The following is a 49031-nucleotide window of genomic DNA, read 5'->3' as shown; positions in this document are numbered from 1 at the left end:
AAGAAAACCGCGCGCTGGTGGCCCCAGTGGTTGGCAGCGGCCCGCTCCGCGTTTCGGATTGGGAGTGCAAAAGTGGCAGGTCGTATCCGCATTTCCAAACCCGCCCAAGAAAAAAACCCGTTTAAGGTCGTCTACTCTCGCTGTTCTGCCACAGTATCAGACAGATTACTTTTACACTTAGTTCAACAAGCGTTGCACTTGGTCAGAAAACTGCTGCATTGAGCTACTACTTGCACCTAATCTGTGCTGATTTCCGAGCAGGAACTAATGAGATGTGACTGTATATACGACCCATCTTACACTACATAATAAGAAAAGGCCCGATCCACAAAAGTGAATCGGGCCCTCCTTTTATACGTTGCTGCTCTGACCTTACTCGGCAATCTTGGTCACCTTGAATTCAGTGCGACGGTTGCGCTGGTAGTCCTCTTCTGTTTTGGCGTTTTTGAGTACCGGGCGGGTTTCACCGTATCCCTTGGCCGTAATGCGGGATTTATCGATGCCCTTAGATACTATATAGGCTACGGCAGACTCGGCGCGGCGCTGGGACAGAGCTAGGTTATAGGCGTCTTTGCCGCGGGAGTCGGTGTGGGAGCTCAGCTCAATGGTGATTTTGGGGTTGTCATTGAGCGTCTCTACGAGTTTATCCAGCTCTACCGCAGCATCGGGGCGAATATCGGCTTTGTCGTAGTCATAGAAGATGTTGTCGACAACAATGGCTTTGTTCTTCACGATTTTGGTGAGGGTAAGCGTTACCGGCACCTTTATGTCGTTCATGGGGTCGGGCAGAGCATCTTGGGCGGGCTTACGGCCGATGGTGCTGACCGAATTGCGGGCGGTGAAATAACCGGGGCGGTCGGCAATGAGTGAGTACGTAGCCATGGCCGTATCCAGCTTCATGCTGAATTTGCCATCGGCCCCGGTGGTTACTTCCTGCAACCGCTGCCCTTTGTTAGTATATAAGGTAACGGCTTCGCTGGCTACGGGCGCTGTTTCGCCGGTTTTGTCGTTGCGCTCCACCAAGGTACCGTCGACGTAGAAGGTAACGAGCTTGATGGGCTTCTCGCGGAACATGTAGAGGTCATCGGAGCCTTTGCCACCGGCGCGGTTGGAGGAGAAGACGCCCATCTTCTTATCGGTGAAGAAGGGGGCGAAGTCGTCGCCGGCGCTGTTGATGGGGGCACCTAAGTTCACCACTTTACCCTTCTCTACTTTAAAGATGTCCAGCTTGCCCAAACCGGGGTGCCCGTCGGAGGAGAAATACAGAGTGCCGTCGGGGGCCACGGCCGGGAAGTTCTCATTGCCGGGGGTGTTGATTTGGTCGCCGAGGTTTTCAGGGGTGGAGAACCGGCCGGGGCTTTCCATGGTGGACTTGTACAGGTCGTTGCCGCCGAGGCCCCCTTTGCGGGTGGAGGTGAAGTAGAGCGTCTGGCCATCGGGGGAGAAAACCGGCGAAAACTCATCAGCGGTGCTGCTGTTGAGGCCCCGCAGAATTTCGGGCTCCGTCCAGGCACCGTTGCGGAAATAGGAACCCCACAAATCGACGCTGAGGTAGCCTTTTTTGGAGCCGTTATTGGAGCGGGCAAATACCATCATCTTGCCATCGGACGAGTAGGTGGCGCTGGCTTCGTGCTTGTCGGCAGAGTTGATGATGGGGTCGAGCTTGCGCACGGTGCCGCCGGTCATCTTCTGCTCGTCGTCGAATTTGATGGCGTACAGGTCGTTGAATCCCTCGCCGTTGCCGGGATACACTTTCCCTTCGCGGCCGGAGGCAAATACCAGCTCCCGGGTATCGGGGATGCGAGTGGTGCTGAACTCAGCGGCCGGGGTGTTGATCTGGTCTAGGGGCATTACCTCGTTGTTGGTTTGCATGGCTACGATAGACGTAGCCGCGCGGGCATTCTTGGCGTCTACCTCAGCGCGGGCACCCAAGGTGCGGTTGGCGCCAGCATCGGCGTATTTTTCAAACTGCAGGGCGGCCTCCTCAAATTTGCCATTGGCGCGCAAGGCCTGGGCGTAGTAATAGCCGGCGTCGGCGTTTTTGACCTTGGCATCCAAGGCGGCTTTGTAATACGGCTCGGCTTGGTCGATGCGGTTGGACAGGCGGTAAGCTTCAGCCAGTCGGTAATTAGACAAGCCTGGGGTTTTCCCCTTTGCTACATCAGCCTTGTAGAGCGCAATGGCCGATTCGTATTCTCCCCGGGTAAAACGCTTGTCCGCTTTCGACAGGCCATCGGAGGTGGCGCAGCCAACCAGTGCCACTGCACTGCCAGCGAATAGACAGGAAAGGAAATAGTGTTTCATAGAGGGCGGGATGATACCGTACGCAGCGGCCGGGGGCTGGTTACGCCGTAAGCAGGTGTTAATAATACTACTGATTCCGCGAATTTTACTTTTCGGAGGTTACGCGTTGCTGGTTGCCTTAAAGTACCGGGCCAGCCATGTAGTAACGACTGGGGCCGGCCATTTGGTTTGCAGCTGCGCTTGGGTAGCAATGGTATTGTCGAAATACGGCGTATCGGGCCCAATGAGGCCTTGTTCTACTGCCTGTTTCAACTCGGTGCGCGTTAGCAACTGTACCTTACTGTTGAGCAGGAACGCCATTCGGGACTTATCCAGCAGTTCAACCCCAAGCTGCTCCTCTACCTGCCGAACAAACCGCACTGAGGCATCGATGGAACAGCCGCTGGCATCGGCGACGGCTTCATCGAGGCCAACGACCAGGAACTGCTGATGCAATATTGCAGCCGATGCTTGCAGGGCCCGGCCGTGGCTGGTCCACTCCGCCGCGAACTGCTGTAAGGCAGGCTGCAGAGCCTCTATCTCGGCGGTAGTGAAAAGGCGGTTGGCTTGGTAAATCCACAAGCGGGCGGAGGCAGGAAGCTGATCGAAGGGAACGTACATAGGGCAAGAGCAAGACTACTATTGGTACAAAGAAAGAGCCCCGGCCGGAAGTTCCGGCGCGGGGCTATATTCAGTTACTAGTTATCCGTTGTCCGTTATCAGCATCGTTCCGACAACTATCAACGTACAACTCATTACGCGTTGAGGCCTTCGGCGGAAGCAATCAGTTCGGCTAAGTCGAATACCTGCACGTCTGATTCACGCTCTTTATTTTTTACGCCGTCAGCCATCATCGTCATGCAGAAGGGGCAGGCCACAGCAATTACGCTGCCGCCGCGGTTGGAGCCGGCGGGCAGTACGGGGGCGGTGCTTTCCACGCCCTGAAGGTTCAGGAGCACATCGGCGTCGCCGTCGAGGGTAGCCAGGGCTTCCTCGGCCCGCTCAATGTTTACGTCTTTTTTGCCGGGCTCGGGTTCTTTCCACATCTGAGCGCCACCGGCCCCGCAGCAGAGGCCGTTGGTTTTGCAGCGCTTCATTTCCAGCAGGTCGGCGTCGAGCACCTCCAGCACCTCGCGGGGGGCTTCGTAGATGTTGTTGGCGCGGCCCAGGTAGCAGGAGTCGTGGAAGGTGATGCGGCGGCCCTTGAACGACTCACCGCCTTTGGCCGTCACTTTACCATCGTTGATGAGCTGCTGGAGGAAGGTGCTATGGTGAATTACCTCGTACTCGCCGCCCAGGGCGGGGTACTCGTTTTTGATGGTGTTGAAGCAGTGCGGGCAAGCCGTTACTACCTTCTTGATGCCGTAGCCATTGAGAGTGGTAATGTTCTGCATAGCCTGCATCTGGAACAGGAACTCGTTGCCGGCACGCTTGGCGGGGTCACCGGTGCAGGTTTCTTCCATGCCCAGCACGGCGTAACTCACGCCTACGTGGTCCAGGATGCGCACAAAGGCCCGGGTTACGCGCTTATACCGGTCGTCGAAGGCGCCGGCGCAGCCTACCCAGAACAGTACTTCCGGGGTTTCGCCCCGGGCGGCCAAGTCGGCCATCATCGGGACGTTGATTTGACGCTTGGCAGTTTGCTCAGCCATTCTACTTGGTTGACAGTTGTCAGTTATCAGTTGTCAGGTAGCCGCCAGCGGCAGGGTATCGTGGTTTATTTCACCAACAGCCCGCAGCCAGCAACTCAATTTATTTCTCCGCCACAAACAGGTCGTCGGCCCAGTTGAATCGGTCGGAGGGCGAGAAGGCCCAGGGCGCCCCGTTGTTCTCGATGTTGCTGAACATTACGTTCAGCGAGTTGGGCGCGGCCGACTCTTCCAGTACCAGGAAGCGGCGCATTTCCACGATGCTCTCCAGGGGGTTGATGTTTACCGGGCAGGCTTCCACGCAGGCGTTGCAGGTGGTGCAGGCCCACAGTTCCTCGGGCGTTACGTAGCCGCGCAGCAGGGTGTGGTTTTCCTTGTCGAGCTGCTCCTGAGGGTTGTGCTTGGCTTCCTTGCCGTAGAGGTTAGGATGGAAAATGAGCGGGGAGTTGTACTTCTCCTCCATCCTATCCCGGGTATCCATGATGATTTTGCGGGGTGAGAGGAGCTTGCCGGTGAGGTTAGCGGGACACACCGAGGTGCAACGGCCGCACTCGGTGCAGGAGTAAGCGTTCAGCAGGTTAGTCCAGGCCAGGTCGTCCACGTCTTTGGCACCAAAGGGCGTGGGTGCGGCGGCCGAGCCATCGGGGTTGGTGGCGGGAGCCGGCACTTCGTAGCTGGGGTCCATCATAGCTTTCACCTCGTGGGTGATGCTATCCACGTTCGAGAACTGCCCCTGCGGCACCAGCCGGGAATAGAACACGTTGGGGAAGGCCATGATGATGTGGAAGTGCTTGCTGCTGGGCAGGTAGTTCAGGAACAGCAAAATGCCCACAATGTGCGCCCACCAGCCCACGCGCTCCAGTACTTCCAGGGCCGTGAGGCCATCGGGCAACAGGCCCGTGAGGAACTGGCTGATAGGGAATGCGCCGGGCAGGTCTTTGCCTTCCAGCTGGTGCAGCTTCAGGTCGGCGGAGTTCATCAGGAACAGGGCCATCATCAGCGCCACCTCTACGTACAGAATCACGTTGGCATCCAGTTTGGGCCAGGCCCGCAGCTCGGGGCCAGTAAAACGGCGCACTACGCCCACGTTGCGGCGCCACCAAAAAGCTATTACGGCCAGCACTACCAGGGCACCCAGCAGCTCGTTGGTGCCAGTAAGGGCGGAGTACAGCGGGCCCAGGAACTGCAGGAACCGGTGGGTGCCAAACAGGCCATCCACCATAATTTCCAGCACCTCAATATTGATGACAATAAAGCCAACGTAGACAATCAGGTGCAGGAAGGCGGGCGTGAGGCGCTTGAACATCTTCTGCTGCCCGAAGGCCACCAAGAGTGTTTTGCGAAGCCGCTCGCTGGTGTGGCCGCTCATGTCCCGGTCGCGCCCGACGAGGATATTAGCCCGAATCTTCCGGGCTTGCCAGGCAAACAGGCCGAAGCCCGCTACCGCAACCAGCAGGAAGAGGATGTTTTGGATGGAAAAGTGCACGGGAAAATGGGTAGGTTTGGGGTTTAGGCCGAAATATACTCGTTATGCATAACAAATTACAGCTTTTGCGTTGCTTAGTTACGGTCTGAAAAAAAATTTACCGTCTCTCTTGCGTGTTGAAAAACCTTTACTACTTTTGTGCTCCCCAACGGCTACAACGCCTCCGGGGAACCAAGAGCTGGTAATGTAGCTCAGTTGGTAGAGCACAGCACTGAAAATGCTGGTGTCGTTGGTTCGATTCCAACCATTACCACAAAAACCCTCTCAGCTTAGCTCCGAGAGGGTTTTTTGGTTTTTACCGGTAGCGGTTTTGCTTATGACAGCATGGGCTGAGGCCGATGCACCACGGACGTTACCAAGGCCCCGCGCCCACCGTGGCGCTGGAAGAACCGTTCCAGCAGCTGGCCCAGTAACGCAAAGTCGTTGGTTTCCAGCTCGCTCACAATATGCTCCAACGCTGAGATATGCCGCTCGGTGGTCAGCAACAGGCCGGGCTCCTCTACCCAGGCATACGCATACAGCCGCGTGCCATCAGCGGCAACGGTTTGGTGCAGGTAGCGAATATCGGAGGCGGGAATAAAGGACGGCTCGGTGGCGTCGACTGGGCAATTCCAGGATTGATAGGGAGAAATCCGGATGAATCCTAGGTCCAGCAAATACGTGTCTTTGTCGGTAAAAGTAGGCATATGCGCGAATGGAAAGGCTGGTGAAGAAGCTTGGCTATGAGTATCTAGGGATATGCAATGTGTGTATTACCTGTGCCTGAGTAAAGGAAGGTATACCTGCTTTTGTGACAACTCTTCTGAGGCGCACAACGGCACACTATAGAATGATGCTGTGGCTAAACAGTGGCGAAAACTCCAGCGTACTGTGCTGTTGCGGGTTAAGCAATGACTGCATTGGGCCTGGGTGTGACATGGCCTTCTGCTGGATGTGTGGTTGAAGCCAGGAAGAAAAAGGCCGTTCACCAGTAAAAAAGATTTTAGGCCATTACTGGAGTTTGTGCGGAGGAACTGTGTACTTCCACTGTCATTCACCCGTCCCTACCCAGTATGCAACCTTCTTCCGAACTCCGTGCTGAACGTCTGTCCACTACTATCTATCCTGATTCGGAGCAAGCCTCAGTGGCGGTAGCCCATCAGATTGCAGATCTGATCCGGCAACGCGCCGCCGAAAACCGCTCCTGCGTGCTGGGCCTGGCTACGGGCTCCACCCCCACCCGCCTGTATGAGGAGTTGGTACGCCTGCACAGGGAGGAGGGCCTGAGTTTTCAGAATGTAGTGACGTTTAACCTCGACGAGTACTACCCCACGGCGCCCGATTCGCTGCAGAGCTATGTGCGCTTCATGCACGAGTATCTATTCGACCACATCGATATCCGGCCGGAGAATGTGCACATTCCGGATGGGACGCTCCCACAGGAACAGGTAGCTGCTTTTTGTCGCCGCTACGAGGAGCAGATTCGGGAGGCCGGTGGAGTTGACCTGCAAGTACTGGGTATTGGTCGCACCGGCCATATTGGGTTCAATGAGCCCGGCTCGGGGGCTGCTTCCCGTACCCGCCTGATTACCCTGGACCACATTACCCGCACCGACGCTGCTTCTGATTTCTACGGCGAGGAAAACGTACCCCGCCGGGCCATTACGATGGGGGTAGGCACCATTCTGGAGGCCCGCCACATTGTGCTGCTGGCCTGGGGCGAGGGTAAGGCCGCCGTGGTGAAGCGCATGGTGGAGGGCGAGATGACTGACTCGGTGCCGGCTACCTACCTGCAGCAGCACCCGCAGGTACAGGTGATACTAGACGAAGCTGCCGGCGCCGAGCTAACGCGGATGAAAACACCCTGGCTGGTGGGTCGCACCTTGGATTGGCAAAATGCTCCCACTGTGCGTAAAGCCGTCACGTGGCTGGCCCGTACCCTGCAAAAGCCGATTCTGAAGCTTACGGACGAAGACTACAACGAGAATGGTCTGTCAGAGCTACTGGCCGAATCGGGGCTGGCGTATGATATTAACATCCGGGTGTTTCGGCAGCTACAGCGCACCATTACGGGGTGGCCAGGCGGCAAGCCCAACGCCGATGATACAGACCGGCCTGAACGGGCGTCTCCCTTCCCAAAGCGGGTGCTCATTTTTTCACCCCACCCCGATGACGATGTGATTAGCATGGGGGGTACGCTCCTGCGACTAGTTGACCAAGGCCACGACGTGCACGTGGCCTACCAGACCTCCGGTAACATTGCCGTATTTGATGACGAGGCCATCCGGTTTGCCGAGTTTGTAGCCGAGTATGACAGCATGTTTCGGCTGGATGAGCAGCCCGCTGAGACCTTGTACCACCGCGTGGCCGATTTCCTGCGCAACAAGCAGCCGGGGCAAGTAGACTCGGAAGAAGTACAGCAAATTAAGGGGCTGATCCGGCGGGGTGAGGCCAAAAGCGCCTGCCGCTACGCTGGCATTCCCGACCAGAATATGCACTTCCAGGATTTGCCGTTCTACGAGACCGGCCGGGTACGCAAAAAGCCCATCGGCGAGGAAGACATTCGGCTGACGATGGAGCTGCTCAACCAGGTGCAGCCCCAGCAAGTGTACGCCGCCGGCGACCTATCGGACCCGCACGGCACGCACCGGGTATGTCTGGCCGCTATTTTTGAGGCTATCCGGCGGCTGAAGGCGGCTAATACTGCGTGGCTGGAGGAGTGCCGAGTATGGCTGTACCGCGGCGCCTGGCAAGAGTGGGACGTGGACCAGATTGAAATGGCCGTACCCTTGTCGCCGCAGGAGCTCACGCGCAAGCGCCGGGCCATTTTCAAGCACCAGAGCCAAAAGGACCGCCCACTATTTCCGGGTGCCGACCAACGCGAGTTCTGGCAGCGGGCCGAGGAGCGTAACCGCACCACGGCCCGCCTCTACGACCAGCTCGGCCTACCCGAATACGAGGGTATTGAAGCCTTCGTCCGCTGGCATTTTTAACGCTGCTCCGGCACATGCGTTAAGGGCAGACGAACTTTTCGCTGTCTGAGCGAAGCATGGGACCATCCCACCAGCCTACCACTGCTGCGCAGTGTTACTTCAATTTGGGTTGGGGTATACACTGCCATAGTTTATGAACGGCCAAGGGCTGTGTGCCAGTCACTTTTTTTCATTTGATGGCTTTATGACTGGTTCAACGCCAAGCCTGCAAGAACTCATCAGGCGCATAGCCAACGACGACCGACGGGCGTTTGAGTTGTTCTTCACCCAGAACTACAACTCCTTACTGCGCTTTGCGTTGCGGTACGTGCGGGGCCGGGAGCTGGCCGAAGAGGTTGTGTCGGATGTATTTGTGAAGCTATGGCAGAAGCGCGCCTCTTTGCCCGAGGTGCAGCACCCAGTCAGCTACTTATTTGTGGCCGTCAAAAACCAGGCGCTTAACTACCTGCAGAAAGCCGAGAACCAGCCTACTGCGGAGCTGGAGGAAGTACCAGTGGCCTGGCAAACGGACTATATGACGCCGGAGCGCACCCTGCTCACGGAGGAGCTGTACCAGGATATTCAACGGGCGGTACACAAGCTGCCCCCCCAATGCCAGACTATTTTTCGGCTGGTGCGGGAAGAAGGGCTAAAATACCGCGAGGTAGCCGAAATCCTGAATCTATCGGTGAAAACGGTGGAGGTGCAGATGGGTATAGCATTGAAAAAAATCAGTGCCGACCTGCAACACCATTTCACCCAGCGACCCGGGCAGGGCAACAGCACCATGCGTATTGCCCTGTGGCTGCTGCCACTGCTGACTGCAGCGCAGTACTATGGGCGCTAGGGGCCAGTTGCCTGCTTATTTCCACGTGGCACTTAAGGGTACTTTCCTCCGGCACCTGTCTACTCTTCACACAACTGTTTCTTTACCGGTGTATTCTGTAGTTTAATCTGAATGGAAAATTCTGCTGCACATGAGCTAATGGGCAAGGAGCTGGCGGGCGAGCTTACGCCGGCAGAGCACGAGCGGCTGCAGGCTTGGCTGGACCAGGCTTCTCCCGTTGAAAAGGCTACCTACGAAGCCACCAAACAGTATTGGCGCATACCGGCTCAGCCCGTGGCCACACCCGCCCAAACGGCGGCCGCCCTGCATGCCTTATGGAACCGCATCGACGAGGTATCATCTGAGGAAACAACGGCCCGTATCCTGCCCTTCAGGCCCGCTGCTCCGTGGTGGCGCAGCCGCATGGCAGCGGCCGTAGCTGGTATGGGGCTGCTGGCGGGGGGGATATACTACGGCGTGTACCCGCGCCTGCGCAACGAGGCAGGAGCACCGCTGGCGTACGCCGAGCAAGCAGTAGCCCAAGGGGCTACTACCAAGGTGTTGCTGGCCGATGGCACTACCGTGTGGCTTAATGCCGACAGCCGGCTTTGGTACCCCAAAAAGTTTACGAGCCAGCAGCGTGAGGTGTCTTTGCAGGGTGAGGCCTTTTTTGAAGTAGCCCACGACCGACAGCATCCTTTCGTGCTACACGTGGGCCAGCAGCAGGTACGGGTGCTGGGCACTTCCTTTAATGTGAAAGCCTACCCTAATGAGCCCACGGTAGAAACAGCCGTGGTAACTGGCCGGGTAGCCTTTATTCGGGCGGCTGGTTCAGGTGGTGCCACTTCGCGGGATACGCTGTATGTCACGCCCAATCAGCGCGTAGTTTTCAACCGCCAAACGGCCGCAATGCAGGAAGAAGCCACTGACAGCCGCGAGGCAATGGCTTGGCGACAGGGTGAATTGGTATTTCGCCAGACGCCGCTGGATGAGGTGGCCCGCACGCTGGCCCGCCGCTACAACGTGCCGGTGCAACTGGCCAACGACCAGCTACGCCACTGCCAGCTGACGGGCAGCTTCCGCAACCAGCCGCTGCGCGAAGTTGTGAGCTTACTATCCATGACGGGTACCTTCAACTACACCTTGACCGATAAGCAATTAACTATTACCGGCAACGGATGCCACTAGGCGCTTAGCTGCTGCTGAACCCGGTAGTTACCGTATATTGCGCGGTAAAAGCCCTTTAGCTGTATCCTGTTGTCCGTATGAAATGCCCGCCTTTGTATGCTCCTGTTAATAGGCGAAGCACAGCGGGCCAACGAGCGTGTCTGCTGCTTGCCAGCTTGGCGCTAACAGGGGCCGCACAGGCACAGAGTCAGACTCCGCTGGTAACCCTCCGGCTACAGCAACAACAGCCGCTTTCGGCCGTGTTACAGGAGTTGGAGCGCCAAACCGCTTATCGGTTTATTTATGGTAGCGCGCCGGCATCCCAGCAATTGGTGTCGGCTCTGCAGGTCACCAATGTTCCTCTGGAGCAGGTTTTGCGGCAACTGCTGCCCCCGTTGGGTCTCAACTACCGCTTAATTGGGTATCAGATTGTTTTAACGGCTGCCCCCGTCAACATGGAGCGGGTGGTGCAGGGCCGGGTACTGGATGGCCAGACCGGTACTGCTTTGCCGGGCGCCAGTGTGGTAGTGCGCGGCAGCCAGCGAGGCACCGCCACATCAGCGGACGGGCTCTTTCGGCTACCCCTAACCCCTACAGACTCGATTATTGTCGTTAGCTCCCTGGGGTTTACTCCGCAGGAAGTGCGGCTTGCCCGGGCAAGCATGTTGGAGGTGAAGCTCCAGACCGATGCGCGGGCCTTGGCCGAGGTAGTGGTAACCGGGCTGGGTCTTACCCAGGAGCGCCGGGCCCTGGGCTACGCCGTGCAGACCCTGCCGGGCAGTGAGCTGGTAACTGCCCGGGAACCAAATTTTGTTAACTCCGTGAGTGGCCGCTTGGCGGGCGTGCTGGTAAGCCGTAACGCTGCGGGTCCCGCGGGCTCTACCAATGTTATCCTACGGGGCTACACGTCGCTCACCCGTGACAGCCGCCCGCTGATTGTGGTGGACGGGGTGCCCATTGACAACCGTAGCCTGCTTCAACCCACCCGCTTGGGGGGCTTTGACTCCGGCGACGGGCTTTCCACCATCAATTCCGAGGATATTGAATCTATTTCGGTGCTGAAGGGGGGCAACGCCGCCGCGCTGTACGGCAACCGGGCTTCCAATGGGGCTCTTATCATTACCACCAAGCAAGGCGGGCAGGGCCTGGGCGTATCTGTCAGCTCCAACACCACCTTCGACCGGGTACAGTTGCTGGCTGATTATCAGAACGAATATGGCCAGGGACAGCAGGGCCACTTTCTTACGGATGCCACTGGGCAGTTACAGCTAACTCCGGATGGCTACCCCCAGGTGCAGATGGCCGGTACAACGGTGGGCAGCTGGGGCCCCCGCATGACGGGGCAGTTGGTGAGACACTGGAACAACCAGGTAAAACCGTTCCTGCCCCAGCCCGGTAATCCCCGGAATTTTTTTCGGACGGGATTCACCACTACCAACTCCGTAGCGTTGCGGGCCGGCTCCGGCGGGCAAAGCCTGCGCATTGCCGTTACGGACCTGCGTAACCGTAACACCTATCCCAACAGCCTGTTCGTGCGGGACTTTATTACGGCCCGCAGCGCTACCCACCTAACACCCCGCGCGGTAGCAGAGGTGAAGGCAGCGTATGTATTCACAAATGGCTTCAACCGTCCTATGCTGGCCGCTCATCCTGATAATGTGATGACGCAGTTTGCCGTGATGCCCCGCAGCATCGACCTAGACGACCTGCAGCCGTACCGTAACGACTTCAACCTCCAGCCTATCGTCTGGAACCAGAACCCGCTGTTTCCGTCGCAGACCACCAGCCGGCAAAACCCTTACTGGGCAGCGTACCTGAATACCAACACCATGGTGCAGCACCGGCTCAACGGCTCGGCCCGGGTGCGCTACACGTTTGCCGACAATCTATGGCTGCAGGTGCGCGCCGGCACCGACCGATACACCACCGACCTAGGCTACCGATACGCCAGCTACACTTCCTGGAACTCTACCGCCGTTCCCGACCGAGGTGGGCTGGGCTCTTCCAAGATAATTGCCCGGGAAGATAATCTGGACTTTATTCTGAATGGGCAGCGCCGCGTAGGTGCCGCGTGGCAGTTTACGGGGCAGCTGTTTGGCAACCTGTTGCAGAAACGCAGCGAAACCAAAGGCATTACCGGCCAGGGATTCGTAAAGCCCAACGTATTCGCGCTGGCCAACCTGGCTACGGCCAGCCCCGTGTATGCCTTTTCCCGCATGGAGGTCCAGTCGCTGTACGGCCGGGCCCAGGTAGACTACCGCAACGTTGTTTTTCTGGAGCTAACCGGCCGCAACGATTGGGACTCGACGCTGCCAAAGGGCAACTGGTCGTACTTCTACCCCAGCACTTCGCTGGCCGTGGTCTATACCGATTTGCTGGGGATGCAGTCTGACTGGCTGACGCAGGGTAAGCTCCGGGCCTCGTGGGCGCGGGTTGGTAAGGGAGCCGGCCCGTATGAGTTAACCACCAAGTACGATACCAGCACCTCGGGCATGACGGAAGCACCGGGTGTAGGCTCCTCGCACCTGGATCAGCCGTTTGCCAGCTTGCAGGACCAGCTGGCCCCGCTAAACCTGAAGCCCCAGATTACCCGTAGCGTAGAGTTAGGTTCTGAGCTGGTTTTCAGCCATAACCGGGCGGCGCTGGATGTTACCGTTTACCGAACCAACACCTACAACCAAGTAACGGCCGTTCCCATAGCGCCTTCCTCCGGGTTCCGTACTCAGCTCATCAACGCTGGTAATATTCAAAACCAAGGCATAGAGCTAACGGCCACGGCCACCCCGTTGCAACTGGGGAGTAGCTTTGGCTGGACGACTACACTCAACTGGGCTGCTAACCGCTCCAAGGTAGTCCGGCTTGGCTCCACCGATGAAACGTATCTGCTGGGCGCAGAGTCCAATAACGTAGCCGTAGTAGCGCGCGTCGGGCAGCCCTTCGGCGACTTGTACGGCACCCGGCTCCGCCGCGCCCCCGATGGCCGCCTGCTACTGGGTGCCAATGGCCTCCCGCTGCAGCCCCTGGCCACCATGGAGCGGCTAGGCAATTTTCAGCCGAAGTGGTTTGGGGGATTTGCCAACGAAGTGCGCTTCCGGCAATTCCGCTTATACGCCCTGCTCGACGCTCGCTGGGGCGGCGCTATTTACTCCGTAACGCAGCAACAGGCTACGGCCTTCGGCAACACCCGCGCCACCCTGGCCGGGCGCGCGGGCTGGTACGCCTCCGAAGATGCCCGCCTGGCCGCTGGTGTAACGCCCGAGAACTGGACGCCCACCGGCGGGCTACTAGTGGAAGGCGTGGTGCAGAACCCGGATGGTAGCTACACGCCCAGCAGCCGGTACGTTGACCCGCAGCTGTATTGGGCCCGCTTAGCCAGCGCTTCGGAACCATTCGTGTACGATGCCTCCTTTGTAAAACTGCGGGAGCTGAGCTTGACCTACCAACTGCCCGCCACCTGGGTAGCCAAAGTAGGGCGGCTGCGTAGCGCCAGCATTGCCCTCACCGCCCGCAACCTGGCCTTTTTGTACCGCGCCACCCAGGGCTTCGACCCCGAGTCGGCGTATAATTTGAGTTTGGCGCAGGGCATTGAGTCGGGCGCTTACCCGCATAGTCGCAGCCTGGGTTATTACTTGACGTTGGAGTTCTGAGGTATGAGGTTCTGGTTTTTTCGGCGGGCGTTGCCCATCACGGGTATGCTGGTGCTAACAGCCTGCACCGACCGTTTTGCGGACATCAATACCGATCCGACCACTATTACCACCGTTACACCCGATGAGCTCTTTTCCCGGGCGTTGAAGTACGGCACCCTTTACGATAGTGACTTTGAGGTTGGCGAGCACCTGCACGCCAACCTCTGGGTTCAGTATTTTGCCAATTCCAAGCCGGAAGTGAATACGGATCGGTACGAGAGCAACGACCAGTGGGCTAGCAAGTTTTGGGACCATTTCTACACTGGCTACGGTATGGATCTGCAGCAGGCCATCCGGTTGGTGCAGGATGATCCAACCCAGGTAAACCGCCTCAGCCAGGCCCGCATCTGGCGGGCGTTCCTGTTCCAGCGCATGACGGATTACTGGGGAGATATTCCGTACACGGCCGCATTTGGTGGTGCCAGCGCCAACACGCAGCCCACTTACGATGCCCAGGCTGCCATTTATACCAGTATACTACGCGAGCTGGCCGAAGCAGCAGCAGCCCTCGACGATACCAAGACTGAGAACTTTGGGCCGGCCGATTTGCTGTATGCCAATCCTCAGGCCGTAAATCGGGTTACCACGGTGGCAGCGGCCAATCTTCGTTGGAAGCAATTTGCTAATTCGTTGCGCCTGCGCATGGCCATGCGCCTGTCAGAGGCAGACCCTAGTTTAGCCGCCACGCAAGTGCGGGCCGCCTTAGCAGCCGGCGTTATGCAGAGCGGGCCCGAATCGGCGGTTATGCGAAACACCGGCGGCAGCGTCCGCATCAACCAGAACCCGCTTGCCACGATACTAGGATTCAATGATTGCCGTATTAGCGCTACGCTTATTGAGTATTTGGTTCGGTACCGTGACCCACGTCTGCCGGTATTTGCGGCTCCACTAGCGGGCACTACATCTACGTGGGCTGGTATGCCCAATGGGCTTTCTGTTACGCAATTAACTCTGGCCGAGTACAATCCGGATAACTTCAGCCAGGGCGGCCAGCGCTACCAGTCACCCAACAATGACCAGAACCTGCTGACTTATGCCGAAGTGTGTTTTCTGCGGGCGGAGGCCTGCCTGCGGGGCTGGGACGCTACGGGCAGCGCCGAAAGCTGGTACAACGCCGGTGTGCGCGAGGCCCTGCTTTTAGCGGGCGTTACCTCTCCTGCAGCGGCTACCACCTATCTGCAACAGCCCGGTGTTCAATACGAGCCCGGCCGGGCCCTGGAGCAGATTATTACCCAGAAATGGCTTTCCCTATTCGGGCACAACGGATTTGAGGCGTTTGCCGAGTATCGTCGCACTGGTTTTCCGCGCCTGCGCCCTGGCCAGAGCCTGGGCGAAACAAATGGCCAGGTACCTCGCCGGCTCCGCTACCCCAGCATTGAGCAGCGCCTGAATACGACTGCCTATCAGCAGGCCGTGAGCCGCCAGGGCCCCGACCTGCTGACGACTCCTGTGTGGTGGGATAAATAATTGTTGAGCTTCGTTAGGGGTATTTTCTCCAATACCGGTCTTATAGCTGAAACGGTATCATATCCCCCTATTCCACCACACTCCTTATCAATATTTTATTTAGTAAAAGGCCTTTTCCGGACGCGGAGAGGGCCTTTTTTATTTACTGGCAGTTGCTGGCGCAGTGCTTGGCTTGCTACCGGTGCAGGTAGTATCCTGCGCAGCACGGGCAAACTCGTAGCCTTGTAGCACCGCTTTCTGAAAATATTCGCAGGCTCTTTCCGAGCGTTGCTGCTGAGCTACCCGGCCAAGCAGAAAATACACCTGTCCACTGCGCGGAGTAATGGTCAGCACATCCCAAAAGTCGCTCTGCGCAGCATCGAAGCGCTGCAGTTTCAGCCAGGCCAACCCCCGAAACGTCAGGAGCCGGGCCTGCAGCTGCGCTTGATCCTGGGTGTGCCGCAAACTTTGGCTGAACAACGCGGCGGCAGGCGCAAACTGCTGCTTTTCAAATAACAGGTATTCGCCGCGCAGCAAGCCGGCCCGGACCAGGGTGCTATCCTGCTGCAAGGCTTTCTGGTAGGCGTGCTGCGCGGCCGTTGGCTGGCGCAACCGGGCCCGGCACTGGCCCACGCGTAGCCAAAGCACACCGGGACGAGCGGCGTCTCCGGTTTGCAGGGCGGCTGTGTAGTCGCGCAGGGCCGCTTCGTAGTCATGCTGCATCAACTGCTCCACCTCACCGCGCCGTCGCAGGGCCGGCTCGTAGCCGGGCTTGAAATGCAGGGCGTCGGTAAAGTAGCTGTGTGCCCCCTCAAAGTTGCGCTGCGCGAAGGCCGCTACACCCCGCTCGTAGTTACGCACCCCTGATACGTGGTCCATCGTCACCTTCACCGACAGAATAAACAGTAGAAAGCCCAAGCCGGCTAAGGCCGTTACCCAATAGTCGCGGCGGGTGAAGCGCACTTTTTGCCGGGGAATAGGCCGGTAGTGCCGCTCGTGCGAACCCGCCGGTGGGCGGGTGCGCAGGGGAGCCGGCGGCGGCATTGGTACGCCGTACACCCGCTGGCTATGCTGCCGGTACTGTTGCCGCTGCTGCTCCTCCGCGGCCCGGCGCGCGGCCAGCTGCAGCTGATAATCGTACTGCGCCCGGCGGCCTGGGTCGCTTAATACCCGGTAAGCCAGCGCTACCGCCTTGAATAGCTCCTCATACAGCGTGCTGCCCCCGTGCTTATCGGGGTGGTATTGCACCGCCAGCCGCTTATATGCCCGTTTGATATCCTGAGCCGACGCCGATGCTGCAACTCCTAATACCTGGTAGTGATTCTGACTCAACGGGAAAGGGGTATATAGTTAAAAGTACGGCAATTTTCAGACATCGTATGGCCTTTTCCGTAAGAGGTTGCTACTGTGAAACTGGTAATCTGCCGGCTTGGAGCTGGTGCACCTGTAACATTGTTTTCCGCAAATTCTCTCCCTATGGCCTTGTTCTCCACTGAAGACGACACCTCCAAAACGCCCCGCACCGATAATTTGATGGGCAACCTAATGGGCTACCTCGATACGCGCATTGATTTGGTGCGGCTGGAAGCGCAAGAGAAAGTAAAAACGGCCTTCGTGGGTACGGTGCACGGTATCACGCTGGCCCTCATTGGGCTCCTGTTTTTCGTGTTCCTGAACCTGTTCGTGGCCCTGTTGCTCAACGACGTGCTGGATAGCCCGTATTGGGGCTTCGGTATTGTAGCGGGCTTTTATTTGCTGCTCCTCATCATTTTTGTGGTGGGAGTCGACAAGAAGCTTTTTCAAGGGCTGGCCGACAAGCTGCTGAACAACACTATTTACAAATCCGACAAACGCCAAGCCTAACCCACTCATGGCCGACCTGCATAACCCGTTGTTTGAAGATGAGAAGGAGTTTCTGGAGCGCCAGAAGCTGGAATACGAGCGTGCCCTGCTGGGCGACGTAGAGGAAATCAAGGCAAAAACCCAGGAGGTGAGCAAATACGTGGCCATTGGAGCCGGTATTCTGGGCGGTGCTTGGCTGCTGAGCAAGGCCCTGAGCGGCCGCAAGCACAAAAAGGAGCTAGCTGCCCGGGACCAGGAATATAACCGCCACCTTAAGCCCGGTCCTCGCTCCCGCCGCCCGGCCACCACTGCCGCCGACACTGCCATTGCCGACGACTTGGGCTTTGGCTCCGGTCATCACCAGTTCGACCGAGGCCGGACACACACGCACCCCGCTTCGGAACGGGCCGACATTGCCCCCGACGTGTACCACACCGATGCCGACCCGTTTCAGCCAACCGCTTCGGCCGCCGCTGCGTCGTTGCCCGTGCGGGCATACCGTCCCGAGCCCCAGCCTCAGTCCGGTGAGGCCTCGTCTATCCTAGCATCGGCCGTGAAATCGTTCCTCCAGTCTGACACTGGCAAGATGCTGGTAGCGCAGGCCTCGGCCGTACTGATGGCTTATGTGGCGAAGAAGGCCGGGGAGTACTTGCCAATCCTCAAAAATCCCGACCTTGCAACGGCAAGCCCGCAACATGCGGAGCCTGAAACCAAGGATATCGACTTTACTTATCACCACGACGACGCGGATGCGCCTCACCAGCCTGCATGATGCCCTGAACAAGCGCCGGATGCGCGGCCAGAAGTCCCTGGCCGTCCTGCTCGACCCCGACAATCTGGACGAAGCCGGGTGCCAGCGTATCCTGGAGCTCAGTGAGCAACACGCAGTAGAGTACTTTTTTGTGGGTGGCAGCCTGGTGACGAGTGCGCATCAGGCTGCCCTCATTCGTTTTATCAAGAGCCGTTCAACGGTGCCAGTGCTGCTGTTTCCCAGCCATAGCCTGCACCTCGATGCCCAGGCCGATGGCATTCTGCTACTATCCCTGATTTCGGGCCGCAACCCGGAGTTTCTCATCGGCCAGCACGTACTGGCGGCCCCCCTGCTGCGGGCCAGCAGCCTCCAGATTCTGCCCACCGGCTACATGCTGGTGGATACCGGCCGCCAAACCACGGCCAGCTACATCAGCGGCACTACGCCCCTGCCCTACGATAAGCCCAGCATTGCCGCCTGTACGGCCATGGCCGGCGAGCAGCTGGGCCTGCGCCTGATGTACCTCGACGGCGGCAGCGGCGCCATGTACCCCGTGTCGGCGGCCATGATTCAGGCCGTGCGCCAAGCCGTAGACGTTCCGCTGCTAGTGGGCGGCGGCATCAACACCACCGAAAAGGCCCACGCCGCCCTGGCCGCCGGGGCCGACGTCATCGTTATCGGCAACCACATCGAGAAAGACCCCGATTTTCTGGCTGAAATGTCGCGCACGGTACACCAGTTTAATCAAGAGCACGGATTTTCCCGGATGGAATCGGATGTATCGGATTTTGTGGACGACTCCATCGGCAATACTACTCCCCGGCTATAACTCCCCAGAGCAGCACACCGATACTACTCTCGCATTTCCTACAAAGACAAGGCCGCCACTCCAACGGGAGTGGCGGCCTTGTCTTTGTATAGCGACTTACGGAATCCGTGTAATTCGAAAAATCCGTCTGAGTCCATGATTAGATGTTCATGGCCGATTCGCGGCGGCGCATTTTACCGGCCGGAATACCGAACATCATCTTGAAGCGGCGGCAGAAGTACGCGGTATCCTTGTAGCCCACTTCCTTCCCGATGTCGCGGATGCTCTTCTTGGTGGTGCGCAGCAGGAACACGGCGCGCTCCATACGCTGGTATTCGATGTAGTCCTGCGGGTTGATGCCGGTGAGCATCTTGAAGTACTGCCCCACGTAATCTTCCGACACGTTAGCCACGCCCGACAGCACCTTGTTCGACAGGTCGCCGCCGATGTTCTCCTTGATGTAGTTGAACAGGTCGATGAGGCGGGGGTCCTTGAAGTAGGTGCTGTTGGTAGCCAGCTGCTCCACGAACATCTTGTTTTTCAGGATGTAGCGCACGATTTCCACCACAATATTCTCGGTGTAAATCGTAATCAGCCGCTCGCGGCCGGGCAATTCCTGCAGGCTCTCCTCCACTACCTTAATCACTAAGTTCGCCAGCTTGGAGTTGCCGGTTATGAGGAAGGCCGGCACATCCAGCGAGGCGAAGAAGTTCACCGAGTCGAACACCTTGGCCTCGAAGCTCACGAACGAGTGGCTTTCCTCGGCGTCGCCAATCAGGTCGAGGTCGGAATTGGAGTGGAAGAACTTGTCCTTATTGGTAATCAGGTCGTCGTTGGTGATGCTCTTGCTCGATGACTCGCCGTAAGTCACCTTGGTAGCACGGCCACCGGGAATGAACAGCATTTCGCCTTCCTCCACCGCCTGGTCTTCTTCGCCGAAAGAAATACGGCCCTTATGCAGCAGAATCAGGTTGTTGCCTACATCGTAGGAGTTTTTCACCGTGAAGGGCTGCTGTAGCACCAGGTTTTTCGCTTTAATGTAGCGAACCCCCAGCGACTCTATTACTTTATTATAATCTTCCATCTTTAGCGGGCGGTTAGTTTTGGCTCGGTGTGGTCGGGAAATGGTACCCGGCAGTTATGTAATGCAAAATAACATATAAAAATTCACACAAACACAAAACCCAGTCAATAAATGACTGGGTTTTGTGCAATAAGCCTGACTTTTAGGCAATTCAGACCTTACTTCAGAATTTCCCGTGAGATTACAATTTTCTGAATCTCAGAAGTTCCTTCGTAAATCTGGGTGATTTTGGCGTCGCGCATGAGGCGCTCCACGTGGAATTCCTTCACGAAACCATAGCCCCCATGAATCTGCACAGCTTCCACGGCCGTATCCATAGCCGTTTTGGAAGCGAACAGCTTCGCCATAGCGCCAGACTTGGCGTAGTCTTGGTGACCGTCCTTATCGTGGGCGGCCTGCAGGCACAACAGACGAGCAGCGTCGATGTTGGTAGCCATATCGGCCAGCTTGAACTGAATGGCCTGGTGCTGCGAAATGGGCACTCCGAAGGCTTTGCGCTCTTTCGAATACTTCAATGACAGCTCGTACGCCCCCGAGGCAATACCCAGCGCCTGCGCGGCAATACCGATACGGCCGCCGGCCAGCACCTGCATAGCGAATTTGAAGCCGAAGCCATCTTCGCCGATGCGGTTTTCCTTGGGTACTTTCACGTCGGTGAACATGAGGGAGTGCGTGTCGGAGCCGCGGATGCCGAGCTTGTTTTCTTTCGGACCAATCACGAAGCCGGGGGTATCCCGCTCCACAATGAGGGCGTTGATACCACGGTGCTTTTTCTCGGGGTCCGTCTGGGCAATTACCAGATACACCGAAGCCGACGAGCCGTTGGTAATCCAGTTTTTGGTGCCGTTGAGCAGGTAATAGTCGCCTTTGTCCTCGGCCGTAGTGCTCTGGCTGGTGGCGTCCGAGCCGGCTTCGGGCTCTGATAAGGCAAAGGCCCCGATGATTTCGCCGGTAGCCAGCTTGGTCAGGTATTTCTGCTTCTGCTCTTCGGTGCCGTATTTCTCCAGGCCCCAGCACACCAGCGAGTTGTTCACCGACATGATAACGGAGCAGGAAGCATCTACTTTGCTGATTTCCTCCATGGCCAGCACGTAGCTCACGGTATCCATACCGCCGCCGCCGTACTCGGGGCTCACCATCATACCCATAAAGCCCAGCTCACCCATTTTCTTGATTTGCTCGGCGGGAAACTTCTGGTGCTCGTCACGTTCAATAACGCCGGCCCACAGTTCATTCTGCGCAAAGTCGCGTGCGGCGGCCTGTACGGCCAGTTGTTCTTCGGTGAGCTGAAAATCCATGCGGTAAATAAGGGGTGGGATGGGAAAATGCGACTGGTTGTGCCGAAGCGTAAATTCGCTGGCGACTCAAAATTAAACTGCAGATTTTGCAGATTATGCAGACGCCACAAGTTTTTTCTGGGAACCGACCCGTATAAGCCCGGAAGCCAGATTTTTGTTTCGGAGGCCTGATAACAACATCGGCAGCGCTATAGTGCCGCTTCAAGCTCCGCAGGAAAGGCGGGGCTGCTTTTGTAGAATTTTAACACCACCAATAAAACACCTAGCGCCACCTCAGGCAACTGAGGTGGCGCTAGGTGTAGCTCTTGCAGCGGCTTAGTCGCGGCGGCGCCCCATCAGTAGGGTAACGTAGTAGAACAGGGTAGCCAGGGAGCCTAATGCGGCTACTACGTACGTCATGGCAGCCCACCACAGCGCGTCTTTGGCCATGGCGTGCTCCTGCGGGGTTACGATGTTGCGCTTGTCCATCCAAGCCAGAGCCCGCTTGGAGGCATCAAACTCCACGGGCAGCGTCACGAAGCTGAACAGGGTTGTCAGGGAAAAGAAAGCTATACCAATCTTCAGGGGCAGGGCCGTAGTTTGCAGCATTATTACGCCCAGAAACAGCAGTATGGGCATAAACTTCGATACGGCGCTCAGGGCCGGTACCATAGCCGAGCGGAACTGCAGGGCGCTGTAGGCGGTAGCGTGCTGCACGGCGTGGCCGCACTCGTGGGCAGCTACAGCAGCGGCGGCGGCGCTCCGTTCGTTGTACACTCCCTCACTCAGGTTTACCGTTTTGTCGGTGGGGTTGTAGTGGTCGGTGAGCTTGCCTTCGGTGCTGATAATGCGCACGTCGGTAATGCCGTGGTCGGCCAGCATCAGCTCGGCAATCTGGCGGCCACTCAGGCCATTGCGCAGGCCTACTTGGGAATATTGCTCAAACTTGCTGCGCAGGCGCATTTGAATGAGCCAGCTGCCCAGCATGGTGAGCAGCACAATAATGTAAGCCGGATTTAGATGGTACATGACTAGAAAAGAGGTTCAGGTGAAAGAAGCGCCCGGCTACTGCCCGCGGCGGCTTTCCTCCAGAAGCTCTCCGCAAGTCAGGCACCGCGCAACACGCGCTCCACGATGCGGGTGGTGCTGTAGCCGGCTACCAACGGTACGGTAAGTACCTGGCCGCCGTTTTGTAACACTACCTCGTGACCCACAATTCCGCTGATTTGATAATCGTCGCCCTTCACCAGAATATCGGGCCGCACGGCTTCAATCAGCGCCAAGGGGGTTTGCTCACCAAAGAGCACTACGGCATCCACAAACAAAAGCGAGGCCAATACCCGGGCCCGTGACACTTCGTCCTGCAGGGGTCGGCCGGGCTTGAGGCAGCTCACGGAAGCGTCAGTGTTAAGACCTACCACCAGCCGGTCGCCGAGGTGCCGGGCTTTTTCGAGGTAGTCTACGTGGCCCAGGTGCAGCAAGTCAAAGCAGCCGTTGGTAAACACGACCTTCTCACCGGCGGCCTGCCAGCCGGCTACCACGGGCAGCAACGCTTCCCGGCTCAGAATCTTGTCTTTAGTCCACTGCATAGCGGCGTGTCTGCTTAGGTTGAGAAAACAATGCGGCCCGGCTGCTGCGCAACCGGGTCGCTAAGGTACAGTGCGCTACCGGGTTCAGGCGGCAACCTCGGGCTGCATCACCTTCCGCCCCGATTTCAGCATGCTGGCTACGAAGCTGATACCACCCATGAGCACCACCAGCAGCGTCTGGGAGCCGTGCACCACCAGCGCATAGGCAATGCCCGCCTCCTTGCTCACACCATACACCAGCAAAATGCTCTGCACCATCAGGTGGAACGGCCCAATGCCACCCGCCACCGGGGCCGCCATGCCAAACGCCCCAAAGGTGAGTACTGCTAAGCCGGCCCGCATACCCAGGTCGTAAGTAGCCGGGAAGGCGAAGAAGGCCAGATAATCCATGAGGTAGTATACCAGCCAGGTAAAGAAGGTGTGGAACAGAAACGCACCCTTCTTCTCCAGTTTTATGATGCTAAACACTCCCGCCAGCAGCCCCTTTACAAAGACGGCCACTTTATTAAACAGAGTATTCTGGCGCAGCCGCTCCAGGTTGCGGAACACGGCGTAGGCCAACGCCAGCAGCAATACCACCGCAATGCCAAGGGCCAGCAGCAAAGGAGTGCGGTTGCGGGCCAGCGCGTCGTAGCGGCCGCCTAGCACCTTGTCCATCACAAATGCCCAGAAGGTGTTGAAATCCAGCAGCAGGGTGCCGCCCAGCAGGCCCAGCAGCACCAGCACATCAATCACCCGCTCCGTTACCACCGTGCCCAACGCTACCTGCACCGGCACCCCACTGGTGCGGCGCAGCACCGAGCATCGAATTACCTCCCCCATGCGCGGCAGCACCAGGTTGGCCAGGTAGCCCACCATCATGGCGTGGTACACGTCCCAGTAGCGGGGGCGGTGGCCGGTGGGGTCAATCTGCATTTTCCAGCGGTAGGCCCGGCTGAAATACCCCAAAGCCGACAACACCATCGTTATCAACAACCAGTAGTAGTTGGCTTCGCGCACGTACTGCCCAATGCGGCTCAGATCCTGTCCTTGCAAGGCAAAACGCATCAGCAGCACCGACACGGCCAGCAACAGAACGTACTTAACGATATTGAGCAGTTGCTTCATAATAAATCAGATGGCCGACCTCACCGTGAGTGCAGAAAAATGGCTGGCTATTCCGGGAGCAGAACAGCCAGCCATTCGCAACGAGTTGCGGCCGGTACGTTAGGCTACGCGGTTGTGCTGATCGGGGAAGATGACCGTGGGCTTGTGGGCTTTGGCCTCCGCGAAATCAATGAGAGCGTAGGAAATGATGATGATGATGTCGCCGACGGCTACGCGGCGGGCAGCCGGCCCGTTCAGGCAAATCATGCCCGAGCCTCGCTCCCCTTTAATAGTGTAGGTCTCGAAACGCTCCCCATTGTTGATATTCACAATGGTCACTTTCTCGTTTTCCACCATGTTGGCCGCGTCCAGCAGGTCCTCATCAATGGTGATGCTACCCACGTAGTGCAGCTCCGCCTGCGTGACTTTTACGCGGTGAATCTTTGACTTCAGTACCTCGATGTGCATGACCTAGATGAAGCGGGTGGTTTTTGGCCCGCAAAGATACAAACTGTGAATGGGTAGCTGGCAGAATCCCTAAGTTGGCTAAGGCCACTCACTTGTTCCGTCATCTGCTCGTTTCTTAAATCACTATATTATCAATCAGCCGCACGCCACCCAGATGAGCAGCCAAGCAAATAACTACTGGGCGGCCAGCCTGCCATTCCGTCAGCGGCTGCAAAGTGTCGGCATCTACCACGGCCACGTATTCCAGCGTAATGGCGGGCTCGGCTTGTATGTACGCTTCGGCCGCCTGTTGCACCTCCGCCGGGCTTTGCGCGCCAGCCTGCACCAACTGCGCCGCCAGTTGCAGCCCCTGATACAGACGCGGAGCCAGAGCTCGCGCTTCGGCCGACAACCGTCGGTTCCGCGACGACATGGCCAAGCCATCGGCCTCCCGCACCGTGGGAAACGCCACCAGCTCCAGGTCAAATGACAGGTCGCGTACCAGCTGGCGCACAATGGCTACCTGCTGAAAGTCTTTCTGCCCGAAATAGGCCCGGTGCGGCCGGCCCAGGTGGAACAACTTGCTTACTACCGTAGCTACCCCATTGAAGTGCCCCGGCCGGTGCTCCCCTTCCATTACCCGTTCCAGCGGCCCGAAATCAAACCGTAACGCAGTGGGCTGCGGGTACATTTCCTCCACCGAGGGCAGGAACAACGCCGTGCAGCCCGCCGGGGCCAACAAAGCCGCATCGGCCTCGGGCAGGCGCGGATACAGCCGGAAATCATCGGGGTTGTTGAACTGCGTGGGGTTCACGAAAATACTGGTTATCACTACATCACACTCCTGCGCGGCAGCCCGCACCAGCTGTAAGTGGCCTTCGTGTAAGGCTCCCATTGTAGGTACCAGTCCAATGCGCTGCCCCTGCCGCCGAGCGTTTTCTGAAAAGGCTTGCAACGCGGCGGCGGTATTCAGTATCTCCATAGAGTAAAAACAGTCCTTCGGCGGGCGGCCGACCGGGCATGATTGAAATTTCCCTCAAAAATGTTTAATTTTGTGCATCCCAAAGTGTTGCCCTTCCTCAAACACCCCAACTGACTTTCTATGTCTAAGTTGAGAATACTCTATGCTGCCACGGAAATCAACCCGTTTTTGCAAACTACCAAGGTAGCGGAGTTTTTGCGGCGCCTGCCGCAGGGAATGCAGGAAATGGGGATGGAAATCCGCATTTTCGTACCCCGGTTCGGTATTATCAACGAGCGTAAAAACCGGCTGCATGAAGTAGTGCGCCTATCAGGAATTAACATTGCGGTGGGCGAAGATGAAAAGCCGCTCATCATCAAAGTGGCTTCCATCCCGAATGCGAAGTTGCAAGTTTACTTCATTGACAACGAAGATTACTTCCACCGCAAGTCCGTATTGGTCGACAAGAACGATAAGTTCCACTCTGACAATGACGAGCGGGCTATCTTCTTCTGTAAGGGGGTGCTGGAAACTGTGAAAAAACTGGGTTGGTCGCCGGATATCGTGCACTGCAACGACTGGATGACGGGCCTGATTCCGATGTACCTGAAGACAACCTACAAAAAGGACCCCATCTTCAAGGATGCCAAGTCGGTGTTCACCATCTACAATAATGAGTTCGACTTCAAATTTGAGGGCGACATTGTGGAGAAGGCCAAGATGCTGGACATTGAGGACGACATGCTGGCCTCGCTGAAGACGGCCGATTTTGGCGGCTTCATTAAAGTAGGCATGGAGTATGCTGATGCCGTGGTGAAATCAGATGAAGATTTCAGTGAGAACCTGAACACGTTGTTCACGGAGTACTCCACCAAAAAACAAATTGAGCAGGTAGCCGCCGATGACAACCTGCTGACTTCTTACTACGCTCTCTATAATGAATTGGCCAGCTAGCGCCAGCCGACTTGCTTCGGTTTCCTTTGTTGCAGTGTGCCTGTTGGGCTTGGTTACCGGCTGTGAAAAGGCCAACGACCTGGGCCTCGAACTACCCGGCACCTCTCCTATTACGGCCAATTACCTGGACCTTCCAGTGTCGGCCTCTACCGTTCGGCAGCAACCCATTGAAACTATTAAGGCTGATCATGTGCTGGTAGGCCGGCTACGGGATATGTACGTGGGTACTACCACGGCCGCTGCTTACCTGAATATGCAGGTGTTGCCCAGTTCCCTCACGAACGATACTATCCCCGCAACCTTTACCGCTCAGCGCCTAGACTCGGCGGTACTGTTTGTGCCGTTTGACCGGGTGTATGGTACTGCCTCGCAACCTTTGCAGTACGACCTGCAGACGCTGGCCCAGCCGCTGGATGAGCGTACGGTGTACACTTCTACCTCCACGGGAGCAACGGGCACTACGCTGCTGACCAACCAGCTGGCTCCGCTCAATCGCTACCGCACGGTGAAGCAGCGCGTAGCTTCGGGCAACAGCACCGATACCACTACTACCGTCATCACCACCTCCATCCCCGATCAGGTGTTGCGGATACGGATGCTGCGTAACTCGTCTACGGCTACGCTCGCCAACCAAGTGTTCAATGCGCTGAAAGACGGTACGCCTACTCAAAGCAAGCTTGATGCAGTGTTATCGGGCTTTGCCATTAAACCTTCTGCCAGCCATCAAGGCAACATTGTAGGATTTAATGCCGGCTCCAACGCGTCCATTATCTTCTATTACACTGGTACCACTACCAGTGGCACCGTTACGAAAGTTCGGCCGCATTTCTACCGTGTGTGGTTTGCCCACAGCAATTCCTCTACTCCCGGTAAATACTTTACGCAGCTAAGCACTGACCTGAGCGGCACACCCTTCGCTGGGCTAACCACCACGCAAAGCCAGTTGCCAGCCGTAGCATCCGGTGGCTACACCTATGCCCAAGGCGGCACCGGTTTAGCCACTCGCATTGAGTTTCAGGGACTGGACAACCTGCGGAATAACACCGATATATCCATCAACCGGGCTGAACTGCTGTTGCCAGTGAAGCAAAACAGCAATGGGCTGTTCCCGTATCCTGGTGGGCTATATCTGTACGAAGCCAACAGCCAGAACGAAATCTTGACCAGAACGGTTGGGGCGACGACTTATGACCGGCTGGTGCCGGCAGAAGGGGCCGTTGGAAGTGTACGTCTTACACCTACTTCGGCCGGACCAGGTACAGCAGCCCAGGCGGTTACGCCTACCGGCCAAGACCCTATTCAGTATTACGCTGTACCCCTGACGGAATATCTGCAAGCTTACCTCCAAAATCGGTTAGACGGCGAGCTTCCATCTGGCTTGTTATTGTCGCCAACGTTGCGCTCTAATCTTACGTTGAACCTTAACCGGGCGCAGCTGGACGCCAACAACATCAAGCTCCGCGTATACTATTCTAAGTTGCGCTAATCAAGAATTTCTGACAGGTTCTCCTGCCAATAAGGGCGGCACGGCTTTTGCCGCTGCCGCCCGATTTTTCTTTCTCCGAAATTTTCTGCTCTGTCATAATTCAACTGCTATGTGCGGGATTGTCGCTTACATTGGGCACCGTGAGGCCTGCCCCATCATCATCAAAGGCCTGCGCCGCCTAGAGTACCGTGGCTACGATTCAGCAGGCGTGGCCCTGCTAAATGGTCAGCTCACGGTTTACAAAAAGAAAGGTAAGGTTGCCGATCTGGAAGCTTTCATCGGTGAGCAGGATACCCACGCCCACATTGGTATGGGCCATACCCGCTGGGCTACGCACGGGGAGCCGAACGATGTAAATGCTCACCCGCACTATTCTACTTCGGAGCGGATTGCCATCATCCACAACGGTATCATTGAGAATTACGCTACGCTGAAGCAGCACTTGCAGCAGCAGGGCCACGTGTTTCATTCGGATACCGACACGGAGGTATTCGTGAACCTGATTGAAGAAATTCAGAAGCAGAACCACTGCTCGTTGGAAGAGGCAGTGCGCTTAGCCCTGCACGAGGTAGTAGGTGCTTACGCCATTGTAGTACTCAGCAAGGACAATCCTGGCCAGTTGATTGCAGCTCGTAAAGGGTCCCCACTGGTGATTGGCGTAGGTGAAGGCGAGTTCTTCCTGGCTTCGGATGCTACGCCCATCATTGAATACACCAACGAAGTGGTATATGTGAACGACTACGAGCTGGCAGTTATCAAGGACGGCAAAATGGAGATTCGCTCCCGTGAGGATGTAGTGCAGACGCCTTACATTCAGAAGCTGGAGCTGGAGCTGGACCGCATTGAAAAAGGCGGTTACGAGCACTTCATGCTGAAAGAGATTTTCGAGCAGCCTCGCTCTATTCTCGACTCCATGCGCGGCCGCCTGGAGCTGGAAGCCGGCCACCTGAACATGGGTGGTGTGCGGGCTTACGAGCGGAAATTCGTGAATGCCGACCGCATTATTATTGTGGCTTGCGGCACCAGCTGGCACGCTGGCTTAGTGGCCGAGTACCTACTGGAAGATCTGGCCCGTATTCCGGTGGAGGTTGAATACGCTTCCGAATTCCGGTACCGCAACCCCGTTATTACGGAGCGCGACATTGTAATTGCCATTTCGCAATCGGGTGAGACGGCCGATACACTGGCAGCTATTGAGCTGGCGAAGAGCCGCGGCGCTACTATCTTTGGTATTTGCAACGTGGTGGGCAGTAGCATTGCCCGCGCTACTGATGCTGGCGCTTACACGCACGCTGGTCCGGAAATCGGGGTGGCTTCCACCAAAGCTTTCACCGCCCAAGTAACGGTGCTTACACTGCTGGCCATGATTGTAGGCCACAAGCGTGGTACCCTCACCGATACCCGCCTGCGTGAGTTGATGGTAGAGCTGGACAACATTCCGGCTAAAGTGGAGAAAGCGCTGGAGCTCAACACGGAAATCGAGCAGATTTCGGAGATTTTCAAAGACGTACCGAACTTCCTGTACCTGGGCCGGGGCTACAACTTCCCCGTTGCTCTGGAGGGCGCTCTAAAGCTGAAGGAAATCAGCTACATCCACGCGGAGGGCTACCCGGCGGCCGAGATGAAGCACGGCCCCATTGCTCTCATTGACGAGAACATGCCGGTGGTGGTTATTGCTACTAAAGACAGCTCCTACGAGAAAGTAGTAAGCAATATTCAAGAGGTGAAAGCCCGCAAAGGCCGCATCATTGCCATCGTAACCGAAGGGGATGATGTGATTCCGCAGATGGCCGAATTCACCATCGAAGTGCCGGCTACCAGCGAAGTACTGATGCCGTTGGTATCGGTGGTGCCGCTGCAGCTGCTGAGCTACCACATTGCCGTGTTGCGCGGCTGCAACGTAGACCAGCCCCGTAACCTGGCAAAGTCGGTGACGGTAGAATAGTTTTGCCTTGCTTGAGCCAAGTAAGAACGGTCACTCTGGAAATTCCGGGGTGGCCGTTCTGCTTTTAGCCCAACCGTTTTTACCGTACTTTGGAGCTTCCTGTCCGATACACTCTTCTACTACTTTTCATGGCACACACGATTATTTTCTCGCCTCAGGCCCCTTCACCCATTGGTCCATACAGTCAGGCCATCCAGGCTGGCAACACGGTATATGTTTCCGGTCAGATTTCCCTGGACGCCAATGGCCAGTTGGTAGGCGAAGGAGATGTAGCACAGCAAACGCACCAGGTGATGCGCAACCTGCAGGCGGTGCTGTCCGCGGCCGACCTCACGCTGCGGCACGTGGTAAAATGCAGCATCTTCGTGAAGGACCTCGGCAACTTCGGGCTGATCAATGAAATCTACGGCAGCTACTTCGAGGCTGATTATGCCCCGGCCCGCGAAACCGTGGAAGTGAGTCGCCTGCCAAAGGACGTGCTGGTTGAAATTTCCTGCATTGCCGTGGGCTAATTACATAGTAGTATACTATTAGTATTCGTTACCTTCGGGTATTATGTATTCTTTTCACCACTTTATGTTTACGCTATGAAAGAGCTAGGTATTTTTTTGTTTTTAGCCGGACTGGTGGCCATGGTGGCTCCTTTTCTCCTGCCTGCCAACTTTCGATTTCCGTTACTGGATTGGATGAACACTTGGGGCTCTACAATGGCCTGGGTTATCAAAGGCGGTATTACGCTGCTAGGCCTGGTGCTGTGGCTAAGCGCCCGACGGCAGGCTGTCTGATCACGCTTCTTACATCCTACAAAAACGCCACGAGGCTGCCTGCTTCGTGGCGTTTTTGTGGGGTAGCTACACAATGTTGCGGCGGTGCTGGGTACCCGCTAGGTGTTTTGTACCTTTGCAGCGCGTTTTCCCACCCGAAAGCGCCGCGAACTGACTGACTTATGGAAAGAGAAGTACGGGTGCGCTTTGCGCCCAGCCCCACCGGGCCGCTACACATTGGCGGCGTGCGCACTGCGCTGTATAACTATCTGCTGGCCCGCAAACTGGGTGGCAAAATGCTGCTGCGCATCGAGGATACCGACCAGAACCGCTTTGTGCCCGGCGCCGAGCAGTACATTATGGACTCGCTGCGGTGGTGCGGCATTGAAATCGACGAGGGAATTGAGCAGGGCGGCCCCCACGCCCCCTACCGTCAGAGCGAGCGGAAACCCATGTACCGCCAGTACGCCGACCAGCTCATCCGGGACGGTTACGCTTACTATGCTTTTGATACGCCCGAGGAGCTAGACGCTATGCGTGCCCGCCTCACGGCCGCCAAAGTACCTAACCCCCAGTACAACAGCATCACGCGCACCCAGATGCGCAACTCCCTGACCCTGCCGGCCGAGGAGGTGCAGCAACTGCTGGATTCGGGTGCGCCCTACGTGATTCGCCTGAAGGTGCCCCGCAAGGAAGAAATCCGCTTCAACGACCTTATCCGCGGGTGGGTAGTGGTGCACTCGTCGTCCATTGACGATAAGGTGCTGATGAAGTCGGACGGTATGCCGACCTACCACTTGGCCAACATCGTGGATGACCACCTGATGGAAATTACCCACGTAATTCGGGGTGAAGAGTGGCTGCCCTCGGCTCCGCTGCACGTGCTGCTGTACCGCTACCTGGGCTGGGAAAGCACCATGCCCCAGTTTGCTCACTTGCCCCTGCTGCTCAAGCCCGATGGCACCGGCAAGCTGAGCAAGCGCGACGGTGACCGGCTGGGCTTCCCGGTATTCCCGCTGGAGTTCCACGGCAAAGACGCCGAAACCGGCGAGCCTACTGTGAGCAGCGGCTACCGCGAATCGGGCTACCTGCCCGAGGCCTTCATCAATTTCCTGGCCTTCTTGGGCTGGAACCCCGGCACCCAGCAGGAGCTGTTCACGATGGACGAGCTGATTGAGGCTTTCTCGATTGAGCGCGTGAGCAAGTCGCCGGCCCGCTTCGACCAGAACAAGGTGCGCTGGTACAACGAGCAGTATCTGCGCGCCAAGCCCGACGCCGAATTGGCCCAGTACCTCACCGAGGAGCTGAGCAAGCAGGGCATTACGGTGCCCGCCGGCCAAGCCGAGCCCATTGCCGCGTTGGTAAAGGAGCGCGCCACCTTCCCCGCCGACCTGGCGAAGGAGGCCCAGTTGTTCTTCCAGCGCCCCACCAGCTACGACGAGCAGGTAATCAGCAAGAAGTGGAACGCACAGGTATCGGCCGCTTTGGCTGATTTTGCCGCCCAACTGCCCGGCGCGGCCGATACGTCGGCTGATGGCATCAAGGCCCTGCTCACGCAGGTGCTGGAAGCTCAGGGCCTGAAAATCGGGCAGGTGATGCAGGCGTTGCGCGTAGCCGTTACCGGCAACGCCGCCGGCCCCGACCTGATGCACATCATGAGCATTCTGGGAGCCCAGGAAACTGCCGAGCGGATTAACGCCGCTGTGGCTGCCCTGCCGGCTTAAACTCGGCTCTGTAAGAGCGTTTGCAAGCGCCCGTCTGGCTTCGGCTGGGCGGGCGCTTTGCGTTTTGGTCTGCTTCGTATATCCTTCGCGCAGCAGCTTGCGTACCTATTGCTTCAACCGCTGACGTACACTGCCGGCCGGTATCCAACGACGCTCCTAAGCCGCATAGTTATGGCCAAGAAACCTGTTAGCCCCAAGAAGAAAAAAGTTGACCCCGAGAAAAAAGCCCGGGTACATAAGGAGTTGGAAGGCTTCGAAATCAAGGTGAACCCGCTGGGCGAAATCACCTCCAACTATTCCATCGAGGACATCAACCAGTTTCTGAACCGCCACGTGCGCGACAAAAAGCTGGTGAACCGGGACGGGCAGTTTGGGGAAAAAGACGACGAGGAAGAAGATTTCCCGCTGGAAGACGGCGTGCAAGAGCCTGAGGAATCAGACGAGGATTTCATGCGCCGAACCAGCCGGGAAGCCAAGAAAAAAGACCCGAAAGCCCGCGCCGAAGACGACTCCGACCTTACGGCCGAGGATTCAGAGTAATCGGCATCCAGCCCCACCACAAAGGCCCGGCCGCGCAACTTCTCTTGCACAGAAGTTGCGCGGCCGGGCCTTTTGCGGATTAGTGTGGGCCTACATAAATCGGCGTTTTGCTATACTTGGGGCATTATTCACGCCTTCCTTCCCCTTACTAAGCCAATGCAATCCCACGACGTTGATTACAAGATTCTGGGTAACGATATCCAAGTACTCGAAGTAGAGCTGGACCCGAACGAAACCGTGGTGGCTGAAGCCGGCGCCATGGTGTATATGAGCGAGGATATTGCCTTTGAAACCAAGATGGGCGACGGCTCGGAGCCTAACCAAAGCTTTATGGGTAAGCTATTTTCGGCCGGTACGCGCTTGATTACGGGTGAGTCGCTGTTCATGACGCACTTCACCCACCGCGGCGGTTACGGCAAGGCCCACGTGGCGTTTTCGGCCCCCTACCCAGGCACCATCATCCCCGTAGACCTGCGCGACTTGCCCCAAGGCCTGATTGTGCAGAAAGATGGCTTCCTGGCCGCAGCCCGGGGCACCAAAATCAGCCTGCATTTCAACCAGAAACTGGGAGCTGGCTTCTTCGGGGGTGAAGGCTTCATTCTGCAGAAAATTACCGGCGACGGCAAAGCCTTTATTCACGCTGGCGGCACCATCATTGAGAAGCGCCTCAATAACGAGTTGCTGCGCGTAGACACCGGTTGCGTGGTAGCCTTCGAACCGGGCATAGACTTTAGCATTGCTCGGGCCGGGGGTCTTAAATCCATGATTTTTGGGGGTGAGGGGCTACTGCTGGCTACCCTGCGCGGTACAGGCCGGGTATGGCTGCAGTCGATGCCCGTGAAGAAGCTGATTCAGGCGCTGGCACCCTCCGGCGGCAATGCGCAAAAGGAGAGTGGCAGCGTTCTGGGCAACCTCGTTGGGGGAATTCTAGACGAATAGCTCATCCACAGCCCTTTGCTAACCGAAAAAAGCCAGGTTCCAGTGTAGGCTGGGGCCGGGCTTTTTTGGTTAACAAAAGAATAAGTCAACGAACAGGCTATCCGCCCAGGTTGACGGCAATTACGCCCAGGCTAACCAGCAATGCGAGCAGTAACAGGCTCAGAATCCCCATTGTGAGGGTGCGCCCACGGGTGTCCGATGCTTCGTTGGTTTTGAGCCGCCGCCGTCGCCGACGTGGCGCAGAAGATAAAGGAGTAGAAACTTCCATGCGTGGGATTTAGGTGGGCAGAATGGGATTGGAAATATAGTTGTGTTTCCCAACAAAATCCAGTTCACGTTTCAATTTGTCGACTAATGCAAAGTATGACTCGGCCAAAGTAAGCCCGTGCTGCTGAGCTACTAGCCAATGCGTTATCCTGTTCCCAGCCTGTGTGTATCATGGTGAAGCGATACTTCTCCCGTGCAACTATTGTGGCGAGACGGGAATGGTGTTGGGGCCTGAGATGGTGCGGCCGTCAGGAGTACGTAGCGGCGCGTCTAGCTTGACGCCGTTGCTGTAAAACTCCGAGGGTTGTGGCTGCCCGGTTTCTGCGTAGCACTTCCACTCGCCAACCCAGAAAAACTTGACGGCAGCATCGGTGAACTGGTAGCGGGCCTGACCGACCTTCGCCAGTTGGCCATTAAGGTGATAGTACCGAATAGTGAGCAACCCCGGCGGGCGGCGGCTAAACAGCTCTTCCCGCTCCAAGCCGCCTGAGGGGGCAAAATACCGCCAGTGCCCCACAGGCATTCCGTGCCGGTAGCGCCCGGCGTTGGCTATGTGATGCCGTTGAGTGTCGAAATACTCGCGCCAAGGCCCGTGGCGGCGACCATCTGCTGTATGATACCGGTTGCGCGACCAGAAGCCGATGGGGCCACGTTGCACACTAGCACAGCCCGCAAGCAACAGGGCCAGCCAAACACTAGATATAAATAGAGCGTAGCGCACCCGAAAACCGATTAATGATTTTCGGATAGTTACAACTAATTATTTAGTTGTTCAAGGATTGCGTCGATAATCTCTCGGGAATTACTGAGCCGAGGTACTTTGTGCTGCCCGCCTAGCTTGCCGCGCCGGGCCAGCCACTGTTCAAAGGTGCCCGCGGGTACGGCCGTTACTGCGGGTGGTTGCAAAGCAAGGTCACGGTGCCGTTTGGCATCGTAATCAGAGTTGAGCTGGCGCAGGGTATCATCCAGTACCTGCGTAAAGTGGGGCACATCCACCGAGGGCTGGGTAAACTCGATAAGCCATTGGTGGCCGCCGCGGGAAGCACCATCATGAGCGGTAAAGTAAATGGGGGCTGCCGTGTAATCCAGCACGGTGGTGCCGGTGGCCTGGCAGGCCGCCGCAATGGCCGCATCGGCGTTTTCTACTACCACCTCTTCGCCAAACGCATTCAGGAAGTGCTTCGTGCGGCCCGAAATGCGGATACGATAGGGTGCCAGGCTGGTAAAGCGTACCGTATCCCCGATTTTGTAGCGCCAGAGTCCAGCGTTGGTGCTGATGATGAGGGCGTAGGTGCGGCCCAGCTCCACCTGCTCCAGTCCGATGGCCTGCGGCTCGGGCAAGTCCCACTGGTCGGCGGGCAGAAACTCGTAGTAGATGCCGTGGTTGAGCAGCAGCAGCAGGTCCTCGGAGTCGGGCTCATCCTGCAGAGCCAGGTAGCCTTCGGAAGCGTTGTACACCTCCAGGTAGTGCATCTGCGGGCTGGGTATCAGCTGCCGGAACAGCTCCCGGTACGGCCCGAAGGCCACGGCTCCGTGCAGAAACAGCCCTAGGTTGGGCCATACGTCCAGGATGGATTCGGCCTGGGCCAGCGCCACTACCCGGCGGAGCAGCACGATCATCCAGGTGGGCACACCGGCCAGCACCCGCACATCCTGCGTGAGCACGTGGCGGGCAATGCGCTCAATCTTTTCTTCCCACTCATCCAGCAAGGCCAGTTCCAGCGGTGGGGTACGCACGTATTCGGCCCAGGCGGGCAGGTTTTGCATAATTACCGCTGATACGTCGCCGACGCGCGAACCGGCTTCGGTGGGACGGAACGGGTTGGGCCCGTGCGTACCGCCCAGCGACAGGGTTTTGCCGCCCAGCACGTCAATTTCAGGGTAGTACAGGGTGGCCAAGGCGGTCATGTCGCGGCCGGCGCGGTAATGGCAGTTATGCAGCGACTCCCGGGTAACGGGGATAAACTTGCTGCGGGCGTTGGTGGTACCGCTGCTCTTGGCAAACCACTCCACCCGGCCGGGCCACAGCACATCGGCCTCGCCCTGCAGTACCCGCTCGATGTGCGGATACAGTTCCTCGTAGCTGCTGATGGGCACCCGCTGGGCAAACTCCCGGGCCGAGGAAGCATCGGCAAAGCCGTAGCGGCGGCCCCACTCGGTGTGGCGGGCGGCGTGCAGCAACTCCGTGAGTACCTGCGCCTGCGCTTCCAGCGGATACTGCCGGATGTGCTCGATGCTGGCCAGTCGGCGCTGCACGGCCCAGGTGAGTACGGTACTAATCACGCAAAAACGAGTGGGTGGGGAAAATAGAAACGGGCGGCAAACGGACTATCTGTACCGTATGCCGCCCGGGAAAGTTACTGAAATACCTAATGGGCGACCACCCAAGCCAGCCCGCAAGATTAACTTGTCAGTTTTGTTCGCCTGCTTAGAAGTTACAGCTTCCGCTTCAGCTCGAAGTTCTTGCCCAGGTACACGCGACGCACCATTTCGTCTTCGGCCAGCTCCTCGGCGGTACCGGCTTTCAGCAGCTTGCCTTCGAACAGTAGGTAGGCCCGGTCTACAATGGCCAGGGTGGAGTTTACGTCGTGGTCGGTGATGAGAATGCCGATGTTCTTGTGCTTGAGCTTGGCCACGATGCCTTGGATTTCCTCGGTGGCAATGGGGTCCACGCCGGCGAAGGGCTCATCGAGGAGCACGAACTTGGGGTCCACGGCTAGGGCGCGGGCAATTTCGGTGCGCCGCCGCTCGCCGCCGCTGAGCACCCGGCCCAGGTTTTTGCGCACGTGGGTGAGACTGAACTCGTGCAGCAGCTCCTCCACCTTGTCGTGCTGGGCCTTCTTGGACAGCTTGGTCATTTCCAGCACCGACAGAATGTTCTCCTCCACCGACAAATCCCGGAACACCGAAGCCTCCTGGGCCAGGTAGCCAATGCCGAGGCGGGCCCGCTGGTAGATGGGCATTTTGGTGATTTCCTGCTCGTCGAGGAATACCCGGCCCCCGTCGGGCTTCACCATGCCCACCGTTATGTAGAACGAGGTGGTTTTGCCGGCTCCGTTGGGGCCCAGCAAGCCCACAATTTCGCCCTGCTCCACGTGCAGGCTCATGTCGTTCACCACCGTGCGCGACTTGTACGTTTTAACCAGGTGTTCGGCGCGTAGTATCATCGTAGAGGCAAAGGTAGCGGCTTACCCTTTAGGCGTGAATACCTGGCGGCGCAGGGCCAGTTGGGCAGGCGTAGCGGTAGCGCTATTCACCAAACGGTTGGTCTCCTCGGCCTGGTATTCCTGGGGCGTGCCTTTCACGGTGCCGGTAGTAGAACCCCGGCGTACGGTGAGCGTCACTGGCGCGTCGGAAATATTTTCGGAGCCTACCAGTGGGCGGAGCAGCTGCTCGGCGTTGTCCATGGTGAGGGGTTGCCCGTTCACGGCCAGGATGGCGTCGTTGTTGCGCAGGCCGAAGGCGTTGGTTTCGGGCTGTACCTCGGTAGTTTGGAATTCCTTTTTGGCTTCATCGTATTTGAAACCCAGCTGCCCGAAGGCCCGGATTTTGACGGTAGCCTTCGGCACGTAGTCCCACCCAATTTTACCCAGATACTCGGCCAGCGGCAGGGGCTCCTTGCCAATGACGTACCGGTCGAAAAACTCTTGCAATTGCGGGTTGGTAAGGGCTACCACTTCCGGAATCAGGTCTTTATCCTCAAACGAACGGGTGGGGCCGTACTTCTGGCGCAGGGCCAGCAGCACGTCGCGCAGGGTTTGGCGGCCCTGGCTCAGCTCCTGAATGCGAATATCGAGCAGCAGGCCGATGAGGGCGCCCTTCTTGTACACGTTTTCATACATGTCGTCGTAGGGCTTTTCCAGAATGCGGCGGCTCATTTCAGTGAAGGACACGCCCTCCGGGTACTTCTGCGCGTCCCGGATTTTGCCGCGCATCGTCTGCCGGAACTCGTCTTCCGAAATCAGCCCGCCCTGCAGCTGCACCAGCTGGGCCACGTACTCCGTCACGCCCTCGTACAGCCACAGGTGCTGCGACATCTGCGGGCTGCGGAAGTCGAACTCGCCAATTTCGCGGGAATGGATGTTGAGCGGGGCCAGCATGTGGAGGAACTCGTGGGAGCTTACCTCCACTACCATGCTTTTCAGCCGCTCGGGGCTGCTGATTTCGGGCAGAAAGTACACGGAGGAGTAGCTGTGCTCCATGGCGCCGTAGCGGCCGTCTTTGCTGCTGAGCGGCGAGCCGCTGGCCGGGAAGTAAAACAGGAACTGGTAGCGCGGCACCGGCATCTGCCCAAAGAACTTGGCCAGCGCCTCCGACATGGGCCGCAGCATCTGGCTCACGTCGGCAGCCTTCACCAGCCCGCTCTCCGATAGCACCGCCACCGACACGCGGGCCCCACCGGTGCTGAAGCTGGCCGTATCGGGCCGGGCGTACAGGATGGGTCCATCGGAGAGCGTAACGTAGCTGGGAGCCGTAAATACATCCTCGGTAGCGGAGGCGCGGCGCACGTCGAGGGCGGTGGCCCCGAATAGCTCGGCGGGTTTAGTTACCTGCACTTCGTAGGGCACCATTTTGTAGCCCTCCAGGTAGCCGTACAGGCCGTAGTGGTTGAGCAGGAAGCTACGGCCGGCGTCGAAGTTGGTGCCGCCGGGCTGGAAGATGAACGAATCGTCCTGCTTCACGTCCCAGGTATCATCCACCGAGTACTCCAGCCGGGCCAGCTGCTTGGCGCCGTCGATGACGAACAGGTTGGGGCCGCTGTTTTTGACTTTCAGCGTCTTGCCGTTTTTGTCGAACGCCTTGAAGCCCGACACGAAGCGGCCGTAATCCTTCTTGGAATAGGAGCCCGGAATAACGGAGGGCATCACGTAGGTCACCTGGTTTTCCTGCACCGGGGGCGTGTTCACCACCACTTTCAGCCGGTCGTTGGCGGCTTGCTGCAGGTTGAGGGTGATGTGGTAACCGGCGGGCTGCTGCGCCCAAGCAGTGGTGGCGGCCAAGCTCAGGCCCAGCGCCAGTAGTGCACATTTCATTCGAAACAGATAGAGGTAGAAACGGGGTAAGGCGCTACGGCCTCCTCCAAGGTACGCACCGGGCCCCACTGTTGGGGCCGGGCTGCGAAAAGCGTAACCAAAATTTCACGCAATTCACACCCAAAGCGGTGCCATTTTTGCGCACTAGCCCGCTCCCAGCCACTATCGGCACCGTCCTTATTCCTTTCCGTATGCTACGTATTGCTTTACCCCTTTCCCTGCTGGCGCTGCTGGCCACCACGGCCCAGGCTCAGGTAGTTACTGACCCCGCCCGCGCCACCGCCGCCCTCGACTCGCTGCTACAGTCGGCCACTGCGGTACGTCAGCAGCTCCACATGCAGACGCACCACTTCGAAACGAAGTCGCCCTGGAGCGGCAGGCGGCGGCAACGGGTGCGCGGCTTCGCGCCCGGGGCCTCGGCCCGCTACATCTGGGAGTAGAAAACCATCCTGCGCCGCAACGGCGTGGTGATAACCCGCTTCACGGCCCTGCAAAACGGCCGGCAGGTACTGCGCGAGCGGCTGCTAAACGGCCGCCAGGAGTACGTGTGGCTGAAAACCCAGCCCTCCCCTGCCCCGGCTACCGCCAGCGTAGCCGCCACACCGGCCGGCCCGGTGCCGGGCATCTACGGCGTGTACCTGCACGGTGGCTACCTGCGCTGGAACCGGAATCAGTACATCCTGCCCCTGCCAGCCGCTCCTGCCCAAACCCGGTAGCACCTGAAAACACCCCGGCCCGGCTACTGAAGTAGCCGGGCCGGGGTGGTATACTCGTGGCCTTGCGGGAGTTATTTGTCAGCAAACCAGTCCCTCCGCCGTTGGTGCATCTGCGTTGGGGGAGGGTCGCCGACGAAGTGCTATTTCCCGCACCTGCTGCATAGCATTAGGATTGTTTTTCTTGTATTTCCGAATGATTTCGGCGAGTTCGGCAGCGTTTTCCGGTGTCAGCAGTCCTGACTTTATTGGCCCTAGGTCGTCCAGTGCGTAATACGGATTATCCATACAGTGCACGTTTCGGCTACTCCCAGCGAATGTCCTTCAGGCGAAGCTGTAGGTTTTTTACGCCGCGGTACTCGTTCATTTCTACGGTGTAGCATACGCTGAAGGGCTGGCCCTGCCGGATTTGCTCGTAATATTCGCCCAGCCCGAAGCCGATGGCATCCACGGTGTGGTGGCCGTCCTGGGTGAGGGAGATTTTCAGGTGGGAGTTGCCCACAATCCGGGCCGAGTCGGGGGCGGCGTACACCCGCTCGGAGGCGAATACCGGGTTGGGGTTGCCGGGCCCGAACGGCTCCATCTGGCTGAGCAGGCGGTAGAAAGCCGGCGTAATGTCGCTGAGCTGCACCGTGAGGTCAATTTCCACCGGCGGAATCAGCTGCTCCGGCCGGATGCGGCCAGCCACAATCTGTTCAAACTTGGCCCGGAAGGCTGGCACGTTTTCCACGGGCAGCGTGAGGCCGGCGGCGTACATGTGGCCCCCGTACTGGTCGAGCAGCTCGGCGCAATCCTCAATGGCCTGGTGCACATCAAACCCCACCACCGAGCGGGCTGAGCCGGTGGCTTTGCCGTTGCTTTCGGTGAGTATAATGGTAGGCCGATAGTACTTGTCGAGGCAGCGCGAGGCCACAATGCCCACCACGCCCTTGTGCCAGTCCTGCTTGAACAGCACGGTGGTGCGGGCCGAGCGGAGCAGGTCGTCCTGCTCAATCATTTCTAGGGCCTCTTTGGTAATGCTGGTATCGAAGCCGCGGCGCTCCTGGTTGGTTTTATCCACCACGCCGGCGGTGGCCACGGCCTCGGTGGTGGTGTCGGCCAGCAGCATAGCCACGGCGCGCTTGGCGTCGCCCATGCGGCCAGCCGCGTTGATGCGGGGGGCAAACCCAAATACCAGACTGCTGATGTTGAGCTCGGCGGTTTGCAGGCCGGCCAGTTCGCGCAGGGCATCCAGGCCAGGGCGCTGGGGCCGCTGTCGGTCGTTGATGAGGCGCAGGCCGTGGAAGGCCAGCGTACGGTTTTCGCCGTAGATGGGCACAATGTCGGCCGCAATGCTCACGGCCACCAGGTCCAGCAGCTCGTACAGGTCGTCCTCGGCCAAGCCCTGACGCTGAGTAAACGCCTGCATCAGCTTAAACCCTACCCCGCAGCCCGACAGCTCCTTGAACGGATACGGGCAATCAGCGCGCTTGGGGTCCAGCACAGCCACGGCTTGGGGCAGCTCGGTGCCGGGCAAGTGGTGGTCACAGATGATAAAGTCGACGCCGCGCTGATTGGCGTAGGCAATCTTCTCCACAGCCTTCACGCCGCAGTCGAGGGCAATGATGAGTTGGTAGCCAAAGTCGTGGGCGTGGTCGATACCCGCCTCCGAAATACCGTAGCCCTCCTTGTATCGGTCGGGGATGTAGTAGTCCACCCGCTCCGTCCCGAAGAACTCCCGCAGGTAGCTGTACACCAGGGCCACGGAGGTAGTGCCGTCCACGTCGTAGTCGCCGTACACCAGCACCCGCTCGCCCAAGTGCAGAGCTTGTAGCAGGCGGTCCACGGCCCGGTCCATGTCGCGCATCAGCAATGGGTCGGGCAGCTGGCTTAGGTCGGGCCGGAAATAGGCGCGGGCTTCCTCGAAGGTGCACACGTTGCGCTGACAAAGTAGGCTGATAATGGCCTCGTTGACGCGCAGGGCGTCGGCCAGGTGCCGGACTTTTTCAGCGTCGGGCGCGGGCTTGCGAATCCATCTCTTTTCCATATTTCTGCCAGATACTGCCGGGGGCTATATCTTCAAAAGTACGAAAAGAAACGCACGGATTTAGACCGATTCCGCGGATTACCCGAACCCGGACGGGTACTGGACGCAACCGTAGGTCGTTGTATTTGGGAGCTGCGCTCCGGCTCAACTAAATGGATATTTCCCTTCTCCCGCGGGCCGGAGCGGGGCTCAGCATTATAGAATCAACGGGCTAAAGCGCCTCCAAGAATTAATTCACTACGTCGCCGCGCAGCTTGCGGAAGCGTTTGCGGGCCTCGGCCACGTAAATGCTGCCGGGGTATTTGGAGATTACCTGGTTATAGAGCTGCTGGGCTTTCTCCCGATCCTGCACGTTTTCCTCCAGGATGCTAGCGGCCAGAAACAGGGCATCGTCGCTGAGCAAATCGTACTTGGGGTTGGCCGTGATGCGCTCCAGGGTGCTGAGGGCGCCGGGGTAGTCGCCGGTGCGGCGCAGCAGCTGGGCTTTCAGAAACCAGGCTTCGTCCTGCAGGGCGTGGCCGGGGTACTTGGTCAGCAAGGCATCGAGGCCGCGCAGGGCTTCGGGTAGCTTGTTCTGGAACACCTGCTGCTCCACGGCGGCGTAGTCGCGCAGGGCCACGCCGGCGGTGTCCATGGCGGTGTTGTCGGTGATGAGCAGGCTGAGCTGCATAGCATCGTTGGCAATTTCGCGGCTGGTGGCCTGCTTCAGAATATCCAGGTGCGACTGGGCCAGCTTGAAGTCACCGGCGAAGTAGCTGAGGCGGGCGTTGCGCAACTTGGCCTCGTAGCCCAGCGGCGTATCCTTGTGCGACTTCTCCACCTGCGAGTACAGCAGCGTAGCCTCCCAGGGCTCGGCGCGCAGCAGGTAGATGTCGGCCAGGTCAATCTTTGCCTGGTCTACCACCTCCAGGCTAGCGCGGGGCATGGTAATTACCTCGTTGAGCAGCTTGATGGCCGGCTCTTTCTCGTCCAGCTGAAACGCCAGTAGCGCGGCCATACTACGCAACACCGGGGCCGTTTCGGGCGTGCGGCCTAGGTCTTTCAGCACCTGCTCGTACTCCTGCAGCAAGCTGCGAAGCTGGCCGGTATTTACGGGGTAAGTATTGCGCACCTGCTCCTCACGGGTTTGCACCAGCCGCTGGCGCACTAGGGCATAGTACGGGCTGGTGCGGTACTCGCGGCTCAGGTAGTCGTAGCCCTGAATGGCGCTTTCGTAGTCTTTGTTACGGCGGGCAATTTCGGCCACCTCCAGCACCCGCTGGCCCTCGGTGCGGCCCCGCCGGTCGAGGGCTTTGGCCTGCACCAGCGCCCCGGTAAAGTCGCGGCGCTGCACCTGCAGCCACAGCAGCAGCTCACTGTACACCGGCCGGTCGGGGTTTTTCTGCACCAGGCTCAGTAACTCCTTTTCTAGGGCAGCGAAGTCCTTGTCCTCCTGCAGGCTATTCTGGAGCATGTTGCGCACGAAGGGCAGCTGCTGCTCGTCGGTTTGCAGCAGGCGCAGCGTTTCGCCCATCACGTTAGCCGTTTGGCCCTGCCGGGTGTAGAGCTGGATGAGTTGGGGCCCAAACTCGGTTTCGGAGTGGGCCAACTCCCGGCCACGCAGGTAGGTGCGCACGGCCCAGTCGGGCTGGTTCAGCCGCTGAAACTCCCCCGCTACGGCTGGCACCTGCTCCAGCGTCAGTTGGCTGAGCACTTTGTCCCACTGTTTCTTGGCCGCCAGCTCATCAACCGACTGGATGTATAACTGGCCCAGCAGCACCGGCAAGGCGGCTTCCTGGGGCCGTTGCTTGATAGCCCGCTTTAGCAGCTTTTCGGCCTCCTTGTACTGCTTAAAGCCCTGTAAAGCGGCCAGGTAATCGGGCAGGATGTTGGGCGCAATTTGCTCGTCGTTGCGCAGGCGCCCGAACAGGAAGGCAGCCTTCTCATGGTCGCCCTTCCGCTCGTACTCGCGGGCCAGCTGTACCTGGCTGTCTTCCTGTACCTGAGCCACGGCGGGTGCCGCCGCCAGCAGCCCCACCACGCTCACTCCTGCCAACAAACGCAACGACTTGTTCATACGCGCTACAACGAAAAGCTCCGGCTTGAAGTGCCAAGTGATAGACTTGCTCAACCACCACCTCTCCTAATGCAAAAGGGCCGCACCCTAAGGTACGGCCCTTTTGCTTTTCTACTGAAACAACCGCTTAGAAGAACTTCGTGCGGTTGTCCTTCACATTGGCGTGCTGCTTGATGGCTTCGAAGATGAGGCCATCGGCGCGAGCCGTGCGCTGGGCAGTCAGCTGCTGCTTGGCGGCTTTTACGTCGGCCGTGGTGGGAGCTGGCGTGGCCGTTACGGGCTCCACAATCAGCACGCCCTGCTCACCAGCAAAGGCTTTCGACTTCTGGCCAGGCTTCAGACCGAAGGCTTTACCTACGGCTACCGGCTCCGAGCCCAGGCCCGGAATCATGCCTTGGCCCAGCACTACGTTGTCGGCGGTTTTTACCTGGGCGCCGTTGCCGTACGCCTGGGCAATTTGCTCCAGCGTGCTGCCTTTGGCGGCATTCAGCTTGTTGATGATCTGCTCGGCTTTCAACTCGCTGCGTACCAGGGCGGTTACTTCGGGCTTCACGCTGGCCACGTCAGCCGTGCCTTTTTCCCGCTCGCCGGTGAGTACGGCAATTACGTAGGCATCACCGATTTCAAACACCGGCGACACGTCACCAACCTTGGCCTGCTGGCCTTCTACGTTAGCACCGTAGGCCCAACGTACCAGCTGGCGGGCGCCCTGCAGATTGTTCACGGCCTGGTCGCCGCGGCCGAGGCCTTTGGCATCCACTTTCTGCAGGCTTTTGTCTTTGGCTACGGCGGCCCGGAACGAGGCCAGGTCGGTGGCTTCGCCTTTCAGCTGCTGGGCTTTGTTGTAAGCGGCGTCGCGGGTAGCTTCGGTGGGCTGAATGCTTTTCTGTACGGTAGCCACGCGGTAGGTCTGGCTGGTTTTGGGAGCCGTTACCTTCACAATGTGGTAGCCAAAGGAGGTTTTCACCAGGTTGGGCAGCAGGCCGGCCGAGTTGGCAGCAAATACGGCTTTCTCAAACTCGGGCACCATGCGGCCCTGCTGGAACCAGCCCAGGTCGCCGCCGGTGGCGGTGGTACCGTCAGTGCCATACTGGCGGGCCAGGTCGGCGAAGTTGGCACCGGCTTTGGCTTTGTTCAGCACCTCGGTAGCCTTGGCTTTGGCGGCGGCATCGGCCTCGGGCGTAGTGCCATCGGCTTTGATGAGGATGTGGCTGGCGCGGGCGGCGGGCTGGGCTCCGGCTTTTTCGCCGGTTACTTTGAACAGCGAGTAGGTGCCGTTCTCGGCGTAGGGGCCGTACACTTTGCCTACCTGCAGGGGGAGCTGGGCGCGCAGCTTCTCGGGCATATCGGCGGGCGAGAGGTAGGCGGGCTTAGTGGGGGCATCAGAGTTCAGCTGCACGAACGACGAATCCACCGGGGCCGAGGCAAACTGGGCGGCCAGCTCATCCACGTTCTTTTTGATGGCAACGCTGTCGTCAACCGAAGCCGTTACCGGAATGGTCACGTACTCGATGCTGCGGCCATCTTCTACCTTATAGCGGGCTTTGTTCTTGTCGATGTAGGCCTGCAGCTGGTCGTTGCTCACTTTCACGCTCGAATCCGATACCGTGAAATAGGGCACGAACAGGTAACGCAGGTTCACCTGAGCGGCCTGGCCTTCGTTGTAGCGCTTGGCCTCGGCCGAGGTTACGTAGGTGCTCAGCTTGAGCAGGTTGTTGTACTTGGTACCCAGGCGCTCGGGAGTCAGGTTGGCTTCGAAGTTGGCGAAGGCCGCCTGGGCCTGGGGGTCCATCTTATCGAGGTTGCGCAGGTATTCTTTCACCTTCAGCACGTCAAACTGACCGGTTTTTGGGTCAGTAAAGGCCTGACGGATGCTGGGATGCACGTTTACGCCCTGAACCATGTCGGTCAGCTCTTCGTCCGAAACCTTCAGGCCTAGCTTGTCAAATTCCTTCTGGAAGGCAATGCGGTAGAGCGTCTGGTTCCAGGCCTGGTCGCGCAGGTAGCCAAGGGCTTGGTCGTCGGGCTGGCGCTGCTGCTGCTGAATAAAGGCCTGCTTGGCTTGCTCCAGGGTATTTTCGAAATCAGCGTATTCCACCTTTTCGCCGGCTACCTCGCCCACGGACATATCGTTCTTGCCAAAGAAGCTATTACGGCCATACAGGAAGTCGCCTCCCAGCATGAAAAGCAGCAGGCCAATGATGATGGCGCCGACTGCCCAGCCCGATTTTTCTCGAATCGTGTTGATTAATGCCATTTACTTGAAAAAAAGCGCAGGTAGAAAAGGTGAATGAGGTGCAAAATAACCAAAAAAGATGGTCATTCGGCAATGCGCCGACGGTAGTGGGCCATTATGGTAGGAAGGCCTGATACTCAGCCAGCCACCGCCTACGGCCGGCCCGTAACAGAAAGCCCCCAGCTACCTGTGACGGGCCGGGGGCGAAAGGCAAAAATCGGAGCCCGTAAACGAGCTATTTTTTCTTTTTAGTCTTCTTAATGGAAGTCGCAGCGGCTTTGCGGGCCGCCTCCGCTTCGGCCGCTTTTATCTTATCCTGCTGACGCAAATAGCGCAGCCAGATAACCAGCCCGAAGGAGAGCATATACAGCCAGTAGTTGGCGTACAAGCCTTCCATTTTGCCAATAGCCAGCGTGCGGTATGAGGCCACCACAAACGTGAAGACGCTCAGCACAAACAGAATGGTGCGGCTGATGCCCGGGTCCCAGAATCGTTTCATACAGAGTTAATTCCGTTTGGGGACAGCCGGAGCCGCCGTGGGTGCGTTTTGCAGGGTGAACACGCCCGTAGGCGTGAAGATGCGGTAGCGCGAGAAGTCTTGATTGGCTGTGAGGCCCCGGCCCGTGAGCACCTCGGTGGGCGTGGTTACCCGGATTTCGGTTTGCTCCTGGGTGTAGATGGTAGCCTTAGTCTTGTCGTAAAAGGCCTCCTCCGTGTTCATGCGCTGCTGCTTGGGCACGTTGGCCACACGCACGTCGCCACGCATGGTGTAGAGGTTTTTGGCCTTCTCAAACTTGCCGTAGCGGCCCGTGATGGTGTTTACCACGGTTTCGCCTTTTCCATCCAAGAACGTAAGCTTTACTCCTTTCGGGTAAATCATGTCGCCCGACTCGAACTGCTGCTCCAACGGGGCCGTGAGGCGGATGCGCAGCTTGGCTGAGTCGCTGACGAGCATCAGCACATTCTCGGTTTCGATGGTGGGGCCATTGTATTCAATGCGCTTGGCTTTTACCTCGTCGGCTGCCTTCTGGCAGCCGGCCAGCAGCGCAGCCCCCAACACTCCTGCCGCAAACCGATGCACCAGCCCCGCCACCATACTACTCAATCCGGCGCTTGATAAACCAGCGGTTATTCAGCGTCACGCCCAGCTGCATCCGAATGTAGTCCTCCTTCACGTTGCGCTCCGTGGAGCCGTCGGACAGGCGAAGCACGTCCGTGTTGCCGCGCTGCCCGTAGGTGAAGCCCAGACTGAGAGTAGTAGCATCCAGGGCCGTGGCCGTAGGCAGCGGGAAGGCAAAGCCCCAACTCACCGACCGGTCGTAGAGCGTTTTGCCACCGGGGCGGTAGGGCATTTGCGCCATATTCAGGCCCGCCCGGTAAGTCACGCGGTTGAAGTAATTATCTACCGAAGTAGCATCGGGAGTCAACTCACCTCCCAGGCCCACGCGGTACGTGTCGCTGAGCGGAATACCGGAGGTACCGCCCTGCTCGCCAAAGGCCCGGAACTGCGACCATTGCTGCCGGGAGCCATCCAAGCTCACACTCCAGCTACGGTTGTTATCCAGGCTGATGCCCAACTGCGTGAGGGCCGGTACCCGGGCCATGCCCTTTATATCAGTCTGCAACGCTGTGAGGCTGGTTTGAATACCCTCGTAGTCCTCCCGAATCAGGCTAATACTACGGGTACCATTCAGGTTGGAGCGGAAGCTATAGGTACCGCCCACGTTCAGGCTCAGCTTATCCTTGATTTTACCCCGGTAGTGCACCCCGCCCCGGAAGGCAAAATCGGAGTAGCGCACGTGCTGCTGGTAAATGTCACGGTTCGAGAAATCGAGGCTGGAAGTACTGGTACCGATGCGGGTGCCAGCGTCCTGGTCAACGCTACCGAATACGTAGCCGGCCGAGGCCCCTACCGTCACCCACTTCCCTAGGCGCACGGCGTGGCTCATGTAGGCCTCCGCCAAACCACCCGACCCAGTATAGCGCTTCTCCACCTGTGCGGTGGGGTCGCCCTGAATGCTGTTATCTACCGTCTTCGACTCGTAGTCGACCGTGCTGTAAGGCTTGAGGCCGATGGCCCCGGCCCAGTGCCGGTTGATGGGCACTGCCAGCGCCAGATAGCCCAGCGTAGCGGTACCGGTGCGCTGCCGACTTACGGTGTTGCGCAGGGTTTTGAACTGCCCCGTGAAACCGGCCTCAAACGTGGTTCGGGTGGTATAGTACAGCAGGGCCGGGTTCAGCTCGTTTACGTTCACACTATTAGGAGCCGCTACCCCAATACCGCCCATGCCCATCTGCCGCACACCGCCGGCGTTCAGGCTGGCGTCGCCCAGGCCCAGGCGCGAATACGGGGAGTTGCCCAGGCCTTGGCCTAGTACGGCTGGCGAAGCGGCCAGCAGCCCCAGCAGCGAGAAACCACCGGCCAGGCCGGCAAACTTAGGATGCGACATGATGTACTAAAATTCGGTGGAGCCCAAGTAGCACGAGCTCCGGAACAACAAAGATAGGCCGTTTCAGCCGGGTGCGAAAAAATGGGGCGTCGCCGCCGGCCAGCACCACCGCCAAGCTCGGATACTGCGCCTCATACTCGGCCAGCATTCCGCGCACTTCGGCCACGGCTCCGTTCAGCGCCCCACTCTGGATGGCACCCTGCGTATCGGTACCGGTCAAGGGAATATCGGCGGTTTCGTCGGCCGGTTTCTCTACCAGCGGCAGCCGCCCGGTAAACGTGTGCAGGGCTCGGAACCGCATAGCCAGCCCCGGCGCAATGCTGCCACCCTGGAATGTTCCGTCGGGCGTTACCAGGTCGCACTTAAGGGCCGTGCCGGCATCCACAATCACCACCGGCCGGCCGGGCAACAGCCAGGCTGCTCCCACGGCGGCGGCCAGCCTATCGGCTCCCAGAGTGTGCGGGGTGGCGTAGGCATTGCGGATGGGCAGCGGCGTAGTGGCCGGCGCAAACTCCAGCACGGCTCCCGGCACTAAGGAACGGAGTTGCCCGGCCCA

The 49031-nt window shown here is 58.4% G+C and carries 42 protein-coding genes and 1 tRNA gene (1 of these 43 running past the window's edge); 18 read left to right on the top strand and 25 right to left on the bottom strand.

Annotated features, from left to right (window positions below; genetic code table 11):
* Window positions 1-372 precede the first annotated feature (372 nt).
* The 4 genes from LF252_RS20830 to LF252_RS20815 form a co-directional block, all read right to left on the bottom strand.
* On the bottom strand, window positions 373-2304 hold the full coding sequence (locus tag LF252_RS20830; RefSeq protein WP_226271519.1) for an OmpA family protein: 1932 nt from the start codon (window positions 2302-2304) through the stop codon (window positions 373-375).
* Window positions 2305-2403: 99 nt separating this feature from the next.
* Window positions 2404-2904, bottom strand: a complete 501-nt coding sequence (locus tag LF252_RS20825) for a hypothetical protein (RefSeq protein WP_226271518.1) — start codon at window positions 2902-2904, stop codon at window positions 2404-2406.
* Between the two features lie 134 nt (window positions 2905-3038).
* Window positions 3039-3935: a (Fe-S)-binding protein gene (locus LF252_RS20820; protein ID WP_226271517.1), complete on the bottom strand. Its 897-nt coding sequence runs from the start codon at window positions 3933-3935 to the stop codon at window positions 3039-3041.
* A gap of 100 nt (window positions 3936-4035) precedes the next feature.
* Window positions 4036-5418 carry a 4Fe-4S dicluster domain-containing protein gene (locus LF252_RS20815; RefSeq protein WP_226271516.1) on the bottom strand — a complete coding sequence of 461 codons (1383 nt, stop codon included), beginning with the start codon at window positions 5416-5418 and terminating at the stop codon, window positions 4036-4038.
* A gap of 180 nt (window positions 5419-5598) precedes the next feature.
* On the opposite strand from LF252_RS20815, the gene LF252_RS20810 reads away from it, so the two are divergent.
* A tRNA-Phe gene (locus tag LF252_RS20810) sits at window positions 5599-5671 on the top strand.
* A 61-nt stretch (window positions 5672-5732) separates the two neighbouring features.
* On the opposite strand, the gene LF252_RS20805 is transcribed toward LF252_RS20810, so the two are convergent.
* Window positions 5733-6104: a hypothetical protein gene (locus LF252_RS20805; protein ID WP_226271515.1), complete on the bottom strand. Its 372-nt coding sequence runs from the start codon at window positions 6102-6104 to the stop codon at window positions 5733-5735.
* A 366-nt stretch (window positions 6105-6470) separates the two neighbouring features.
* On the opposite strand from LF252_RS20805, the gene nagB reads away from it, so the two are divergent.
* From nagB to LF252_RS20780, 5 genes are all read left to right on the top strand, one after another.
* Window positions 6471-8390, top strand: coding sequence for a glucosamine-6-phosphate deaminase (gene nagB / locus LF252_RS20800; protein WP_226271514.1), 1920 nt, complete (start codon window positions 6471-6473; stop codon window positions 8388-8390).
* Window positions 8391-8574: 184 nt separating this feature from the next.
* Window positions 8575-9216, top strand: coding sequence for an RNA polymerase sigma-70 factor (locus LF252_RS20795; protein WP_226271513.1), 642 nt, complete (start codon window positions 8575-8577; stop codon window positions 9214-9216).
* A gap of 111 nt (window positions 9217-9327) precedes the next feature.
* Window positions 9328-10383 (top strand): FecR domain-containing protein, encoded by a 1056-nt coding sequence (locus tag LF252_RS20790; RefSeq protein WP_226271512.1) that lies wholly within the window; start codon window positions 9328-9330, stop codon window positions 10381-10383.
* 239 nt (window positions 10384-10622) lie between these two features.
* Window positions 10623-14009 (top strand): SusC/RagA family TonB-linked outer membrane protein, encoded by a 3387-nt coding sequence (locus LF252_RS20785; protein WP_226271511.1) that lies wholly within the window; start codon window positions 10623-10625, stop codon window positions 14007-14009.
* Between the two features lie 3 nt (window positions 14010-14012).
* Window positions 14013-15518, top strand: a complete 1506-nt coding sequence (locus LF252_RS20780; protein WP_226271510.1) for a SusD/RagB family nutrient-binding outer membrane lipoprotein — start codon at window positions 14013-14015, stop codon at window positions 15516-15518.
* A 138-nt stretch (window positions 15519-15656) separates the two neighbouring features.
* On the opposite strand, the gene LF252_RS20775 is transcribed toward LF252_RS20780, so the two are convergent.
* Window positions 15657-16829, bottom strand: a complete 1173-nt coding sequence (locus LF252_RS20775; RefSeq protein WP_226271509.1) for a J domain-containing protein — start codon at window positions 16827-16829, stop codon at window positions 15657-15659.
* Window positions 16830-16973: 144 nt separating this feature from the next.
* Here LF252_RS20775 and LF252_RS20770 point away from each other — a divergent pair, with 144 nt between their 5' ends.
* From LF252_RS20770 to LF252_RS20760, 3 genes are read left to right on the top strand one after another with little or no spacing between them, the layout of a single operon-like run.
* Window positions 16974-17360 carry a phage holin family protein gene (locus tag LF252_RS20770; RefSeq protein WP_226271508.1) on the top strand — a complete coding sequence of 129 codons (387 nt, stop codon included), beginning with the start codon at window positions 16974-16976 and terminating at the stop codon, window positions 17358-17360.
* Window positions 17361-17367: 7 nt separating this feature from the next.
* A complete protein-coding gene (locus LF252_RS20765) occupies window positions 17368-18111 on the top strand; it encodes a hypothetical protein (protein ID WP_226271507.1) in 744 nt (247 codons plus the stop codon).
* Window positions 18089-18919 carry a geranylgeranylglyceryl/heptaprenylglyceryl phosphate synthase gene (locus LF252_RS20760; protein ID WP_226271506.1) on the top strand — a complete coding sequence of 277 codons (831 nt, stop codon included), beginning with the start codon at window positions 18089-18091 and terminating at the stop codon, window positions 18917-18919. Before LF252_RS20765 ends, LF252_RS20760 begins: the two co-directional genes overlap by 23 nt.
* A 139-nt stretch (window positions 18920-19058) precedes the next feature.
* Here the strand turns inward: LF252_RS20760 and LF252_RS20755 are convergent, their stop codons facing one another.
* The 7 genes from LF252_RS20755 to panC form a co-directional block, all read right to left on the bottom strand.
* Complete coding sequence (locus tag LF252_RS20755) at window positions 19059-19982, bottom strand: helix-turn-helix domain-containing protein (protein WP_226271505.1); 924 nt, start codon at window positions 19980-19982, stop codon at window positions 19059-19061.
* A gap of 158 nt (window positions 19983-20140) precedes the next feature.
* Window positions 20141-21280, bottom strand: a complete 1140-nt coding sequence (locus LF252_RS20750) for an acyl-CoA dehydrogenase (RefSeq protein WP_226271504.1) — start codon at window positions 21278-21280, stop codon at window positions 20141-20143.
* A gap of 315 nt (window positions 21281-21595) precedes the next feature.
* A complete protein-coding gene (locus LF252_RS20745) occupies window positions 21596-22288 on the bottom strand; it encodes a zinc metallopeptidase (protein WP_226271503.1) in 693 nt (230 codons plus the stop codon).
* Window positions 22289-22365: 77 nt separating this feature from the next.
* Window positions 22366-22848, bottom strand: coding sequence for a D-glycero-beta-D-manno-heptose 1-phosphate adenylyltransferase (gene rfaE2 / locus LF252_RS20740; protein ID WP_226271502.1), 483 nt, complete (start codon window positions 22846-22848; stop codon window positions 22366-22368).
* Window positions 22849-22932: 84 nt separating this feature from the next.
* Window positions 22933-23955 carry a lysylphosphatidylglycerol synthase transmembrane domain-containing protein gene (locus LF252_RS20735; protein ID WP_226271501.1) on the bottom strand — a complete coding sequence of 341 codons (1023 nt, stop codon included), beginning with the start codon at window positions 23953-23955 and terminating at the stop codon, window positions 22933-22935.
* Window positions 23956-24054: 99 nt separating this feature from the next.
* The gene (gene panD, locus LF252_RS20730) at window positions 24055-24402 is read right to left on the bottom strand and encodes an aspartate 1-decarboxylase (RefSeq protein WP_125426649.1); all 348 of its coding nucleotides are present in this window, start codon (window positions 24400-24402) and stop codon (window positions 24055-24057) included.
* Window positions 24403-24517: 115 nt separating this feature from the next.
* Window positions 24518-25363: a pantoate--beta-alanine ligase gene (panC, locus tag LF252_RS20725; RefSeq protein WP_226271500.1), complete on the bottom strand. Its 846-nt coding sequence runs from the start codon at window positions 25361-25363 to the stop codon at window positions 24518-24520.
* Between the two features lie 120 nt (window positions 25364-25483).
* Here panC and LF252_RS20720 point away from each other — a divergent pair, with 120 nt between their 5' ends.
* From LF252_RS20720 to LF252_RS20690, 7 genes are all read left to right on the top strand, one after another.
* Window positions 25484-26296 (top strand): glycogen/starch synthase, encoded by an 813-nt coding sequence (locus tag LF252_RS20720; protein ID WP_226271499.1) that lies wholly within the window; start codon window positions 25484-25486, stop codon window positions 26294-26296.
* Window positions 26280-27782, top strand: a complete 1503-nt coding sequence (locus LF252_RS20715; RefSeq protein ID WP_226271498.1) for a DUF4270 family protein — start codon at window positions 26280-26282, stop codon at window positions 27780-27782. The genes LF252_RS20720 and LF252_RS20715 overlap by 17 nt, the downstream gene beginning before the upstream one ends.
* A gap of 109 nt (window positions 27783-27891) precedes the next feature.
* A complete protein-coding gene (glmS, locus tag LF252_RS20710; RefSeq protein ID WP_226271497.1) occupies window positions 27892-29727 on the top strand; it encodes a glutamine--fructose-6-phosphate transaminase (isomerizing) in 1836 nt (611 codons plus the stop codon).
* Window positions 29728-29855: 128 nt separating this feature from the next.
* Complete coding sequence (locus LF252_RS20705) at window positions 29856-30239, top strand: RidA family protein (RefSeq protein ID WP_226271496.1); 384 nt, start codon at window positions 29856-29858, stop codon at window positions 30237-30239.
* Window positions 30240-30673: 434 nt separating this feature from the next.
* Window positions 30674-32215: a glutamate--tRNA ligase gene (gene gltX, locus LF252_RS20700; protein WP_226271495.1), complete on the top strand. Its 1542-nt coding sequence runs from the start codon at window positions 30674-30676 to the stop codon at window positions 32213-32215.
* Between the two features lie 171 nt (window positions 32216-32386).
* Window positions 32387-32755 carry a hypothetical protein gene (locus LF252_RS20695; RefSeq protein ID WP_226271494.1) on the top strand — a complete coding sequence of 123 codons (369 nt, stop codon included), beginning with the start codon at window positions 32387-32389 and terminating at the stop codon, window positions 32753-32755.
* 156 nt (window positions 32756-32911) lie between these two features.
* Window positions 32912-33694, top strand: a complete 783-nt coding sequence (locus LF252_RS20690) for a TIGR00266 family protein (protein ID WP_226271493.1) — start codon at window positions 32912-32914, stop codon at window positions 33692-33694.
* Between the two features lie 97 nt (window positions 33695-33791).
* Here the strand turns inward: LF252_RS20690 and LF252_RS20685 are convergent, their stop codons facing one another.
* The 5 genes from LF252_RS20685 to LF252_RS20665 all read right to left on the bottom strand — a co-directional run bounded on the left by LF252_RS20685 (window position 33792) and on the right by LF252_RS20665 (window position 38994).
* Complete coding sequence (locus LF252_RS20685) at window positions 33792-33962, bottom strand: hypothetical protein (RefSeq protein ID WP_226271492.1); 171 nt, start codon at window positions 33960-33962, stop codon at window positions 33792-33794.
* A gap of 198 nt (window positions 33963-34160) precedes the next feature.
* The gene (locus LF252_RS20680) at window positions 34161-34619 is read right to left on the bottom strand and encodes a toxin-antitoxin system YwqK family antitoxin (protein WP_226271491.1); all 459 of its coding nucleotides are present in this window, start codon (window positions 34617-34619) and stop codon (window positions 34161-34163) included.
* A 98-nt stretch (window positions 34620-34717) separates the two neighbouring features.
* On the bottom strand, window positions 34718-36244 hold the full coding sequence (locus tag LF252_RS20675) for a GH3 auxin-responsive promoter family protein (RefSeq protein ID WP_226271490.1): 1527 nt from the start codon (window positions 36242-36244) through the stop codon (window positions 34718-34720).
* Window positions 36245-36396: 152 nt separating this feature from the next.
* On the bottom strand, window positions 36397-37128 hold the full coding sequence (gene lptB / locus LF252_RS20670) for an LPS export ABC transporter ATP-binding protein (protein WP_226271489.1): 732 nt from the start codon (window positions 37126-37128) through the stop codon (window positions 36397-36399).
* 21 nt (window positions 37129-37149) lie between these two features.
* Window positions 37150-38994 (bottom strand): M61 family metallopeptidase, encoded by a 1845-nt coding sequence (locus LF252_RS20665; RefSeq protein WP_226271488.1) that lies wholly within the window; start codon window positions 38992-38994, stop codon window positions 37150-37152.
* Window positions 38995-39185: 191 nt separating this feature from the next.
* On the opposite strand from LF252_RS20665, the gene LF252_RS20660 reads away from it, so the two are divergent.
* Together LF252_RS20660 and LF252_RS20655 are read left to right on the top strand one after the other, a co-directional pair.
* A complete protein-coding gene (locus tag LF252_RS20660; RefSeq protein WP_226271487.1) occupies window positions 39186-39434 on the top strand; it encodes a hypothetical protein in 249 nt (82 codons plus the stop codon).
* A 24-nt stretch (window positions 39435-39458) separates the two neighbouring features.
* Complete coding sequence (locus LF252_RS20655; RefSeq protein ID WP_226271486.1) at window positions 39459-39710, top strand: hypothetical protein; 252 nt, start codon at window positions 39459-39461, stop codon at window positions 39708-39710.
* Window positions 39711-40011: 301 nt separating this feature from the next.
* Here LF252_RS20655 and recJ read toward each other — a convergent pair whose 3' ends face one another.
* The 7 genes from recJ to LF252_RS20620 all read right to left on the bottom strand — a co-directional run.
* Window positions 40012-41733, bottom strand: coding sequence for a single-stranded-DNA-specific exonuclease RecJ (gene recJ, locus LF252_RS20650; RefSeq protein WP_226271485.1), 1722 nt, complete (start codon window positions 41731-41733; stop codon window positions 40012-40014).
* Between the two features lie 229 nt (window positions 41734-41962).
* The gene (locus LF252_RS20645; protein WP_226271484.1) at window positions 41963-43789 is read right to left on the bottom strand and encodes a tetratricopeptide repeat protein; all 1827 of its coding nucleotides are present in this window, start codon (window positions 43787-43789) and stop codon (window positions 41963-41965) included.
* A gap of 127 nt (window positions 43790-43916) precedes the next feature.
* A complete protein-coding gene (locus LF252_RS20640; RefSeq protein WP_226271483.1) occupies window positions 43917-46046 on the bottom strand; it encodes a peptidylprolyl isomerase in 2130 nt (709 codons plus the stop codon).
* Window positions 46047-46260: 214 nt separating this feature from the next.
* Window positions 46261-46524, bottom strand: coding sequence for a hypothetical protein (locus tag LF252_RS20635; RefSeq protein WP_226271482.1), 264 nt, complete (start codon window positions 46522-46524; stop codon window positions 46261-46263).
* Window positions 46525-46530: 6 nt separating this feature from the next.
* Window positions 46531-47121, bottom strand: coding sequence for an LPS export ABC transporter periplasmic protein LptC (lptC, locus tag LF252_RS20630; RefSeq protein WP_226271528.1), 591 nt, complete (start codon window positions 47119-47121; stop codon window positions 46531-46533).
* Window position 47122: 1 nt separating this feature from the next.
* On the bottom strand, window positions 47123-48475 hold the full coding sequence (locus LF252_RS20625) for an OmpP1/FadL family transporter (RefSeq protein WP_226271481.1): 1353 nt from the start codon (window positions 48473-48475) through the stop codon (window positions 47123-47125).
* A protein-coding gene (locus LF252_RS20620; RefSeq protein WP_226271480.1) for a type III pantothenate kinase crosses the window boundary here: on the bottom strand, window positions 48462-49031 show its 3' portion. It continues 174 nt past the right edge of the window; the window shows 570 of its 744 coding nt (coding positions 175-744); the start codon falls outside the window, past its right edge; its stop codon occupies window positions 48462-48464. The genes LF252_RS20625 and LF252_RS20620 overlap by 14 nt, the downstream gene beginning before the upstream one ends.

It is taken from the genome of Hymenobacter pini (genome assembly GCF_020421205.1).
Classification (GTDB): domain Bacteria; phylum Bacteroidota; class Bacteroidia; order Cytophagales; family Hymenobacteraceae; genus Hymenobacter; species Hymenobacter pini.
Note: the sequence above shows the minus strand (reverse complement) of the source record. Positions and strands in the feature narration are given on the sequence as shown.

Coding starts and splice junctions, on each gene's coding strand:
- LF252_RS20830 (WP_226271519.1), bottom strand. CDS start 2,304: ATGAAACACTATTTCCTTTCCTGTCTATTCGCTGGCAGTGCAGTGGCA.
- LF252_RS20825 (WP_226271518.1), bottom strand. CDS start 2,904: ATGTACGTTCCCTTCGATCAGCTTCCTGCCTCCGCCCGCTTGTGGATT.
- LF252_RS20820 (WP_226271517.1), bottom strand. CDS start 3,935: ATGGCTGAGCAAACTGCCAAGCGTCAAATCAACGTCCCGATGATGGCC.
- LF252_RS20805 (WP_226271515.1), bottom strand. CDS start 6,104: ATGCCTACTTTTACCGACAAAGACACGTATTTGCTGGACCTAGGATTC.
- nagB (WP_226271514.1), top strand. CDS start 6,471: ATGCAACCTTCTTCCGAACTCCGTGCTGAACGTCTGTCCACTACTATC.
- LF252_RS20795 (WP_226271513.1), top strand. CDS start 8,575: ATGACTGGTTCAACGCCAAGCCTGCAAGAACTCATCAGGCGCATAGCC.
- LF252_RS20790 (WP_226271512.1), top strand. CDS start 9,328: ATGGAAAATTCTGCTGCACATGAGCTAATGGGCAAGGAGCTGGCGGGC.
- LF252_RS20780 (WP_226271510.1), top strand. CDS start 14,013: ATGAGGTTCTGGTTTTTTCGGCGGGCGTTGCCCATCACGGGTATGCTG.
- LF252_RS20770 (WP_226271508.1), top strand. CDS start 16,974: ATGGCCTTGTTCTCCACTGAAGACGACACCTCCAAAACGCCCCGCACC.
- LF252_RS20765 (WP_226271507.1), top strand. CDS start 17,368: ATGGCCGACCTGCATAACCCGTTGTTTGAAGATGAGAAGGAGTTTCTG.
- LF252_RS20760 (WP_226271506.1), top strand. CDS start 18,089: ATGCGCCTCACCAGCCTGCATGATGCCCTGAACAAGCGCCGGATGCGC.
- LF252_RS20755 (WP_226271505.1), bottom strand. CDS start 19,982: ATGGAAGATTATAATAAAGTAATAGAGTCGCTGGGGGTTCGCTACATT.
- LF252_RS20750 (WP_226271504.1), bottom strand. CDS start 21,280: ATGGATTTTCAGCTCACCGAAGAACAACTGGCCGTACAGGCCGCCGCA.
- LF252_RS20745 (WP_226271503.1), bottom strand. CDS start 22,288: ATGTACCATCTAAATCCGGCTTACATTATTGTGCTGCTCACCATGCTG.
- rfaE2 (WP_226271502.1), bottom strand. CDS start 22,848: ATGCAGTGGACTAAAGACAAGATTCTGAGCCGGGAAGCGTTGCTGCCC.
- LF252_RS20735 (WP_226271501.1), bottom strand. CDS start 23,955: ATGAAGCAACTGCTCAATATCGTTAAGTACGTTCTGTTGCTGGCCGTG.
- panD (WP_125426649.1), bottom strand. CDS start 24,402: ATGCACATCGAGGTACTGAAGTCAAAGATTCACCGCGTAAAAGTCACG.
- panC (WP_226271500.1), bottom strand. CDS start 25,363: ATGGAGATACTGAATACCGCCGCCGCGTTGCAAGCCTTTTCAGAAAAC.
- LF252_RS20720 (WP_226271499.1), top strand. CDS start 25,484: ATGTCTAAGTTGAGAATACTCTATGCTGCCACGGAAATCAACCCGTTT.
- LF252_RS20715 (WP_226271498.1), top strand. CDS start 26,280: ATGAATTGGCCAGCTAGCGCCAGCCGACTTGCTTCGGTTTCCTTTGTT.
- glmS (WP_226271497.1), top strand. CDS start 27,892: ATGTGCGGGATTGTCGCTTACATTGGGCACCGTGAGGCCTGCCCCATC.
- LF252_RS20705 (WP_226271496.1), top strand. CDS start 29,856: ATGGCACACACGATTATTTTCTCGCCTCAGGCCCCTTCACCCATTGGT.
- gltX (WP_226271495.1), top strand. CDS start 30,674: ATGGAAAGAGAAGTACGGGTGCGCTTTGCGCCCAGCCCCACCGGGCCG.
- LF252_RS20695 (WP_226271494.1), top strand. CDS start 32,387: ATGGCCAAGAAACCTGTTAGCCCCAAGAAGAAAAAAGTTGACCCCGAG.
- LF252_RS20690 (WP_226271493.1), top strand. CDS start 32,912: ATGCAATCCCACGACGTTGATTACAAGATTCTGGGTAACGATATCCAA.
- LF252_RS20685 (WP_226271492.1), bottom strand. CDS start 33,962: ATGGAAGTTTCTACTCCTTTATCTTCTGCGCCACGTCGGCGACGGCGG.
- lptB (WP_226271489.1), bottom strand. CDS start 37,128: ATGATACTACGCGCCGAACACCTGGTTAAAACGTACAAGTCGCGCACG.
- LF252_RS20665 (WP_226271488.1), bottom strand. CDS start 38,994: ATGAAATGTGCACTACTGGCGCTGGGCCTGAGCTTGGCCGCCACCACT.
- LF252_RS20660 (WP_226271487.1), top strand. CDS start 39,186: ATGCTACGTATTGCTTTACCCCTTTCCCTGCTGGCGCTGCTGGCCACC.
- recJ (WP_226271485.1), bottom strand. CDS start 41,733: ATGGAAAAGAGATGGATTCGCAAGCCCGCGCCCGACGCTGAAAAAGTC.
- LF252_RS20645 (WP_226271484.1), bottom strand. CDS start 43,789: ATGAACAAGTCGTTGCGTTTGTTGGCAGGAGTGAGCGTGGTGGGGCTG.
- LF252_RS20640 (WP_226271483.1), bottom strand. CDS start 46,046: ATGGCATTAATCAACACGATTCGAGAAAAATCGGGCTGGGCAGTCGGC.
- LF252_RS20635 (WP_226271482.1), bottom strand. CDS start 46,524: ATGAAACGATTCTGGGACCCGGGCATCAGCCGCACCATTCTGTTTGTG.
- lptC (WP_226271528.1), bottom strand. CDS start 47,121: ATGGTGGCGGGGCTGGTGCATCGGTTTGCGGCAGGAGTGTTGGGGGCT.
- LF252_RS20625 (WP_226271481.1), bottom strand. CDS start 48,475: ATGTCGCATCCTAAGTTTGCCGGCCTGGCCGGTGGTTTCTCGCTGCTG.